The 55,651-nt window shown below is 60.8% G+C and carries 57 protein-coding genes and 1 pseudogene (1 of these 58 cut by a window edge); 28 read left to right on the top strand and 30 right to left on the bottom strand.

Annotation, left to right across the window (positions count from 1 at the left end):
* Window positions 1–565, bottom strand: partial view of a ferredoxin--NADP reductase gene (locus tag BUE38_RS21240; protein WP_073437247.1) — the 5' portion only. The gene continues 212 nt to the left of window position 1, outside the view; only the first 565 of its 777 coding nucleotides appear in the window; it begins with the start codon at window positions 563–565; its stop codon lies off the left edge, out of view.
* 171 nt (window positions 566–736) lie between these two features.
* Here BUE38_RS21240 and BUE38_RS21235 point away from each other — a divergent pair, with 171 nt between their 5' ends.
* Complete coding sequence (locus tag BUE38_RS21235; RefSeq protein WP_073437246.1) at window positions 737–1,663, top strand: LysR family transcriptional regulator; 927 nt, start codon at window positions 737–739, stop codon at window positions 1,661–1,663.
* 144 nt (window positions 1,664–1,807) lie between these two features.
* Here BUE38_RS21235 and BUE38_RS21230 read toward each other — a convergent pair whose 3' ends face one another.
* Window positions 1,808–2,233, bottom strand: a complete 426-nt coding sequence (locus BUE38_RS21230; protein WP_073437245.1) for a host attachment protein — start codon at window positions 2,231–2,233, stop codon at window positions 1,808–1,810.
* Window positions 2,234–2,492: 259 nt separating this feature from the next.
* On the opposite strand from BUE38_RS21230, the gene BUE38_RS21225 reads away from it, so the two are divergent.
* On the top strand, window positions 2,493–3,041 hold the full coding sequence (locus tag BUE38_RS21225) for a hypothetical protein (RefSeq protein ID WP_073437244.1): 549 nt from the start codon (window positions 2,493–2,495) through the stop codon (window positions 3,039–3,041).
* 94 nt (window positions 3,042–3,135) lie between these two features.
* On the opposite strand, the gene BUE38_RS21220 is transcribed toward BUE38_RS21225, so the two are convergent.
* The 3 genes from BUE38_RS21220 to hemE all read right to left on the bottom strand — a co-directional run bounded on the left by BUE38_RS21220 (window position 3,136) and on the right by hemE (window position 5,024).
* The gene (locus BUE38_RS21220) at window positions 3,136–3,429 is read right to left on the bottom strand and encodes a TM2 domain-containing protein (protein ID WP_073437243.1); all 294 of its coding nucleotides are present in this window, start codon (window positions 3,427–3,429) and stop codon (window positions 3,136–3,138) included.
* A 148-nt stretch (window positions 3,430–3,577) separates the two neighbouring features.
* Window positions 3,578–3,943, bottom strand: coding sequence for a VanZ family protein (locus tag BUE38_RS21215; protein ID WP_073437242.1), 366 nt, complete (start codon window positions 3,941–3,943; stop codon window positions 3,578–3,580).
* Window positions 3,944–3,947: 4 nt separating this feature from the next.
* Complete coding sequence (gene hemE / locus BUE38_RS21210) at window positions 3,948–5,024, bottom strand: uroporphyrinogen decarboxylase (RefSeq protein WP_073437241.1); 1,077 nt, start codon at window positions 5,022–5,024, stop codon at window positions 3,948–3,950.
* Between the two features lie 213 nt (window positions 5,025–5,237).
* Between hemE and ribA the strand changes: the two genes are divergently transcribed.
* Window positions 5,238–5,873, top strand: coding sequence for a GTP cyclohydrolase II (ribA, locus tag BUE38_RS21205; protein ID WP_021817005.1), 636 nt, complete (start codon window positions 5,238–5,240; stop codon window positions 5,871–5,873).
* A 99-nt stretch (window positions 5,874–5,972) separates the two neighbouring features.
* Here ribA and BUE38_RS21200 read toward each other — a convergent pair whose 3' ends face one another.
* On the bottom strand, window positions 5,973–7,514 hold the full coding sequence (locus BUE38_RS21200; protein ID WP_073437240.1) for a Na+/H+ antiporter NhaC family protein: 1,542 nt from the start codon (window positions 7,512–7,514) through the stop codon (window positions 5,973–5,975).
* Between the two features lie 358 nt (window positions 7,515–7,872).
* The gene (locus tag BUE38_RS21195) at window positions 7,873–8,910 is read right to left on the bottom strand and encodes an aldo/keto reductase (RefSeq protein ID WP_073437257.1); all 1,038 of its coding nucleotides are present in this window, start codon (window positions 8,908–8,910) and stop codon (window positions 7,873–7,875) included.
* Between the two features lie 267 nt (window positions 8,911–9,177).
* Here BUE38_RS21195 and BUE38_RS21190 point away from each other — a divergent pair, with 267 nt between their 5' ends.
* Entirely contained in the window at window positions 9,178–10,095 is a 918-nt protein-coding gene (locus BUE38_RS21190) for a LysR family transcriptional regulator (protein WP_073437239.1), read from the top strand.
* Here BUE38_RS21190 and djlA read toward each other — a convergent pair.
* Window positions 10,086–10,862, bottom strand: a complete 777-nt coding sequence (gene djlA / locus BUE38_RS21185; RefSeq protein ID WP_073437238.1) for a co-chaperone DjlA — start codon at window positions 10,860–10,862, stop codon at window positions 10,086–10,088. The two genes, BUE38_RS21190 and djlA, sit on opposite strands and share 10 nt — an antisense overlap.
* A 253-nt stretch (window positions 10,863–11,115) precedes the next feature.
* On the opposite strand from djlA, the gene BUE38_RS21180 reads away from it, so the two are divergent.
* Window positions 11,116–13,350, top strand: a complete 2,235-nt coding sequence (locus tag BUE38_RS21180; protein WP_073437237.1) for an esterase-like activity of phytase family protein — start codon at window positions 11,116–11,118, stop codon at window positions 13,348–13,350.
* A 124-nt stretch (window positions 13,351–13,474) separates the two neighbouring features.
* On the opposite strand, the gene dxs is transcribed toward BUE38_RS21180, so the two are convergent.
* From dxs to BUE38_RS21165, 3 genes are read right to left on the bottom strand one after another with little or no spacing between them, the layout of a single operon-like run.
* Window positions 13,475–15,394, bottom strand: a complete 1,920-nt coding sequence (gene dxs / locus BUE38_RS21175; protein ID WP_073437236.1) for a 1-deoxy-D-xylulose-5-phosphate synthase — start codon at window positions 15,392–15,394, stop codon at window positions 13,475–13,477.
* 43 nt (window positions 15,395–15,437) lie between these two features.
* The gene (gene ispA / locus BUE38_RS21170) at window positions 15,438–16,325 is read right to left on the bottom strand and encodes a (2E,6E)-farnesyl diphosphate synthase (protein WP_073437235.1); all 888 of its coding nucleotides are present in this window, start codon (window positions 16,323–16,325) and stop codon (window positions 15,438–15,440) included.
* Entirely contained in the window at window positions 16,312–16,590 is a 279-nt protein-coding gene (locus BUE38_RS21165) for an exodeoxyribonuclease VII small subunit (RefSeq protein WP_073437234.1), read from the bottom strand. Before BUE38_RS21165 ends, ispA begins: the two co-directional genes overlap by 14 nt.
* Window positions 16,591–16,869: 279 nt before the next feature.
* Here BUE38_RS21165 and serA point away from each other — a divergent pair, with 279 nt between their 5' ends.
* From serA to BUE38_RS21130, 7 genes are all read left to right on the top strand, one after another.
* Window positions 16,870–18,120 carry a phosphoglycerate dehydrogenase gene (serA, locus tag BUE38_RS21160; RefSeq protein ID WP_073437233.1) on the top strand — a complete coding sequence of 417 codons (1,251 nt, stop codon included), beginning with the start codon at window positions 16,870–16,872 and terminating at the stop codon, window positions 18,118–18,120.
* 277 nt (window positions 18,121–18,397) lie between these two features.
* On the top strand, window positions 18,398–19,321 hold the full coding sequence (locus BUE38_RS21155; RefSeq protein ID WP_073437256.1) for a DMT family transporter: 924 nt from the start codon (window positions 18,398–18,400) through the stop codon (window positions 19,319–19,321).
* Window positions 19,322–19,768: 447 nt separating this feature from the next.
* Complete coding sequence (locus BUE38_RS21150) at window positions 19,769–21,142, top strand: 8-oxoguanine deaminase (RefSeq protein ID WP_073437232.1); 1,374 nt, start codon at window positions 19,769–19,771, stop codon at window positions 21,140–21,142.
* A 181-nt stretch (window positions 21,143–21,323) separates the two neighbouring features.
* Window positions 21,324–22,673, top strand: coding sequence for a uracil-xanthine permease family protein (locus tag BUE38_RS21145; protein WP_073437231.1), 1,350 nt, complete (start codon window positions 21,324–21,326; stop codon window positions 22,671–22,673).
* Between the two features lie 206 nt (window positions 22,674–22,879).
* Window positions 22,880–23,695 carry an enoyl-CoA hydratase gene (locus BUE38_RS21140; RefSeq protein ID WP_073437230.1) on the top strand — a complete coding sequence of 272 codons (816 nt, stop codon included), beginning with the start codon at window positions 22,880–22,882 and terminating at the stop codon, window positions 23,693–23,695.
* A gap of 238 nt (window positions 23,696–23,933) precedes the next feature.
* Window positions 23,934–24,770, top strand: a complete 837-nt coding sequence (locus BUE38_RS21135) for an IclR family transcriptional regulator (RefSeq protein ID WP_073437255.1) — start codon at window positions 23,934–23,936, stop codon at window positions 24,768–24,770.
* Between the two features lie 15 nt (window positions 24,771–24,785).
* Window positions 24,786–25,163, top strand: a complete 378-nt coding sequence (locus tag BUE38_RS21130; protein WP_073437229.1) for a Rieske (2Fe-2S) protein — start codon at window positions 24,786–24,788, stop codon at window positions 25,161–25,163.
* A gap of 19 nt (window positions 25,164–25,182) precedes the next feature.
* Here the strand turns inward: BUE38_RS21130 and BUE38_RS21125 are convergent, their stop codons facing one another.
* Window positions 25,183–25,728 carry a MarR family winged helix-turn-helix transcriptional regulator gene (locus BUE38_RS21125; RefSeq protein ID WP_084542084.1) on the bottom strand — a complete coding sequence of 182 codons (546 nt, stop codon included), beginning with the start codon at window positions 25,726–25,728 and terminating at the stop codon, window positions 25,183–25,185.
* Between the two features lie 109 nt (window positions 25,729–25,837).
* Window positions 25,838–26,575 (bottom strand): carboxylesterase family protein, encoded by a 738-nt coding sequence (locus BUE38_RS21120; protein WP_073437228.1) that lies wholly within the window; start codon window positions 26,573–26,575, stop codon window positions 25,838–25,840.
* Between the two features lie 369 nt (window positions 26,576–26,944).
* Here BUE38_RS21120 and hmgA point away from each other — a divergent pair, with 369 nt between their 5' ends.
* From hmgA to BUE38_RS21095, 4 genes are all read left to right on the top strand, one after another.
* The gene (hmgA, locus tag BUE38_RS21110) at window positions 26,945–28,252 is read left to right on the top strand and encodes a homogentisate 1,2-dioxygenase (protein WP_073437226.1); all 1,308 of its coding nucleotides are present in this window, start codon (window positions 26,945–26,947) and stop codon (window positions 28,250–28,252) included.
* Between the two features lie 100 nt (window positions 28,253–28,352).
* Entirely contained in the window at window positions 28,353–29,384 is a 1,032-nt protein-coding gene (locus BUE38_RS21105; protein ID WP_073437225.1) for a fumarylacetoacetate hydrolase family protein, read from the top strand.
* Window positions 29,385–29,444: 60 nt separating this feature from the next.
* Entirely contained in the window at window positions 29,445–30,077 is a 633-nt protein-coding gene (gene maiA / locus BUE38_RS21100) for a maleylacetoacetate isomerase (RefSeq protein WP_073437224.1), read from the top strand.
* 91 nt (window positions 30,078–30,168) lie between these two features.
* Window positions 30,169–31,380 carry a multidrug effflux MFS transporter gene (locus BUE38_RS21095; protein WP_073437223.1) on the top strand — a complete coding sequence of 404 codons (1,212 nt, stop codon included), beginning with the start codon at window positions 30,169–30,171 and terminating at the stop codon, window positions 31,378–31,380.
* Window positions 31,381–31,395: 15 nt separating this feature from the next.
* Here the strand turns inward: BUE38_RS21095 and BUE38_RS21090 are convergent, their stop codons facing one another.
* The 3 genes from BUE38_RS21090 to BUE38_RS23035 form a co-directional block, all read right to left on the bottom strand.
* Window positions 31,396–31,983 carry a DUF6151 family protein gene (locus BUE38_RS21090; RefSeq protein ID WP_073437222.1) on the bottom strand — a complete coding sequence of 196 codons (588 nt, stop codon included), beginning with the start codon at window positions 31,981–31,983 and terminating at the stop codon, window positions 31,396–31,398.
* A 117-nt stretch (window positions 31,984–32,100) separates the two neighbouring features.
* On the bottom strand, window positions 32,101–32,520 hold the full coding sequence (locus tag BUE38_RS21085) for a hypothetical protein (RefSeq protein ID WP_073437221.1): 420 nt from the start codon (window positions 32,518–32,520) through the stop codon (window positions 32,101–32,103).
* 59 nt (window positions 32,521–32,579) lie between these two features.
* Window positions 32,580–32,729: a hypothetical protein gene (locus BUE38_RS23035; RefSeq protein WP_159438916.1), complete on the bottom strand. Its 150-nt coding sequence runs from the start codon at window positions 32,727–32,729 to the stop codon at window positions 32,580–32,582.
* 295 nt (window positions 32,730–33,024) lie between these two features.
* On the opposite strand from BUE38_RS23035, the gene BUE38_RS21080 reads away from it, so the two are divergent.
* On the top strand, window positions 33,025–34,074 hold the full coding sequence (locus tag BUE38_RS21080; RefSeq protein WP_084542083.1) for an asparaginase: 1,050 nt from the start codon (window positions 33,025–33,027) through the stop codon (window positions 34,072–34,074).
* 40 nt (window positions 34,075–34,114) lie between these two features.
* On the opposite strand, the gene BUE38_RS21075 is transcribed toward BUE38_RS21080, so the two are convergent.
* Window positions 34,115–34,891 (bottom strand): IclR family transcriptional regulator, encoded by a 777-nt coding sequence (locus tag BUE38_RS21075; protein ID WP_073437220.1) that lies wholly within the window; start codon window positions 34,889–34,891, stop codon window positions 34,115–34,117.
* A 148-nt stretch (window positions 34,892–35,039) separates the two neighbouring features.
* Between BUE38_RS21075 and BUE38_RS21070 the strand changes: the two genes are divergently transcribed.
* From BUE38_RS21070 to BUE38_RS21045, 6 genes are all read left to right on the top strand, one after another.
* Window positions 35,040–35,564, top strand: a complete 525-nt coding sequence (locus tag BUE38_RS21070) for a 2,4'-dihydroxyacetophenone dioxygenase family protein (protein ID WP_073437219.1) — start codon at window positions 35,040–35,042, stop codon at window positions 35,562–35,564.
* A gap of 113 nt (window positions 35,565–35,677) precedes the next feature.
* Entirely contained in the window at window positions 35,678–36,652 is a 975-nt protein-coding gene (locus tag BUE38_RS21065) for a tripartite tricarboxylate transporter substrate binding protein (RefSeq protein WP_073437218.1), read from the top strand.
* 12 nt (window positions 36,653–36,664) lie between these two features.
* Window positions 36,665–37,135 carry a tripartite tricarboxylate transporter TctB family protein gene (locus BUE38_RS21060; protein WP_073437217.1) on the top strand — a complete coding sequence of 157 codons (471 nt, stop codon included), beginning with the start codon at window positions 36,665–36,667 and terminating at the stop codon, window positions 37,133–37,135.
* Window positions 37,135–38,652 carry a tripartite tricarboxylate transporter permease gene (locus BUE38_RS21055; protein WP_073437216.1) on the top strand — a complete coding sequence of 506 codons (1,518 nt, stop codon included), beginning with the start codon at window positions 37,135–37,137 and terminating at the stop codon, window positions 38,650–38,652. The genes BUE38_RS21060 and BUE38_RS21055 overlap by 1 nt, the downstream gene beginning before the upstream one ends.
* 12 nt (window positions 38,653–38,664) lie before the next feature.
* The gene (locus BUE38_RS21050; RefSeq protein WP_073437215.1) at window positions 38,665–39,363 is read left to right on the top strand and encodes an SDR family NAD(P)-dependent oxidoreductase; all 699 of its coding nucleotides are present in this window, start codon (window positions 38,665–38,667) and stop codon (window positions 39,361–39,363) included.
* Window positions 39,364–39,441: 78 nt separating this feature from the next.
* Window positions 39,442–40,230: an SDR family oxidoreductase gene (locus BUE38_RS21045; RefSeq protein WP_073437214.1), complete on the top strand. Its 789-nt coding sequence runs from the start codon at window positions 39,442–39,444 to the stop codon at window positions 40,228–40,230.
* A 1-nt stretch (window position 40,231) separates the two neighbouring features.
* Here BUE38_RS21045 and BUE38_RS23030 read toward each other — a convergent pair whose 3' ends face one another.
* From BUE38_RS23030 to BUE38_RS21025, 5 genes are all read right to left on the bottom strand, one after another.
* Window positions 40,232–40,387: a hypothetical protein gene (locus BUE38_RS23030; RefSeq protein WP_159438915.1), complete on the bottom strand. Its 156-nt coding sequence runs from the start codon at window positions 40,385–40,387 to the stop codon at window positions 40,232–40,234.
* Between the two features lie 82 nt (window positions 40,388–40,469).
* Window positions 40,470–41,357 (bottom strand): PhzF family phenazine biosynthesis protein, encoded by an 888-nt coding sequence (locus BUE38_RS21040; RefSeq protein ID WP_073437213.1) that lies wholly within the window; start codon window positions 41,355–41,357, stop codon window positions 40,470–40,472.
* 91 nt (window positions 41,358–41,448) lie between these two features.
* Window positions 41,449–41,736 (bottom strand): YjiS-like domain-containing protein, encoded by a 288-nt coding sequence (locus BUE38_RS23550; protein ID WP_073437212.1) that lies wholly within the window; start codon window positions 41,734–41,736, stop codon window positions 41,449–41,451.
* A 321-nt stretch (window positions 41,737–42,057) separates the two neighbouring features.
* Window positions 42,058–42,336 carry a helix-turn-helix domain-containing protein gene (locus BUE38_RS21030; RefSeq protein ID WP_073437211.1) on the bottom strand — a complete coding sequence of 93 codons (279 nt, stop codon included), beginning with the start codon at window positions 42,334–42,336 and terminating at the stop codon, window positions 42,058–42,060.
* Window positions 42,337–42,385: 49 nt separating this feature from the next.
* Window positions 42,386–42,703: a type II toxin-antitoxin system RelE/ParE family toxin gene (locus BUE38_RS21025; RefSeq protein ID WP_073437210.1), complete on the bottom strand. Its 318-nt coding sequence runs from the start codon at window positions 42,701–42,703 to the stop codon at window positions 42,386–42,388.
* Between the two features lie 410 nt (window positions 42,704–43,113).
* Between BUE38_RS21025 and BUE38_RS21020 the strand changes: the two genes are divergently transcribed.
* Entirely contained in the window at window positions 43,114–44,610 is a 1,497-nt protein-coding gene (locus BUE38_RS21020; RefSeq protein WP_073437209.1) for an aminotransferase-like domain-containing protein, read from the top strand.
* Window positions 44,611–44,661: 51 nt separating this feature from the next.
* Window positions 44,662–45,687 carry an aspartate carbamoyltransferase gene (gene pyrB, locus BUE38_RS21015; RefSeq protein WP_073437208.1) on the top strand — a complete coding sequence of 342 codons (1,026 nt, stop codon included), beginning with the start codon at window positions 44,662–44,664 and terminating at the stop codon, window positions 45,685–45,687.
* Window positions 45,688–45,748: 61 nt separating this feature from the next.
* On the opposite strand, the gene BUE38_RS21010 is transcribed toward pyrB, so the two are convergent.
* Complete coding sequence (locus BUE38_RS21010) at window positions 45,749–46,561, bottom strand: helix-turn-helix transcriptional regulator (protein WP_073437207.1); 813 nt, start codon at window positions 46,559–46,561, stop codon at window positions 45,749–45,751.
* 108 nt (window positions 46,562–46,669) lie between these two features.
* On the opposite strand from BUE38_RS21010, the gene BUE38_RS21005 reads away from it, so the two are divergent.
* Entirely contained in the window at window positions 46,670–47,494 is an 825-nt protein-coding gene (locus BUE38_RS21005) for a carbon-nitrogen hydrolase family protein (RefSeq protein WP_073437206.1), read from the top strand.
* Between the two features lie 70 nt (window positions 47,495–47,564).
* Window positions 47,565–48,887 (top strand): APC family permease, encoded by a 1,323-nt coding sequence (locus tag BUE38_RS21000; RefSeq protein ID WP_073437205.1) that lies wholly within the window; start codon window positions 47,565–47,567, stop codon window positions 48,885–48,887.
* 80 nt (window positions 48,888–48,967) lie between these two features.
* Here BUE38_RS21000 and ruvX read toward each other — a convergent pair whose 3' ends face one another.
* The 5 genes from ruvX to BUE38_RS20975 form a co-directional block, all read right to left on the bottom strand.
* Window positions 48,968–49,408 (bottom strand): Holliday junction resolvase RuvX, encoded by a 441-nt coding sequence (ruvX, locus tag BUE38_RS20995; protein WP_073437204.1) that lies wholly within the window; start codon window positions 49,406–49,408, stop codon window positions 48,968–48,970.
* The gene (locus tag BUE38_RS20990; RefSeq protein WP_073437203.1) at window positions 49,408–49,965 is read right to left on the bottom strand and encodes a YqgE/AlgH family protein; all 558 of its coding nucleotides are present in this window, start codon (window positions 49,963–49,965) and stop codon (window positions 49,408–49,410) included. The genes ruvX and BUE38_RS20990 overlap by 1 nt, the downstream gene beginning before the upstream one ends.
* 102 nt (window positions 49,966–50,067) lie before the next feature.
* Window positions 50,068–51,030, bottom strand: a complete 963-nt coding sequence (gene gshB / locus BUE38_RS20985; protein WP_073437202.1) for a glutathione synthase — start codon at window positions 51,028–51,030, stop codon at window positions 50,068–50,070.
* A 124-nt stretch (window positions 51,031–51,154) separates the two neighbouring features.
* Window positions 51,155–52,147, bottom strand: coding sequence for a CDF family Co(II)/Ni(II) efflux transporter DmeF (gene dmeF / locus BUE38_RS20980; RefSeq protein WP_073437201.1), 993 nt, complete (start codon window positions 52,145–52,147; stop codon window positions 51,155–51,157).
* 40 nt (window positions 52,148–52,187) lie between these two features.
* A complete protein-coding gene (locus BUE38_RS20975) occupies window positions 52,188–52,961 on the bottom strand; it encodes a CvfB family protein (protein ID WP_084542081.1) in 774 nt (257 codons plus the stop codon).
* Between the two features lie 476 nt (window positions 52,962–53,437).
* On the opposite strand from BUE38_RS20975, the gene BUE38_RS20965 reads away from it, so the two are divergent.
* On the top strand, window positions 53,438–54,367 hold the full coding sequence (locus BUE38_RS20965) for a tetratricopeptide repeat protein (protein ID WP_073437199.1): 930 nt from the start codon (window positions 53,438–53,440) through the stop codon (window positions 54,365–54,367).
* Here the strand turns inward: BUE38_RS20965 and BUE38_RS20960 are convergent.
* Both BUE38_RS20960 and BUE38_RS20955 read right to left on the bottom strand, forming a co-directional pair.
* Window positions 54,364–54,654, bottom strand: coding sequence for a hypothetical protein (locus BUE38_RS20960; protein ID WP_073437198.1), 291 nt, complete (start codon window positions 54,652–54,654; stop codon window positions 54,364–54,366). The two genes, BUE38_RS20965 and BUE38_RS20960, sit on opposite strands and share 4 nt — an antisense overlap.
* Before the next feature lie 164 nt (window positions 54,655–54,818).
* Window positions 54,819–55,651 (bottom strand): annotated as a pseudogene (locus BUE38_RS20955) (aldehyde dehydrogenase (NADP(+))); the annotation flags it as partial.

Raw genomic sequence — 55,651 nt, 5'->3', positions numbered from 1 at the left:
CCATGGTGTGGAATTCCTCACGGGTCACCGTGGGGTAATAGACCAGCTTCGCAGCGATCTCTTCACCGAGATACTCGTGGGCAGGAAGGTCCCTGGTGATGAAGTCGGCATAGGCCAGCTCATTGACGTTACGCACGCCGTGCACCAGCACTACCTTCTCATAGCGCTCGTAGACTTCCGGATCCTGGATCAGGCTCATGAAAGGCGCGAGACCGGTGCCGGTGGACAGCAGATACAGGTTGCGCCCCGGCAGCAGGTCGTCACACACCAGAGTGCCGGTCGGCTTGCGGCTGACCATGATCTGGTCACCCACCTTGAGGTGCTGCAGACGCGAGGTCAGCGGACCATCCGGCACCTTGATCGAGAAGAACTCGAGGTGATCCTCATAGTTGGGGCTGGCAACGGAGTAGGCACGCATCAGCGGCTTGCCTGCCACTTCCAGACCGATCATGACGAACTGGCCGTTCTTGAACCGCAGACTACGCTCACGGGTAGTACGGAAGCTGAACAGGGTATCGTTCCAGTGATGAACGCTGAGAACTTCTTCCAGGGCAAACTTGCTCATGCCGACTCCTCGAAAAGGTGCGCTACATATTCCTGTATCGAATAAACAGGACAATGATGACTTGCAGAGGATTCTAAGCCTTGTCCCGTTATCTGTTAAATGGATTGTATGGATATGACTTATCAATAAGATAGATATAGACTGAAATCCCTCGTTCATGCGGAGCTCGCCATGCGCTATACCCTGCGCCAACTCGAGGTCTTCGTTGCCGTCGCGCAGCACGAAAGCGTCTCCCGTGCAGCCCGCGCGCTTTCCCTGTCCCAGTCCGCTGCCAGCACGGCCCTGGCCGAGCTGGAGCGCCAGTTCGACTGTCAACTGCTCGACCGCATCGGCAAACGCCTCAAACTCAATGCTCTGGGCTTCCAGCTGTTGCCCAAGGCAGTGGCACTACTCGATCGCGCTGAGGAAGTCGAGGAGCTATTGCGCGGTCAGCAGGGCATCGGTCACCTGGATGTGGGCGCCACTCTGACCATCGGCAACTATCTTGCCACCCTGTTGATCAGTGACTTCATGCAGCGGCACCCCGGCAGCCGCGTACGCCTGCAGGTACGCAACACGCGCACGATCATCGACAGCGTTCGCCACCACCAGCTCGATCTCGGATTGATCGAGGGGCAATGCGAGGAAGAGGAAGTAATTACCCAACCCTGGGTCGAGGATGATCTGGTGGTGTTCTGCTCGCCGCGCCACCCACTGGCCAACCAGGGCCCAGTGGAACTGGATCGCCTGCTGCGCGAAGCCTGGATCATGCGTGAAGAGGGGTCAGGCACCCGCCTGACTCTGGAACAGGCCGCCCGCCACCGGCGTGGTCGCTTCAATATCCTGCTGGAACTGGAACACACCGAAGGTATCAAGCGAGCGGTGGAGTCGGGCCTCGGCATCGGCTGTGTGTCGCGACTGGCATTACGCGATGCCTTCCGGCGCGGCAGCCTGACACCGATTCCCACGCCTGAGCTGGACCTCAGCCGCCAGTTCACCTTCATCTGGCATCGCCACAAGTATCTGGCCGCGGGCATGCGAGAGTTCCTGCGTCAGTGCCGTCAGATGACAGAAGGCATCAAGCGCAGCGACGAGATCGATCTACCGCATATTCCCTGAGGCCCTGCATGACATGAGCGAGCCAGCACCTTTGTGTCTACTGGCTCGCATCACACCTATCTCGAACCACACATGGCTCGAACCACACATGGCTCGGATAACCATGCTAGTGAGATTGACTGGTGAGATGGAATCAGGAGGCAGTCAGCGCAGATCCTCGATCGCGTTGGCGATCTCCTCGGTGCTGGCCTTGGTCAGGTCCTTGGACAGGGAGTGAATGACCAGTTTGCTGGTCGGAGCATCCAGCTTGTCACGCAACTGTCCAAGAAAGCGCGGTGGCGCGACCAGAATCAGCTTCTCCATCTGATTGCCGTTGCGTACCTGATACAGCCGTTCGGTAATCTCGCGAGCGAATATCTCCTCATGGTGAACCGTGGCCACTTTCTCGCCACCCGATGAACGAGTAGCGGAGAAATGAGCGCTCGAGTCCGTCCCATTGTCGGTAACCAGATCGCCTTCGTGCAGACGCCCTTCGGCATGCACCAGGCCTTCCTGTTCCGTCAGTTTAGGTCCCAGTCTCGTGAAGATACGAGCGCGGGCCGCGTCGGCCACCACGATATAAGTCGTCATGGGCAATCCTCGCAGCAGATGAAATGGCGGGAAGCACTACCCCCTCACCATGGCAACGGCCCGACCAGGCGTCAACTGATCATTGTCGGCGACAACGGCGTCGCCCATCGCGGACAGTGACGCCAACTACCTCCTTTGCGGTAGCATGCGCCCCTGACTCAGACACGGTTGTCTCCGGCCAGACCGATGACAACCGTGTTGCAAGGAAGGTCGCAATTGGTTGGCGCACGCACTGCCAACACCCAGAGGAATCATACTCATGCGCCAGTTTTTCTACCCCCGCGCCCCTCTACGCCGTGGCACCCTGCTGCTCTGCCACCTCGCCCTGCAGTTGGGCACCGTGGTCGCGGGATTGGGGTGGCTGATCCCACGTACTCCCTGGATAACCGCCGCGAGCTGGGCCGATGCCTGGCCCTCGCTGGCCGCCGGCCTGGCCATCACGCTGCTGGTCATGATCGTCGTCCGTCTGATCGCCGAGCTATGGCTGCTGCCTCATCACCTGGCCGGCATGCGTCCAAGCTTCGATGCCTCAGCCGTGGTCACGCGTTCCTTCGAACGCCGCCCCGCCGTACACGACAAGGAACAGGCCTGGACGTCACAGGGCCAGATCCTGACCGATGATGACTCCGCGGTGGGCACGGCCCGGGTCAAGCGTCGTGCTGCGACTCTGGCCGAACGTCGTCAGCAGGAGCCCGGATTGAACATCGATGCATCGACCGACAGCAACAACGATGCCGACAGCGGTCCCGATGACAACGACAAGACCGACGACAGCAGCGGTCCCGGCCGTCGCGAACCCAGCCTGTAGCCCGCCTCAACAGCAACCCAATGCAAACGGGGGTGCCAGAGCGCCCCCGTGAGTGTCGGTATTCTGACCGACTTCCGTATCGTTTCCTGTCAATTCAATGACTCGTCAACGGCTGACCTGGGTGGGCAACAATCCTGCCCAGGCCATCCCTGTATGCTCCGACAAGGAGCATGATCATTACGATAAGGGTATGGATGCCATCCACCGCCAGGACACCCCAGCCCAGCAATTCCTGGCCGGTCACCAACAGGTAGGTCGCGGTGGCTGTCATCGCCAGGTCAGCAAGGCCGTGTAACCAGCGCCCCAGATAGAAATGGTGAATTCCGAGCAGTCCGAAAAGCCCGATGAGACACACCGCCACTCCATAGCGCTTCTGCGACTTTTCCATCCTGAAAGTCTACTCGCTGAAAACGTCAAATCCGCACTTCAATGTGCTCGAGATCTGCTGCTCAGCAAGTCTATAACCAGCGCTGTGGCTTTGACATCCGGTTCATCGGTTCAGCATAACCGGGCTCAGGTCACCCGTTACTCCGACTTCAGGCAGCCCGGATAAGCCAGGCCATCATTCCTGCACCGATCAGGGCCCCCATGGCGTTGGCGGCGATATCGAGCATGTCACCACCACTGCGCCCCGGCACGTATAGCTGCACCCACTCGATCACCAGCCCGAAACCCACCGCCAGGATAACCGACCACCAGAAACGCCGGCTGGACAGTGCGATCAGTGCCGCCAGCCCCATGTAACCCACCAGATGGTTGAGCTTGTCGGACGGCAGGTTGGCAGGTAACTCATCACCCGGCAGCAGGCTGCCCAGGGCGATGACCAGCGCGACCAACACTGCCAGCCACGCCCACATCCGCCGTCGGTCGAGGAGACCGAGCCACCGAGATGTCATGGCCATGACGTCACCCCATGGCGATCTGATTGTGATACCTGGGGCTCAACTCATGCAGCGCATCAATGAACGCATCGACATGACCGGGATCGGTGAACTGGCTGATGCCATGGCCAAGGTTGAAGACATGCCCGGGGCCTTCACCGTAGCTATCGAGAATACGGCCAACCTCGGCGCGAATCGCCGCAGGATTGGCGAACAGCACATTGGGATCGAGATTGCCCTGCAGGGCCACCTTGTGACCAACACGAGCGCGAGCATCGGACAGCTCGGTGGTCCAGTCCAGGCCCACCGCATCCGGGCCACTGCCGGCGATATCCTCCAGCCATTGTCCACCATTCTTGGTGAACAGGATCACTGGAACACGACGTCCTTCATGTTCCCGAATCAACCCGGCGACGATCTGCTCCATGTAACTCAGCGAGAACTCGCGATATGCCGGGGTAGAGAGCGTGCCCCCCCAGGTGTCGAAGATCTGTACCGCCTGAGCCCCGGCACGGATCTGCGCATTGAGGTAGTCGGTGACAGAGTGCGCCAGGATATCGAGCAACTGGTGCATGGTATCCGGCGAGCCGTACAGCATTGACTTCACATGCCGGAAGTCCTTACTCGAGCCGCCCTCGACCATGTAGGTTGCCAGCGTCCAGGGGCTGCCGGAGAAACCGATCAACGGCACTCGGCCATTGAGTTCACGACGGATGGTCGATACCGCACGCATTACATAGTCGAGATCACGCTCGGCCACCGGCTGATGCAGGGCGGCAACATCAGCCTCACTGCGTACCGTCTTGCGAAACTTCGGCCCTTCGCCGGTCTCGAAATACAGCCCCAGCCCCATGGCGTCAGGGATGGTGAGGATGTCCGAGAACAGAATGGCCGCATCCAACGCATAGCGCTCCAGCGGCTGAAGCGTGACCTCGCAGGCACGATCCGCATCCCGACACAGGCTCATGAAGTCACCAGCCTGGCCACGAACCTCACGATATTCAGGCAGATAGCGGCCAGCCTGGCGCATCATCCATACCGGAGTACGGTCGACATGCTGACGCGCCAGAGCACGTAGAAAACGATCATTCTTCAATTCCATGCTGTCATCATCCCCTCGATTTTCTCAGCGCATTGTACCTCACCTCAGACGGTCGTGAGGCTAGCGTGGTGCCCCACCAGTTCATCGTGTTTCAGAACCGCCGGGGGCTCGCTGAAATCATGCAAGCTTGAGGGACACCACACCAGCGCCGGATGCTGGTAGAATAAGCGCCCTCCCATCGGCTTTGCCGTGGTCCTGACACTGAGGTACCCCGTGACGATTCGTTTCATCGCCGCCTCCCGCCTGCCCACACCCTGGGCCACCTTCACCATGCACGGCTTCGAGGATGAAGCTACCGGCAAGGATCATATTGCGCTGACACTCGGCGATATCGCCGATGGCCAGCCGGTACTGGGCCGAGTGCATTCCGAGTGTCTCACCGGAGATGCGCTGTTTTCCATGCGCTGTGACTGCGGCTATCAGCTGCAGGAAGCCATGAAGCGTGTCGCCGAGGAAGGCCGCGGGGTCATTCTGTATCTGCGCCAGGAAGGGCGTGGCATCGGCCTGCTCAACAAGATCCGCGCCTATCATCTCCAGGATCAAGGGGCGGATACCGTCGAGGCCAACGAGCGTCTCGGTTTTGCCGCCGACCTGCGTCGCTATGACCTGTGCATTCCGATGCTCGATCACCTCGGCGTCAAGGGGCTGCGACTGATGACCAACAACCCACGCAAGGTCGATGCCTTGAGTGAGGCTGGTGTGGATATCGTCGAGCGGGTATCCCTGACCACCGGGCTCAACCCGCACAACGAACACTATCTGGCCACCAAGGCCGGTAAACTCGGCCATATGATCGCGCTGGCCGACTTCGTGCCCGCGGACGATATCGATATCGAACGCAAGCCCTGAGAACTGGCCGGGTATCCCGGTAATGGACAAGGGCCCACTCAGTCAATGAGCGGGCCCTTGTCGTCAGTATAGCTGTTCGAGGAACAGGTCTTTCAGGACCTACGCCTGGCCACTCGCCAGTGTCGGCCGCCAGACGCTGCGCAGTATCAGCGCAATGATGAGCATGGTGGCCACACCCGCCAGGGCACCCATCCAGATGGTCGCCGTCACGCCCGCGATGAAGAAGGCAACAATGCCTGCCACACCCGCAGTGATGGCGTAGGGCAACTGAGTCCGCACATGGTCGATATGGTCACAGCTGGAGCCGGCCGAGGACAGAATGGTCGTATCCGAGATCGGTGAACAGTGATCGCCGAAGATGCCACCACTGAGTACCGAGGCAATGGCCAGCGCCATCGGCAGGTCCATGGCCGCCGCAACCGGCATGGCAATCGGAATCATGATCGCGAAGGTGCCGTAGGAAGTACCGGTGGTGAAGGCCACCACGGCGGCGATCAGGAACAGCAGCACCGGTACCAGACTGACAGGAATATTGGCCTGGGTGAGCGTCACCAGATAGTCCGCCGTGCCCAGCTCGGAGGTCACGCTGCCGATCGACCAGGCCAATGCCAGGATGATGTAGACCAGGGTCATGCTCTTGATGCCCTCGACCACGATGTCCATGGCCTCGCGGAAGTCGAACAGACGCTGTGCCATCCCCATGCTCAGCCCCACGATCACGGCCACCATGGTGGCGATCAGGATCGACTTGCCGCCATCGGCATTACCTACTGCCGTCACCAGGTCATTGTTGGGGTAATCCCCGGTCCACAGGAACAACGGCGGAATCATCACCAGCAGCACCGCAATGGGCACCAGCATGTTGCGCTTCTTCGCCGTGTCGGTCGGTGCGTGCAGCGACATGGCTTCGGTATCCGACGGCGGCTTGGCCCCATCTTCCATCAGCTTGCCGGTATCGCGAGCACGACGCTCGGCATGTGCCATGGGGCCGAAATCCCATTGGGTGATGACGATGAAGAAGATCATGCCCAATGCCAGCCAGGCATAGAAGTTCAACGGGATGGTCGACAGGTACAGCAGGTATTCGGACCCACTGACGCCCATGCTGCTCATCTGGGTGCCAATCAACCCCATGACAAAGACCACCCAGGTCGACACCGGGCCCAACAGGCACATCGGCGCCGAGGTGGAGTCGACGATATAGGCGAGCTTTTCTCGCGAGACCTTCATGCGGTCGGTGATCGGCCGCATCACACTGCCCACCGTCAGGGCGTTGAAGTAATCCTCGAAGAAGATCAGCATGCCCAGTCCCAGGGTCGCACCCTGAGCACCACGCGCCGAAGCTACCTTCCGCGAGATCGCCCGTGCAATGGCATGGGCACCACCGGTGCGCTGCAGAATGCTGATCAATACCCCGAACAGACCACAATAGATCAGTACCGTGGCATTCCACTCATCGCCGATGCTGGGCACGATGAACTCGGAAAAACTGTTGTAGAAGCCTGTCGCCGGATTATAACCGGCCAACATGGTGGCACCGAGCCAGACACCGCAGAACAGTGCCGGAATGACGTTACGCGTTGCCAGGGCCAGCAGAATCGCCAGCAACGGTGGCAACAGGGAAAGGGCTCCGAATGACATCGGGTTACTCCTGAGTTCTTGTCGGTATTCATGCAGCAGGCCGATATCCAGGGTCGGCGGACTTCACCTCTCGATTACCGCCGATGTTGCGAGATATCCGCGATTACCGCATGGAAGCCGAGCATCCTAGGGATTGGTAACGCAATCGGCAACTGCAATGTCTCAATCGCGAAACTTGCTCCGCCACGACGTATCAACCCGAGGCTCGCTCACCTGAGGTGGCCAGCCTGAGCAACCACCCGGCAGCCCCGCTTCTATGCCAGTGTGGCACAGACAACAACCTTCAAGCTGGATGCTTGCACTGATTGTCATTGGAACCCAGTCGTCGTACATCTTCTGCAAGGGTACTGCCGGGCATTCAGTCCGGCAGTCGTGTATCGACCTCCACCCCTTTCATGCCCTCTTCGGTATAGCGCTCTCCGCTTGCCACTCCTGCCGGGAACCAGGTCGACAGCTGGGCAATGTCCGCATCGCTCAACGCCAGCGAGATAGATGCCAGATTCTCGTTGAGGCGCACCAGGCGTCGAGTGCCGGGAATCGGCACAATGTCGTCACCCTGAGCCAGCAGCCAGGCCAGTGCCAGTTGCGCGGGTGTGGCCTCGCGTTGCTGCGCCAACGCCTCCAGTCGCTCGATCAGTTCGCGGTTGGCTGCCAGGTTCTGCTCGCTGAAACGGGGCGCCTGGCGGCGAAAATCACTGTCAGCGAGACTGTCCCGGGTCTGCAGTGCACCACTGAGAAAGCCACGCCCCAGCGGAGAATAAGGCACCAGCCCCACACCCAGACGACGGCAGGTCGGCAGGATCTCGTCTTCGATGCCGCGGGTCCACAGTGAGTACTCACTCTGCAGGGCGGCAATGGGATGCTCACGACAGGCACGCTCGAGAGTGGCCGCAGACACTTCGCACAAGCCCAGTGCCCGTACCTTGCCGGCGTCCACAAGGTCGGCCATGGCTCCCACCGTATCCTCCACCGGGATATCCGGATTCAGGCGGTGTGCGTAGTAGAGATCAATACAGTCAACGCCCAGGCGCTTGAGCGAGGCCTCACAGGCACGACGTACGTACTCGGGTCGCGTATCGAGAGATCGTGCGTAGGCGCCCGGCTCGCGCACGATGCCAAACTTGGAGGCAATCACTATCTGGTCTCGACACCCCGCCAGAGCACGGCCCAACAGGCTCTCGTTATGGCCCTGGCCGTAGGTGTCGGCGGTGTCGAACAGGGTCACTCCAGCGTCGACGGCTTGCTGAATCAGGCTGATGGACTCAGCATCATCACTGGGTCCATAGAATTCGGACATGCCCATGCAGCCGAGACCGAGTGCCGAGGTATGCAACTCCGAGCCAAGGCGGCGCTGTGTCGGAACAGAGGGATGAGTCGAGGGGGATAGGGAAGTCATGGCAACAAGCTCCAGCAGGGTCTGGTCAATGAGTGGGGCAGGACGCATCAATATGGCGAGATGCCACACCGCTCATGCTGCAGGCTGTCGACTCGACAGAGAATTGCCGATAGTTTGATACTCTGACGGTATCAATGACCGGTTGGACAACTTGATCACACGGGCCCGGTCACCAATCACAAGGGCCCAGTCACAAGGGCCCAGTCACAAGGGCCCAGTCACAAGGGCCCAGTCACAAGGGCCAGGGAAAGGATTCGGGACAACGCCATGAGCCAGCGACTGCGCATCGACCGCCTGGAGAGTTTTCTCGCCGTTGCCGATACCGGCAACTTTCGCCAGGCCGCGGCACGCCTCAATATCTCCCAACCGCCGCTGACCCGCCGCATTCAGGCGCTGGAAGCCGAACTGGGTGTAGCGCTGTTCGAGCGCACCACCAGGCGCGTCACCCTGACCGAGGCCGGGGAGCGCCTGGCGCATCGGCTGCGCCCCTGCTTCACCGAGATCGAGGCCGCCTGCAACGAAGCACGCCAGGCTGACTCGGGAAACTCCAGCCGCTGGTTGCTGGGCATGACCGCAGCACTCGACCCCAGTGCCTTCCCGACACGCCAGCAACTCGAACAGTACCTCGAGGCAAGAGTGCAGGTGATACGCGCATCGTCACGCGAGCTGATGAACCGGATGCTGGAGCGCCAGACAAGCTCCTGCCCACAATTGGCCTTCATCGGCATGCCCAGCGAGATACCGGAGGGCATCGACACTCGACAGGTCGGCCATGAGCCGCTCTGGGTCATGCTGCCGACGGAGCACAACCAGGCCACAGCGGATGCCATTGACCTCCAGCAGCTCAACGACATGCCGTTGATGTGGTTTGCACGACGCGCCAACCCGGCCTACTTCGACCATTGCGAACGCGTCTTCCGTCGCGGCGGTTATCACCCATCGCGTCTTGAGGAGCCAGAGGATCACCATCAACTACTGGCGGCGATTGCCGCCGGTGAAGGCATCGCGTTGGTGCCGGCCAGCTATCTCGGCACCTGGCGGGATGGTGTCAGTGTGCGTCCACTGACCCATCACTGGTCGGAACTGGGCACTGATATCGCCCTGGCATGGAACCGCACAGACAGTGAGGCTGCAGAGTTGGCCAAGCGCTTGACGGCGCGCCTCGAGACGACGGTTCAGGCCTGACCACGAGCCTCACGGATACGCTGATAAGCGTTACCGATCTCTACCGTGCGTTGCTCGGCGACCTCACGCATGCTGTCCGGCAAGCCCCGGCTGGCCAGCTTGTCCGGGTGGTTCTCGCTCATCAGCTTGCGGTAGGCACGCTTGATCTCGGCATCCGTGGCCTCGGAGGAGACCCCCAGCACCTTGTAGGCTTCTTCCACCGAACTGCGACTCTCCTGGGTCCCCTGCCCACCACCATGCTGCGCGGCACGCAGCATGGCTTCGATCTGCTCGACTTCGGCAGCCGAGCAGCCCAGACCACGCGCAATACGCAGGATCATCTCGTGTTCGGCAGGATGCAGGACACCATCGGCGGCAATGGCCGACAACTGCACCTGCAGGAAGACCTGACGTACCGCCGTCTGACCACGTGTCAGGCGGGAGAGTCGTGCCAACTCGCCATCGAGATCGAAGTCACTGGCACGGCCACGCTCGAAGGACTCGCGGGCGCTGGCCCTGGCACTTTCCGACAGGCGCAGGCGAACCATCAGTTGCTCCAGCACCTGACGCTCGTTGCCACTCACATGGCCATCGGCCTGGCAGAGCGCACCCATGACCGCAAAGGTGGAATCCAGAAACTGGCGCTGCATTTCGGCAATGCCACGGCCGACCAGCAGGCCGCCGCGCAGCCGCTTGCCCAACCACCAGCCCAGCCCTCCACCAATCAGCATTCCCAGCGGGCCACCGGCCAGAAATCCGAGTAGCGCTCCAATCAAGATGATGACCATGCAAACCTCTTTCTCTTCGTTCCTCAGGCGCCGGAGCGCCGCTGCGAAACGGCAGGATAGCACTTATGTGGGCTTATTGACCGGCAAGCTCTCTTGTTGGGTCAATCACGGCACATAAGGGGCCAATAGCTCAGAGACAAGGTCCGGTTGAGCCGGGTTCCCCAGTCACGCAATGGTCATCAAGGCCTTCCAGAATGGGGCGAAAAAAAGTGCGTCTCCCATTCCTCCAGGCCACAACAAGGACTCCTGATCCATGCGTCGACTCCCGCGTCCGCTGATCTCCATGACCATTGCCACGCTCGCCCTGCCCCTTGGCGCCGCCGCTCAAGCGCAGGGCCTGACTCCCCTGGCTACCTTCGAAGTGCATCACAACCTCCCGCAAGAGCTGGCCCCTGACGAGACCGTGACCGCAGCGGAGATCATCACCGCCAGTGCCGACGGCAACCTGCTGATCTATACCGACAGCCCCGCGCAACGCCTCGGCTTCATTGATATTACCGATCCCTCAAACCCCGGCGCGGCCGGTTCGCTGGCGCTGGATGGCGAACCGACATCCGTCAGTGTCGCCGCCGGGATCGCCCTGGTCGGCGTCAACACCAGCAACAGCTATACCGACCCTTCCGGTTTCCTGGGTGTGGTTGATCTGGAGTCTCGGAAGCTGATCGCCCAGTGCGAACTGGGTGGGCAGCCGGACTCAGTGGCCGCCAGCCCGGACGGGACCCTGCTGGCCGTCGCCATCGAGAACGAACGCAACGAAGACCACAATGACGGCAAACTCCCTCAACTGCCTGCCGGCGACCTGGTGCTGTTTGATCTCGCGGCGGATGGCTCACCGAGCAACTGTGATGCGGCCCGTCATGTAGACCTGACTGGACTGGCCAGCGTTGCCGCCGACGACCCGGAGCCGGAATTCGTCGATATCAACAGCGCCGGTCAGGTGGCCGTCACCCTGCAGGAAAACAACCATATCGTCATCGTCGATGGCACCAGTGGCAGCATCGTCAATGACTTCTCCGCCGGGAGTGTCGATCTCGAGCAGATCCCTACCGAGCAGGGCAGCCTCACGGCCAATGGCCAACTGAGCGATCTGGCGCGTGAGCCGGATGCTGTGGGTTGGCTGGACGAACAGCGTCTGGTCACTGCCAATGAGGGCGACTATCTGGGTGGGTCTCGCGGCTTCACCATCTTCACCGCCGACGGACAGGTGGCCTGGGACAGTGGCAATGCTCTGGAGCAGTTGGCTCTCGAGCATGGTGCCTATCCCGCCGGTCGTGCCGGCAAGAAGGGCGCCGAGCCTGAGGGGATCGAGATCTGGAAGGAACGTGGGTTGATTCTGGTCGGCCTCGAACGCGCCGCCTCTGTGGCGGTATATCGTGACGGGGGGGCCAACCAGGCGCCGGAATTCCTGCAATGGCTGTTTACCGGTGTCGGCCCGGAAGGCCTGTTGGCCATCCCGCAACGGGACCTGTTCGTGGTCGCCGCGGAAGAGGACGATCCTGAAGGCGGCCTGCGCTCCACTGTCAGCCTCTATCAGTGGCAGGATCAGACAGCCTCTGTCGATATTACCGGTACTGACGACAGCGGAGAGGCCATTGGCTTCGGTGCTATCTCCGGCCTCACCATCGCCACCGATGGCACTGCCTATGCGGTAAGTGACAGTGCCTACCCCGAGGCACGCCTGTATCAACTCGACCCGAGCACGACCCCGGCGCGCATTACCAGCGTCACCGTGATCCATGAAGACGGCGCTGCTGCCGAGGGGCTGGATCTGGAGGGAGTGGCACCTCGTGCCGAAGGTGGCGTCTGGTTGGTCAGCGAAGGCAATCCCGAGCAGGGTCGCGCCAACGAGGTCATTGGTGTCGACAGCGACGGCAATATCGTCGAGCGCTTCACGCTCCCCGTCTCCATCGCCGAGCGCATGACCCGCTTCGGCTTTGAAGGCATTGCCGCCCTATCAAGCAATACATCAAAGGCGAGCAATACATCACAGGAGGGCAGCACGCCACAGACTGGACGTCTGGCGGTCATCTTCCAGCGTCCGCTGACTGATGAAGCAGGCAGCGCACGCCTGGGTCTACTGGACCCGAACAGCGGTGAGTGGCAGTTCGTTGCCGTCGCCCTGAGCGAACCACGCTCCGACGCCGGCGGTTGGGTGGGCTTCTCCGAAATCACAGCACTGGAGGATGGCCGCCTGGCCTTGCTGGAACGGGACAACCAGGTGGGGGAGCGCGCCACGCTCAAGCGAGTGGTCAGTATTTCCCTCGACGACGCCACCCCGGTCAGTGCCGAACAGGCGCCGCCGGTGCTGAGCACCTCGGAGGTCATCGACCTGCTCCCGGTACTGGCCGCCGATCATGGCGTTATCGTCGACAAGCCGGAAGCCATGGCCATCACTGGCAACCAACTGCTGGTGATCACCGACAATGATGGCGTCGACGACAGCATCTCCAGAACCCAATTGCTGTCGCTGACACTGCCGGACGCCTGAGCCGTTCAACAATGACGAGGCCGCCTCAGAGGGGCGGCCTCGTCCTTCACAATCTCATCTTTCACAACCTCGTCCTTCACAACCCTACTGCTCACAACCCAGCCGCTCGCAGCGGACAGCGAGATCAGCTTTCCAGACGTCGGCGGATCGATGCTTCGATACCGTCGGCATCCAGGCCACAGTCGCGCAGTAGTTCCGCGGGCTTGCCATGCTCGGCAAACGTATCCGGCAGGCCCAGATTGAGTACCGCAACCTGCATCCCATGCGCAGCCAGCAGCTCATTGATACCGCTACCCGCGCCACCGGCGATGACGTTCTCTTCCAGGGTAACCAACACTTGGTGGTCTCGGGCTGCAGCCAGCACTGCCTCGGCATCCAGCGGCTTGACGCTGCGCATGTTGACGTGAGTCGCGTCGAGGCGCTCGGCCACTTCACCCGCGGGGCCGTTGAGGCTGCCGAAGGCCAGCAGAGCGATATCGTTGCCACGTCGACGCTGTTCCGCCTTGCCGATCGCCAGGGGTTCGAGATGCTCGGGGATGACCGTTCCCGGCCCGGTGCCCCGCGGGTAACGCACCGCCGCCGGGCCCGGATGATGATAGGCAGCACTGAGCATGGCTCGGCATTCGGCCTCATCCGCCGGCGCCAGCACCACCATGCCTGGTACGCAACGCAGGTAACTGAGGTCCATGGCCCCATGGTGGGTCGGGCCATCCTCGCCCACCAGGCCGGCACGGTCGATGGCAAAGGTCACATCGAGATCCTGCACGGCGACATCGTGGATAAGCTGGTCATAGCCACGTTGCAGAAAGGTCGAATAGATCGCCACTACCGGTTTCATGTTCTCGCAGGCCATGCCCGCCGCCAGCGTCACCGAGTGCTGCTCGGCGATCGCCACGTCGTAATAGCGCTCGGCATACTCTCGGGAGAAGCGGACCAGATCCGAGCCTTCGCGCATGGCCGGCGTGATACCGATCAGGCGCTCATCCGCCGCCGCCATGTCGCAGATCCAGTCGCCAAACACACTGCAGTACTTTCTTGGTCTGGCGGCAGAGAGCGCTTGAGGCGCCTTGGGGGCGGCCGGAGCGGGAGCAGGCTCACCTTCACTGGGGCGCTCCAACTTGGTGATCGCGTGATAGCCGATGGGGTCTGATTCCGCCGGCAGGAAGCCACGGCCTTTGCAGGTCTTGATGTGCAGGAACTGCGGTCCCTCGAGGTCGCGCATCCCCAGCAGCGCCTGATTCAGTGCCTCGAGATCATGACCATCGATGGGGCCGACATAGTTGAAGCCCATCTCCTCGAACAGTGTCGCAGGACTGACCATGCCCTTGACGTGTTCCTCGGTGCGCCGCGCCAGCTCGAGAGCGCCCGGCAGATGCGAGAGCACCTTCTTGCTGTTCTCGCGCATGCTCTGGTAGGGCTTGCTGACCAGGATACGCGCCAGATAACTGGCCATGCCACCAACATTCTCCGAGATCGACATCTCGTTGTCGTTGAGCACCACCAACAGGTTGGCATTGACGTGCCCGGCATGGGCCAGGGCCTCGAACGCCATGCCTGCGGTCAGGGCACCATCACCGATCACCGCGCAGACGCGACGCTTTTCCCCCTGGCTACGTGCTGCCAGCGCCATGCCCAGTGCCGCCGAGATCGAGGTGCTGGAATGGCCCACACCAAAGGTGTCGTATTCGGATTCAGCGCGGCGCGGAAAGGCCGCCAGACCGCCATAACGGCGGATACTGGTCATCTGCTCGCGGCGCCCGGTGAGAATCTTGTGCGGATAGGCCTGATGGCCCACGTCCCACACCAGGCGGTCATGGGGGGTATTGAAGGCGTGATGCAGCGCCACCGTCAGCTCGACCACGCCCAGCCCTGCACCGAAGTGGCCTCCGGACACTCCCACGCTGTACAGCAGGTACGCGCGCAATTCATCGGCAACACGCTTGAGCTGCGCGGTTGTCATGGCGTGCAGGGCTGCTGGAGAGTCCAGAGTATCAAGCAGAGGCGTGGATGGACGCTCGGTGGGAATAGTATCGAACAGCTTCATGATGGCCCTGTGAGAATTGCCCTGTGAGTATAGCCCTGTGGTGTCAGTGATCGCGCTCGATCATGTAGCGGGCGAGCTCGGCCAGCGGTGCGGCGGCTTCACCAATGGGTGCAAGGGCATCCAGTGCCTCATCAATCAGCGCACTGGCCCGCTCACGCGCCGCTTCCAGCCCGAGCAGTGCCGGGTAGGTTGGCTTGTCGCGGGCAGCATCGGCCCCCGAGGCCTTGCCCAGGGTCGCGGTATCGCCGGTCACATCCAGTACATCGTCATGCACCTGGAAGGCCAACCCCATGGCAGCGGCATAGTGATCCAGCGCCGCCAGGCGAGAATCATCCTCGGCCACAGCCATCAGACCACCAAGACGCACCGCGCCGCGAATCAGTGCACCGGTCTTGTGACGGTGCATGGTTTCAAGTGCCTCCAGCGTGGATCCGCGGCCCACCGCGGCAAGATCCAGCGCCTGACCAGCCGCCATGCCGTCGCGTCCCGAGGCCGATGCAAGACAACGCAACAGCGCCGCCAGGCGTGGTGAGCGCGTTTCTGCCAGCACCTCGAAGGCCAGCGTCTGCAGAGCATCTCCAGCGAGAATCGCCGTGGCTTCATCGAAGGCCTTGTGCACTGTTGGCTGGCCACGACGCAGATCGTCATCGTCCATGGCCGGCAGATCGTCATGCACCAGCGAATAGGCATGAATCAGCTCGATAGCCGCCGCCGGAATATCCAGGTCGTCATCGTCGGCCCCCAGGGCTCGCCCCGCCGCATAGACCAGCACCGGACGCAGCCGCTTGCCACCGACCAACAGGCCATGGCGCATGGCCTGTTCCAGGCGCGGCTCCACTACCTGGCGCCGCTCGAAAAGCTCGCCAAGGTAGCGGTCGACCCGTGCTTGATCAGCAGCCAACCGGGCTGCCAACACATCAGCGTTCACCATGATTCTCCGCCGCGGCACCGAAGGGTGTCAGTTCCATTCCGCCTTCCTCGCTCTCGGTGAGTTGGCGAACCTTGAGCTCTGCTTCATCGAGACGTCGCTGAGCATCGCGGGCCAGAGCAACGCCCTGTTCAAAGGCCTTGAGGGAATCCTCCAGCGATAGTTCGCCAGCCTCCAGTTGCTCGACGAGGCTCTCGAGGCGTTGCATGGTCGAGCCAAAGTCCTGAGGCTCGCCAGTGCTCTTCTGCTGACGGTCTTGAGTTGCCATGCTTCCCCCTCCCAGTGTTGCCCTGAGATGGCTGCGATAGTCACGAAAAAGCGAGTGCGATTGCAAGGGGCGATAGTATACACGCACCGTGTGCCTATTTCGTCAGTTGAGCAACCTGTCCAGCCTACATGCATGCGGCTCATGTCCAGCATCAGGTATTTTCAACGCCGATTTAGCCACATGTGGTAGTCTATGTGCCCTGATTTCGCGCCTTTTCGCTAGCGGGCTATTGCCACAATCTGGTGCCATAGCCAAAAACCTGAGGGGGTTGACTCAACCATGGCCAAAACGTCCCTGGACAAGAGCAAGATCAAGATCCTGCTGCTCGAGGGCGTCCACCAGAGTGCGGTGGATAACTTTCTCAATGCCGGTTACACCAACATCGAACATGTGTCGACGTCGCTGGACGAGGAGTCACTGCTCGAGAAGATACGTGATGTCCACTTCGTCGGCATTCGCTCGCGCACTCAGCTCACCGAGCGTGTGTTCGCGGCGGCCGAGAAGCTGGTTGCCGTAGGCTGTTTCTGCATCGGTACCAATCAGGTCGACCTCACCGCCGCCCTGATACGCGGTATCCCGGTCTTCAATGCCCCCTACTCCAATACCCGCTCGGTCGCCGAACTGGTGCTGGCGGAAGCCATCATGCTGCTGCGTGGCATTCCCGAGAAGAACGCCAGGGCCCATCAGGGTGGCTGGCTGAAGAATGCGAAGAACAGCCATGAGGCCCGAGGCAAGACACTGGGCATTGTCGGCTATGGCAGCATCGGCTCTCAGCTGTCAGTACTGGCCGAGGCATTGGGCTTCGACGTCATCTACTACGACGCCATCACCAAGCTCGGCATGGGTAATGCCCGCCAGGTGGCCAGCCTCGAGGAACTGCTCGCCCGCTCCGACGTGGTCACCCTGCATGTTCCGGATCTGCCTTCCACCCGCTGGATGATCGACGAAGAGAAGATCGCGCTGATGAAGCCCGGTTCGATTCTGATCAATGCCGCACGTGGCAGCGTGGTGGTCATCGAAGCGCTGGCCGAAGCCATCAAGGAAGGCCGCCTGAATGGTGCCGCCATCGATGTCTTCCCGGTCGAGCCCAAGGGCAATGATGAAGAGTTCGTCAGCCCGCTGCGTGGCCTGGAGAACGTAATCCTGACCCCGCACATCGGCGGCTCGACGCTGGAAGCTCAGGAGAACATCGGCGTCGAGGTGTCCGAGAAACTGGTCACCTTCTCCGACAACGGCTCCACCGTCACTTCGGTCAACTTCCCGGAAGTGGCCCTGCCGGCACACCCGGACAAGCATCGCCTGCTGCACATCCACGAGAACGTGCCTGGCGTGCTTTCCGAGATCAACCGCGTGCTGTCGGAAAACGATATCAACATCTCCGGCCAGTACCTGCAGACCAACAACAAGGTCGGCTATGTGGTGATCGATGTCGACAAGGCCTACGGCGAACAGGCTCTGGAAGCGCTGCGTGAGGTCAATCACACCCTGCGCACTCGAGTGCTGTACTCGGAAACCAACTATGTCGAGTAACACCAATTGGGTCGAGTGACACCGAGTAACAACGACGCCAGTCTGTTCTGGTGATTCCATCGCCGCCTTCCTTCCGAAGGCGGCGATGTCGTTTCAGGAGCAGCGCAGAGGGGGTACCGCAAGCCCGTCGACGGGACTATGCTCAAACGTCGGCGTCGTTCCAGAAGACGCACCCCCCACTTCCATGTGGGTCGGCTATATCCGTTCCAGACGGATAAATGCACTTCCCACGTCCATGTGGGTCGCCTATCACATTTACGATGAAAAGGAATTCGGTATGCCAACCGGGCTGGCCTATCTGATTGTTGTTCTGGTCTGGGCCTCGACGCCTCTCGCCATCAAGTGGAGTGCCGAAGGCGGCGCGCCGGTCGGCAGTGTCATGCTACGCATGGCGACCGCGCTGGTTGTCGGTGGATTCCTGTTGCTGTTGTTGCGCCGCAGGCCGCGCTTCGACCGTCGTGCGCTGCTGAGCTATGCCGCTGCCGTTCCCGGTGTCTTCGGTGCCATGGCTCTCAGCTACCAGGCCTCCCAATACCTGCCATCCGGCATGCTTTCGGTCATGTTCGGCATGGCTCCACTGATCTCCGGCCTGATCCTGCAGGCGCTACCCGGTGCGACACGTCTACGCCGCTGGCACTGGCTAGGCTGTGCGTTAGGGGTCGCGGGCCTCGGCGTGGTCTTCCTCGACAGCCTCGGCGTTCAGGGCAGCGCCCAGCAGTTGGCTCTGGTCATGATGCTGCTGGCAGTCACCCTGTTCAGCGGCAGTGGCATTGCCGTACAACGAGTCGCCGCCGGTCTCGACCCGCTGACTCAGACCGTAGGTGCTCTCGCCCTGTCGATGCCCTGCTTCCTGGTTCTGTGGTTGAGCAGCGGTGAATCCCTGTCGATTCCGCTGACCCATCGCGGCCTGTGGTCGGTCATCTACCTGGCACTGTTCGGCTCGGTGGTCGGTTTCCTCTGCTACTACCTGATCCTGTCACGCCTGCATGCCGCCACCGTGGCACTGGTTACCCTGATCACTCCTGTGCTGGCGATGACCCTGGGCATGCTGCTCAACCAGGAGGCTCCCTCGCCCTCGATGCTGGTGGGCGCGGTACTGATCCTCATCGCCCTCGGGTGCTACCTGTTCGGTGACCGCCTGACAAGACGCAAGGCACGTCAGGCGGCGCTGGCCGAGGACAGCACCGAAGTCTCGAGCTGACCAGCCACCCTGCTGCAGGCAGGCTCCAGCCACACTACTCCTTTACTTCTTTCGCCAGCAGCACGCTCCGGGGCCAGCGCGCCCCGGAAAGCCTGTGCTCGTGCGCTCTTCGACTAACGACTGATGATGACTTTCGCCTCTGTTCCTGGGTGGAAGTGGCTGGTATAGCGCATGATTTTCCAAAGGCGCCGTAACAGGCCCGACAACGCCGGGTAGAAACGCTTGACATTCCCCCCCGGACAATCTCATTTTGTACACAATAACTACCAATAACTGTGCATCAATTTGAAGCATTGATGCATGCAATGCACCAGATTGACGCATTTTGCGTCTGGTGCAGCCATGATTGAAGGCACCTGAACCAGGTATCCCATCGAGGCCCGGACCTCATGGCACTTGCGATGCTTGGGTAACCCTTCGCCTTGCGAAGCCACCCAGGAGGACAGCATGACTCAACCCGATACAGCAGCGGACAAGCAGCAGAACCTGTGGATCCGCCACCCTCTAGCGGTCAGCGATGAAGCCGCAGCCGGCGGCATCGTCATCCGCAATGGTCGTATTGTCGAGGTCGTGGCCCGTGGCGCCACCCCGACCACTGTCATCGATCAGACCTTCGATGCCTCACAGCACGTCCTGTTGCCGGGCCTGGTCAACACCCACCACCATTTCTATCAGACCCTGACTCGGGCCTATTCCCCAGCGCTCAACAAGGAATTGTTTCCCTGGCTGACCACGCTCTATGACGTCTGGGCCAACCTGACCGAGGATCAGTTGGCACTGGCCAGTGAGCTGGCCATGGTCGAACTGCTGATGAGTGGCTGCACCACCGTCGCGGATCACCATTACGTTTTCTCCGGGGCACTGCAGCATGCCATCGACATTCAGGTCGAGACCGCCCGTCGCCTCAAGGTACGTGCCGCACTGACACGAGGCTCGATGAGTGTCGGCCGCGACGATGGCGGCCTACCACCACAGTCCGTGGTCCAGGACGAGGCGACCATTCTCGACGAGAGTGCACGCCTGATCGACGCCTATCACGAGCGTGGCGAGGGCGCCATGATCACTCTGGCGCTGGCGCCCTGTTCTCCCTTCTCGGTCAGCCGCGAGCTGATGCAGGACAGTGCCCGCCTGGCGGAAGAGCGCGACGTTCGCCTGCACACCCACCTCGCCGAGACCGAGGACGAAACCAACTACTGTCAGAAGCTGTTCGGCATGCGCCCGCTGGATTACCTCGAGGCCACCGGCTGGCTGTCCAACCGTACCTGGCTGGCCCACGGTATTCATTTCAATGATGACGAGGTCCAGCGCCTCGGTGCCGCCGGTACCGGCATCGCCCATTGCCCTTCATCCAACATGGTGCTGGGCTCCGGCATGTGCCGCACCCTGGAACTCGAGGCCGCTGGCTGCCCGGTCGGGCTGGCCGTGGATGGTTCCGCATCCGCCGATCACTCGAATCTCGCCGAGGAAATGCGCCAGGCCATGCTGATCGGCCGCCTGCGTTACTCACCCAGCCAGGTACGCCATCAGGACGTGATTCGCTGGGCTACCCAGGGCTCGGCCGGTTGCCTGGGGCGCAGTGACATCGGCGGCCTCAAGGTCGGCCAACAGGCAGATCTGGCGATGTTCCGGCTGGACGAGGCACGCTTCTCCGGGGCCGAGAACCCGCTGGCCGCGCTACTGCTGTGCGGTGCCCATCGGGCCGACCGTGTGATGGTCGCCGGGCAATGGCGAGTGGCCGATGGTCAGCCACTGGATGTCGACCTTGAAGCACTACTGGCCCGCCATGATGCGGCTGCGCGTCAGCTGCGCCAGGCTGTCTAGGCTTTTCGTACAAGTCCCGGGGTTCGGCAGCGATCACGGGAAGAAGGGAGCAGTACTCAACACATTCACATAATCGGTCATCGTGTCCGCGGCAGTCGCCTCCGGAATGCCCGAGGTGACACTCGACACGATCTCCGGGTTTCAACAGGTTCAACGACAATGACAACAGGAGAACCCGACCATGGCGACCAATGAATCGATTGCCGAAGAGAACGACAAGCGGCAGATACGCAGTACCCATGACGTCAATGCCATGCCGCCACTCAGCCGGGCGATTCCGCTCGGCCTGCAACATGTGCTGGCGATGTTCGTGGGTAACGTGACAGTCCCCATCATCATTGCCGGGGCCGCCGACCTTCCCGCCGATCAGACCGCCTTCATGATTCAGGCAGCGATGTTCGTGGCCGGTATCGCGACCCTGGTGCAATCCCTGGGGCTGGGTCCCATCGGGGCACGTCTGCCGATTGTCATGGGCACCAGCTTCGGCTTCGTCCCGGTGCTGATCCCGATCGCCGTCGGCATGGGGCTACCCGCTGCCCTGGGCGCAGCGCTCTGCGGCGGTATCGCCATGGCCATTGTCGGGCTGTTCCTGCCGATCTTCCGCTTCCTGTTCCCGCCAGTGGTGACCGGCACCTTTGTGGTGATGCTCGGAACCCTGTTGATGCCCGTTGGTTTCCTCTACCTGGGCGGCGGCGGCGGTGCCTCGGACTTCGGTGCGCCCCACCATATCGCGTTGGGTGCGCTGGTTTTCGTGGCCACTCTGGCACTGCACCAGTACGGCCGTGGCATCTGGTCAGAAATGGCCCCTCTGCTGGGCCTGGTGATCGGTTACTTCACAGCGCTGGGGTTCGGCTATATCGACCTCGGCAACATCGCCAACGCTGGCTGGGTCTCACTGCCGGTACCACTGCACATCGGTCTGGAATTCCATGCCGCAGCCATCGTGCCGGTGGTGCTGCTCGCTGTCGTCACCTGCGCGGAGTCAATCGGTGACATCGTTGGCACCACGGCAGGCGGTCTCAACCGTGAGCCGACGGCGAAGGAACTGTCGGGCGGAGTCATGGCCGACGGCCTGGCCAGCGTCTTCGCCGCCATCTTCAACGCCTTTCCCCAGATCAGCTTCAGCCAGAACGTCGGCATGGTCGCATTGACTGGCGTGGTCAGCCGTTACGTGGTGGCCATCGGTGGTGCCTTCCTGCTATTCGCTGGTCTGGTGCCCAAGCTCGGTGCCCTGATCAACAGCATTCCCAACTCGGTCCTCGGTGGTGCAGTACTGATCATGTTCGGCATGATTGCCAGTGCCGGCATCAAGATGCTGGCCAGTATCGACTTCAACAAGCGCAATATGGTGATCATCGGCGTGTCGCTGTCCGCCGCCATCGGCCTGCCGGCCCAGGAAGGTCTGTACGCCAACCTCAATGAAAACATCCAAGCGATCATTCACTCCGGCCTGATTCCAGGCGCACTGTTCGCCATCGTCCTCAACCTGGTACTGCCGCGCAAGGAGCGTACCTTCCGCGACAGCGTCTAGTGTGGCATCCCCCCCATTTGTACCGGGACTGCAGCTCGCCTCGGCGGGCTGTTCTCCTTGTGCACCGGGACAGGAACATCCGGAAGGAGCGGCACAGAAGAGCTGCCGCGGATTCGACCCGCTCATTGTCCTTTGGTCGCACAGTTCCCCCGCAAGCGGCCGGAGCAAGCTAGTCTGGCGACGACGGAAAAGCCGGAGACCCACCAATGAGCCAACATCAGCTGGCGACCAGCCATGCCACCAGTCCGGGTGCCCCGGTACTGTGTCACCACGACCGCGGGGTCGCCACTCTGACCCTCAGCCGGCCCGACAGCTACAACGCGCTGTCGATCGAGATGCTCACTGCACTCGAGGAGGCTCTGACGGAGCTCAATGATGATCACGCGCTGTGCGCACTGGTGATTGCCGCTGAAGGTAGAGCCTTCTGTGCCGGACACGATCTTCACGAGATGCAGGAAATGGGCAACGAGGATGACTATCGCCAGTTGTTTGCCCACTGCAGTCGAGTCATGCAGCGCCTTCAGGAGTTCCCGGTGCCGGTCATTGCTCGGGTCCAGGGGGTGGCGACGGCAGCCGGCTGCCAACTGGTAGCCAGCTGCGACATGGCAGTTGCGGCTCAGTCGGCGCGCTTCGCCGTTTCCGGCATCAACGTCGGCCTGTTCTGCTCGACCCCCGCAGTAGCGTTGACGCGCAGCATCTCACCCAAGCGCGCGGCGGAGATGCTGTTCACCGGTGATTTCATCGACGCCGACACGGCGCTCGACTGGGGGCTGGTCAACCGCATTGCCGAGGATGCCGAGCTCGACAATGAGCTTGCCCGGCTGCTGGACAGTCTGCGCAGCAAAAGCCGCATTGCGCTGACCACCGGCAAGGCACTGCTGAGCCGCCAGCGCACACTGCCGCTGGGGCAGGCCTATGCCTTTGCCGGCGAGGTGATGGCCAGCAACATGATGGCCGAGGATGTCAGCGAAGGCATCGACGCCTTCATCAACAAGCGGCCTCCGGACTGGCAGCACCGCTGAGCCACCATCAGCCTCCCCTATTACACGGAGGAAGCGTGGATTCCGGCTGTTTCAGCAGGATCATGGAATTGTTTTCCGCAAACGAGACAGCCCCTCGCTCAGACGGTATGCTATTGAAATTGAAATGCGAATACCTGCCGACGGCCACAAGCTGGCGGCGACGGGTTCACGGCAATTCGAGCACGCGCCGGTTCACAGCGAACGCAAATACCTGGCGCACGCAAGGGAGAAGATAACGGTGACCGAAGGCAAACGCAGGACGGCGGGGCGCCCCGCTTCAGGCAAGGTCAGTGGCGGGCACAGCCAGTCATTGGTGCGCGGACTCAATCTGCTGGAGCGCCTCGCGGCTCACCCCGGCGGTCTGGCACTCTCCGATATTGCCGAGCAGTCCGACCTTGCTCCCTCGACCACCCATCGCCTGCTGCAGGCCCTGCAGAGTCAGGGCTTCATCACTCAGGATGAGAGCCTCGGTGTGTGGCGCATTGACGTCAAGACCTTCCGCATCGGCAACAGCTTCCTCGAGGCGCGAGACTTTGTCGGCACCAGCCGCCCGTATCTGCGCCGCCTGACCCGGGAAACCGGTGAAACCGCCAACCTGGGTGTCCGTGACGGTGCCACGGCAGTCTTCCTGGCCCAGAGTGAGTCCGCTCAGATGATGCGCATGATCACTCGTCTCGGCTCGCGCGCACCACTGCACGCTTCCGGCGTCGGCAAGGCTCTGCTGGCCTGGCTACCCGAGGACGAGCTGGACTGGGTACTTGCCGAACGCGGCCTGGAAGGGGTCACCGTCAATACCATGACCAACCCCACCGAAGTGCGCCGAGCCATGGCCGAGATTCGCCAGAGCGGCTATGCCTGTGATCGCGAAGAACACGCCATTGGCCTGCACTGCGTCGCCGCCTGCATCCACAATGAGTTGGGAACACCACTGGCGGCCATCTCAGTGTCCGGCCCGTTGGCGCGCATCCCCGACAGCCGCCTCGCCGCACTGGGCGAGCTGGTACGCGATACCGCTCACGAGATCACCGCTCAGTTGGGTGGACGGGTGCCGTCCCCCGATGATGTCCGTTCCTGACGCGGGGCCATCAGCATGAACGATGCCTGGCGCAACTATCGCTCGGCTCCTCCGATCGGTACTCAAGTCCTCAGGGCCAGCGAGATCGGGCGCAACCAAAGCCGTTGCGTCAGTGTCGAGAGTGACAACGGGCGCTTCCCACTGGTCATGGTGCGGGATGCTGAAGGCCAGCTACACGCCTGGGTCAACGCCTGCCCCCACCAGTACCTGCCACTGGATGGCCGCGGCGACAATATCCTCAGCCGTGATGGCGACCTACTGATATGCACCAGTCATCAGGCCACCTTTCGTGTGGACACTGGCGAAGGGATCTCCGGCCCGGCTCAGGGCGAAGCCCTTGAGCCGGTACCGGTGATGGAGGATGCCGATGGTTGGCTGGTGATTGGCGCCTGAGACGCCAATGACCGAATACTCAATCCGTCGGCGAACCCGGCATTTCCATGGGATCTCCGGAGCGATCCTGTACCCTGTTGCCGTTCGCCTCGATACGGCCGAGCTGACGCTCCAGCTTACCCATGATGTTCATCAGGTCACGGTATTCATGGACGCCAAGCGTCGCCAACAGCTCTGACTCCCATTGCCGGGCTTCCGGTATCAATGACTCCAGCAGCACCTGTCCATCGGGCGTCAGACATAGCTCGTGCACCCGCTGATCCCGGGAAGATGGTGTGCGTTGGATCAAACCACGTTCTTCCAGTGCCTGTACCGCCCGCGAGACTCTAGCCTTGTCCATACGTGTCGCCTGGCAGATCTGCCGCGCCGATAACTGATCAAGGTGAGACAACCAGGCCAGCACCCGCCACTCGGCAATATTGAGTTGATAACGCTCGGCATAGAGCTGGGCCAACGCCTGACTGATGCGATCAGCCAGACAGTTGAGCCGATAGGGCAGAAACTGCTGAAGATCCAGCTCTGGTTTGGCAGAGGAAGGCGATGCATCACGCTCGGTCAGGGACATCTCACCAGGGCTCCTTGAGTGGCGGTGGTGAAGGCGAAGGAGGCAACACGATACCGAGGCCCGGTGGTGGCAGCAACGCAGCCAGGCGTGCCTGCAGGCCTCGGCACCATCACTGGGTCTGCGCCTCAGTGGCTTCTGCAGTCGAGCGCTGCATCAGCCAATCGGTCAGCTCAGGCTCGGCCAGAGCACGCTGCCAGACATCGGAGTGATCGGCATCGGAATAGACGGTCAGCGTGACATCACGCCCCAGCGCCTTCAGGCCTTCCACCATATCCACCGACTCCGATAGCGAAATGACGTCATCACGGGCGCCGTGGAAGACCCAGAAGGCAACGTCTTCCCCTGTGCGTCCCAGGTAACGGGCAATACCACCTCCCGCAATCGGCACCACGCCAGCAAAGGTCTCGGGATATTGCTCCGACATCATCCAGGCACCATAGGCGCCGCGACTGTAACCGACCACGGAAATCCGACTTTCGTCCACGCGATAACGCTCAACCACATCGTCCAGCAACGTCTTGACCCGCTCGATGGGGAAGAACAGCTCGGTATAGGGGTTCTGTGGCGAAAGGATGATGAAGGGAAACTCCTGCCCCTGCTCGACCAACAGCGGCAAGCCTCCGGTCCTGAGCTTGTCGATATCATCACCGCTTTCGTCGCCACCATGCAGATACAGCACCAACGGATAGTCCCCTTCGGTGCTGGCGTAATCATCCGGTAGGTACACCAGGTACTGCATCCGGGTCTCGACGTCCTTCTCCATCACTTCCGCTGTCTGCTCTGCGTGCACACTCGCAGTCACCAGCAGCAATGCACAAAGCCCCCAGCGCTTGACCATGTTGAGCATTCGAACCCTCCTGTCCCGGGGAATATGAATGACTCAGCATAGCCCAGACGCCATGCAGCCCCTCAGAGAGAAGAGGTATTCGTCTTGTGACATGGGGTATGTCATCAATCGGCTACATACCGATCAGATGAAACCAAATTATAGAATACTTCCTCACTCCAAAGTCTACATCATGGCCAACATACTGATGAAGATCGATAAATTATGGCTCAATGGCTGAATCCATCCAAGGCAAGCGAGACATCTCTGGACAATTAGTTTCATTTGAAACTAAAATTCCATCATATCCTCAGCCATGGAAGCGAGTGATCGGCGAAGCCGTAGCCTGCCGGCGCTCTACCGTCAGCCACTCGACTCTGGAGATTCGCCATGACGCTATCGCTTGAATACCAATCCGGCTTTCGCAACCACTTCGCTACCGAAGCTCTGCCCGGAGCTTTGCCTCAAGGGCAGAACTCCCCACAGAAGGTGGCGTATGGCCTGTATGCCGAGCAACTGACCGGCTCGGCCTTCACCGCGCCACGCAGCCACAACCTGCGCAGCTGGCTGTATCGCATTCGCCCCTCGGTGGCACAGAGCGCCTACCTTCCGCTGGGTGAGGGCGCCATGGTCACAGCACCGCTGAGCCAACCGGCTGCAGACCCCAACCAGATGCGCTGGGATCCCTGCTCGCTGCCGGATGCCCCGACTGATTTCGTCGATGGGTTGCTGACCATTGCCGTCAATGGCGACGCCGGCACCCAGACCGGCTGCGGTATCCATGTCTATGCCTTCAACCAGGACATGACCCAGCGCTTCTTCTACAACGCCGATGGTGAGATGCTGATCGTGCCTCAACTCGGCACACTGCAGCTGCGTACCGAGTTCGGCGAGATCACGGCCGGAAACGGCGAGATCGCAGTCATTCCCCGCGGGGTGAAATTCCAGGTACGCCTGACCGAGGGACATGACGCAGCACGCGGCTATATCTGCGAGAACTACGGCAGCCCCTTCGAACTACCCGGTCTGGGACCGATCGGTGCCAATGGCCTGGCCAACCCACGTGATTTCCAGACCCCTGTAGCCGCCTACGAAGATGTCTCCGGCGACTTTGAGCTGGTGGCGAGATTCTCCGGTCGCCTGTGGGTCACCAGGCTCGACCACTCACCACTGGATGTGGTGGCCTGGCATGGCAACTATGCTCCCTGGAAGTACGACCTGGCCCACTTCAATACCATCAACACCGTGAGCTTCGATCACCCGGACCCATCGATCTTTACCGTGCTGACGTCATGCTCCGACACCGAGGGCATGGCCAATATCGACTTCGTGATCTTCCCTCCGCGCTGGATGGTGGCCGAGCAGACCTTCCGCCCACCCTATTTCCATCGCAACCTGATGAGTGAATTCATGGGGCTGATCCATGGGGAATACGATGCCAAGGCCGAGGGCTTCCTGCCCGGCGGTGCCAGCCTGCATAACTGCATGTCACCCCACGGTCCGGATGCCAGCACTTTCGAGAAGGCCAGCGAGGCAGAGTTGGCACCTCAGTACCAGGCAGCCACCCTCGCCTTCATGTTCGAGAGCCGCTACGTATTCCAGCCCACGGAGAAGGCCCTGTCTGCCGACTTCCGACAACGCGACTATGTCGATGTCTGGCAGGGGCTCAAATCCCACTTCACTCCCGAACAGCCGTGAAGTGCACCAAACACCAATAAACGCTGGCACCAATAGACGCTGGTCATCGAATACCACAGCGAACCCACACAGCGAAGAATTCACCTGACAAGGATCTCTCATGAAGCTTGCCACTTTGAAAAGCACCACATCGAAAAGCGCTCGTGACGGAGAATTGATTGTCGTCTCTCGCGACCTCCGCCGTGCGCTCCGCGTGCCGCATATCGCCGCCACCCTGCAACAGGCCGTGGAAGCCTGGGATGAACTGTCTCCTCGCCTGAATGACGTCTATCAAGCGCTCAATGAGGGCAAGGCAGACGAGGCCTTCGACCTCGATATGCAAACCCTGCATTCCCCTCTGCCGCGAACCTATCACTGGGCTGATGGTTCGGCCTATCTCAACCACGTGCAACTGGTCCGCCAGGCGCGCAATGCCGAGATGCCGGAAACCTTCTGGAGAGACCCGCTGATGTACCAGGGCGGTGGTGACAGCTTCCTTGGCCCCTATGACGATATCGAGGCGATCAGCGAAGACCACGGTATCGACTTCGAGGGCGAGATCGCAGTGATCACCGACGACGTGCCGATGGCCGTCACCCCGGAGCAGGCCGCAGATCACATCAAGCTGATCATGCTGGTCAACGATGTCAGTCTACGCGGCCTGATTCCCGGCGAACTGGCCAAGGGTTTCGGCTTCTTCCAGGCCAAGCCGGCTTCCAGCTTCTCACCGATCTGTGTCACCCCGGATGAGCTGGGTGATGCCTGGCAGGACGGTCGCGTGCACCTGCCGCTGACCGTGCATCTCAATGGCGAGAAGTTCGGCGAGCCCGAGGCTGGCCCCGACATGATCTTCAACTTCCCGCAACTGGTGGCTCACGCGGCGCGCACCCGCCATCTCGGCGCAGGTGCGGTGGTCGGCTCCGGTACGGTCTCCAACCCCGATGCCAATGGAGGTCCTGGCAAGCCGATTACTGACGGCGGCGTCGGCTATAGCTGCCTGGCGGAGGTCCGCATGGTCGAGAAGATCCTGCATGGCGACAGCAGGACGCCGTTCATGCGCTTCGGTGACCGGGTGCGTATCGAGATGTTCGACCGTGATGGCACCAGTATCTTCGGCGCGATCGACCAGCAGGTGGTCAAGTACAACTCCTGAGACGGGACCTGCCCCGGCCAACCACCGCCTCTCTGCCCCGCAACCTCCGGGAGCTTGCCCATGCAGCTATACGACTACTTCCGCTCGTCAGCGGCCTATCGTGTGCGTATCGTCGCCAATCTCAAGGGTATCGAGCTGGAACAGGTTCCAGTCAACCTGGTCAAGGGTGAACAACGCAGCGACACCCACCTGAGCCGTAATGCCCAGGGGCTGGTACCCACCCTGGTGACCAACGATGGTGAGTGCCTGACCCAGTCACTGGCCATCTGTGAGTATCTGGAGGAATGCTTCCCTGAACCTGCTCTGCTCCCCTCAGACCCGATCGCCCGAGCCAGAGTGCGCGCGTTGTGCCAGGTCATCGCCTGCGAGATTCACCCGCTCAATAACCTGCGCGTACTCAAGCACCTTACCGGAGAGTTGGGACTCTCTGACGATAACAAACTGGCCTGGTACCGCCACTGGGTCCGCCTGGGGTTCGACGCCGTCGAAGCAATGCTCGATGCCAGCAGTGACTTCTGTCATGGCGACAATCCAACGCTGGCCGATGTCTGCCTGGTTCCCCAGGTGTTCAATGCCGAACGCTTCGAGTGTGACCTGGGCCCCTACCCCCGCATTCGTACCGTCACCGAACGTGCACGTGCGCTGGATGCCTTTGCCGGGGCTGCGCCCGGTAAACAGGCAGATGCTATCTGAGTTACCATAAGCGGGCTAAACAAAAGCTTCCCTGATCATGGCGCAATGCCCTCGGGGAAGTCTCGCCCCTTGCCCCAATTCAGGACAGCAGATGCTCAACCCCACCTCCCGCGCTACCGTGGCACTATTGGCTGCGCTGACAGCGCTCGGCCCGTTGGCTACCGACATGTATCTGCCGGCGATGCCGGCCATGCGCGAATCGCTGGCGACAGGTGCCGATGAGATCCAGTTGACACTATCGCTGTACCTGATCGGTTTCGCAGTGGCTCAACTGCTGTGCGGGCCCTTGTCCGACCGCTATGGCCGCAAGCCGGTGCTGCTCGGCGGTATGTTGCTGTTTCTGGTCGCCAGTCTGGTCTGCGCCTTCGCTCCAGACGTCGAGGTACTGTTGGCCGGGCGTTTTCTGCAGGCGTTGGGGGGTGCTGCCGGACCGGTTCTCGGGCGTGCCGCGGTACGCGATATCCACGGCCCCTTCGAGGCCAGTCGCATTCTGTCGTACATGGCCAGTGTCATGGCCCTCGCTCCTGCCCTGGCACCATTGTTCGGCGCGGCTCTGCTGTTGTGGTTCGGCTGGTATTCCATCTTCGTCAGCCTGGCGATCTACGCTGCTGCCATGCTGGTCCTGATCAGCATCCTGCCCGAGCCACTGGCCAGCGATCAACGTCAGTCGATTCACCCCTCGGCACTGCTTGCTACCTTCCGCATGCTGATCGGGCAGCGCGATTTCGTCGGCTATACCCTGACCAACTCTTTCGCCTTCTGTGGCCTGTTCGCCTTCCTGTCCGGCTCGTCCTTCGTACTGATCGGCTTTCTCGGTGTCACCCCCAACCAATACGGCGCTCTGTTCGCGATGATCGTGGCCGGTTTCTTCATCGGCTCCATGACCAGCGCCAAGCTCAGCCGTCGCCTGTCTCGACACAACCTGTTGGTCATCGCCACCATGCTTTCCGCCGTGGGTGGCGGCGTAATGGCAATACTGTCGCTCACCGAGCTCCATAGCGTATGGGCCGTCATCGCTCCGCATATGCTGTTCATGGTCGGCTTCGGCATCATCATGCCCCAGACCATGGGTGGCGCCCTGGCACCCAACCCGCAGTGCGCAGGCTCAGCCTCGGCATTGTTCGGCTTCGTACAGATGAGCATCGCCGCCATCGCTGGCGGCCTGGTCGGAGTCTTCCACGATGGGACGTCGCAGAGCATGGCGATCGCCATTGGCCTGGCAGGACTGGGGTCCCTGGCCAGTTATCACCTGATCGTCAGACAGCCATCATCGTCCAGCGCGTGTCCGGCAGGTACGGCCTGAAAAGGAAAGGGGGGACTATGGGTTGCGCCTGGCGTTTGCCAATTCCTCTGCGGTCAGGGTCCGCGGTATTGCCCGTGGACTGCCTGATTCATCGAACAATGGTGATCCGCGCCAGCTTCCTCTGATGTAGCCACTGGCCATGATCCACACCAGCCTGACCAACACCCCGAGAAATCCTCGCGTCTGAGGCTTCGGCTCGCCCAACGCCGACTTCACATTTGCTACCGCCACTCCGGGGCCGAAATCCGTGTCCATGCGTGCCGGATCAAGGCAGGTATGAACCAGGCCGATGAATGACATTCTGGGGTTGAACATGGTGTTGCCGATGGGAGTAGCACAACATGCTGCATACCAGCGCAACATGCCGCTTTCACTGAGCCTGAGCACCGCCAGGTGCTCCTCACCCTGCTCAAGGCGCAGACGCGACTGCATCACCTGAACAACCTCGGTGCCGCCCTGACTGTCCAGGGTCTCGGACGCCTTGTCGAGAGCGCGCGCAAAAGCCTGGCAGTCGGCACAGTAACAGATCACTCGGTTGTGTGGACCACGGCCTTCGAGTCGCGCTCGAAAGGCACCACAGCGGCACTGAACGGGATGTATCACGACGCTCGCTCCATGGTAAGCGAAGACTCACTACCGAGCCCTGCCCAGCAGTATAGAACAGCCCCCAGGACTCATGACTCCGCTGCCCAGTTCAATACAGCAACTCGATCCAATAGCTCAACTCAGGTGATCATCGGCTGGCCGCCAGGCGCGCAACAACAGCCACATCCCCAAACCCCAGGCGCCATTAACCAGAAACCCGATGGGAAAGATGGTCAGATTGATCCCGCGCCCCTTGAGTGGAAACACCACCAGCATGGCAACCAGCGTCAGGGCAATGCCACCGAACAGCCCGGACTGCCACCAACTGAGCACATCCACCTTCCGTACAGAACAGATGGCGATCATGACCAGTCCCCAGATGCCTCCCCAGAAGCTGGCCGAGAACCAGGCCGGCACTCCCAGCGGCGCCACGGCCTGCGTCGAGTAGGGAGCGAAGGGGATCACCCCATAGGCATGCAATAACCCCACTACCGGCTGATGGAAACAGAGCACGGCAAGAAAGCCCGCAATAAACCCCAACAGATATCGATTCATGCTCCCTGCGCTCCTGACGTTGACCATACTGTCCGTGGAAGGCTGTCAAACCTCTCGGCTCAACGACTATTAACATGGCAATCAAATAGCTCATCCTGATCGATTTGATTTTCGTCCGCACCACACAGGCGCAGATGCGTGGATCTGCTGGTGTGGTGCGGTCTCGCGTCGGCCTGGTGACCGACGGCGGTACGTCCCTGTGCCGCCATTAACCCAACATAAAAGCATGCCGGGTTAATAGCGTAGGCCAGGCAGCTACCCAGAGCACCACCGCATTCAGCATGCGTTTTGCTTGCGTGGCGGTTGAGGCTCACAGTTTCTCGGCAGCTTCGCCCGTGCCGAGGGTGGCGGTGTCCTTGTATGATCGAGGCTTACGTTGATGCACGCGTCGATGCACATCTCGACATCATCCCCGTATCTGTAGAGATCGTGCCGTTACCGGAACCCTGTATGTAGCCTGCAGGTTCCAACATCAATATTGACCGCCTGGGGGATCAACTGACCATGCTCAAGGACAGGGAACAACCGATATCGCTTCCAGCCGTGGAAGTCTTCCGTGGCGAGATTCTGGAAAGTCTCCACCGCGCTACGGCAGTGGCCTGCCGTGCGGATGGGCGAGTGGTATTCACGCTTGGCGATCCATATCGTGAAGTGTTCCCGCGCTCGGGTCTGAAACCGTTTCAGGCACTGGCCCAAGTGGAAACCGGTGCCGTCGACACACTGGGCATCAGTAATGAGGAGCTGGCCTTGAGCTGTGCCTCTCACTCCGCAGAACCCGGACATATCAACACGGTGAGACGTTGGCTGAAACGGCTCGGGATGGATGCTGGACACCTGGCCTGTGGTGCCCGGCCGCCCCACGATGCATCGGTTGCCAGGGCACTTTTCCTCGCTGGCGAACAGGAGACACCGCTACACAACAATTGCTCCGGCAAGCATACCGGCATGCTATCAGCCTGCCGGCAGATGGGCTGGTCAATCGAAGGCTATCAGGAGCTCGATCATCCTCTACAACAGCATATTGCTCGCGCACTCGGCGAGCTGTCCGGGGAAAGCAGCCTGCCGCGTACGGCCATCGACGGCTGCTCTGCACCGACCTTCGCCATGCCTCTCGCCTCGGCCGCCCGTGCCTTTGCCCAGTTGGCTGACCCCTCTCGTCTTTCTGCCACTCGTCAGCAGGCAGTGGAGCGAATCTTCTCTGCCATGCGTGCTCACCCCTGGCATGTCGCGGGGTCTCATCGTTCGTGTACTGACTTCATCACGGCCTGCCCGGATACCGTCGTCAAGATGGGAGCCGAAGGTTTCTACGGCATCTCACTGCGTCGTCTGGGGTTGGGAGTCGCCATCAAGGTGGACGATGGTGCCGAACGAGCCGGTCAGGTTGCCGCCGGCGCCGTACTCGAAGCCCTCAAGGCCGTCGCGCCGGAACACACCGACATGGTCGCTGCCTGGACGCGCAAGCCTCTGATCAATGCGGTTGGCCTGCGCGTAGGAAGTGTGTGCCCCAGCCAACTCTGGGTGGATAGGCTCCACCCAGGCCTTCACCTGCAGTGACTGGCGGAAGCAGAGTCATGCCGGGCCCCGCGGGCCCGGCTCAGTCAAGCCGCTCAAGGTGGCGACGAATGGTCCGAACAATATGCTCGGCCAGTTCATCGCTCAGCCGATAGCGCGGCACGCTGACACTGATGGCGCCGGCGGCTCGACCGTCGACACCAAGGACCGCATGCCCGAAGCAGATGATGCCCAGCTCATTTTCTTCATCATCCAGTGAATATCCGCGCTGGCGAGTGAGCGCCAGCTCCTGGCGCAGGGCATCGAGATCAGTAATCGTCTTCGCCGTGACCGACTCCAGTTTCAGCTGCTGCAGGTACTGCTCGCACGCCTCATCGTCCAGAGCCGCGAGCCAGGCCTTGCCCACCGAAGTGGAGTGCATCGGCACCGGCATACCGATGTAGGAGGCCATACGCACAGCCTCCACCGACTCCACCTTGTCGATGAAGGTCATGTGGCAGCCGTAGGGCACTCCCAGATGCACAGTCTCGCCAGTCTCGCTGCTCACCCGCTGCATGACGCCCCGCACTCGCTCACGCAGACTGCTGCGTGACAACGACTGTTGCGCCAGATGGATCAACTGGCGACCCAGCACATACTCGCCGCCGAGCGGATTACGTTCGATGAAGCCTTCCTGCTCGAGCGTATTGAGCAGGCGGTAAACCGTCGGCCTCGGCAATCCAAGGCGATGCTGAATGTTCTTCGGGGACGCCTCCGCCCCGAGCTCGGGAATGACCTGCAGCAGGCGGAGCCCCTTGATCACGGCGGCCGCTCCCTGCACGCCAGAAGCTCTGAAGGTGGAATCGGTATCTTCGCTCATGGCCACTCCCGACGAATGTCTAATACAGCAATCCACTCCCCTGGTTTGACGCCCTTGCGGGAGTAGCATAGCTTTTCATTGTCCATATTATGAATTCAATGTCCATATTATGGACATTATTCCTGTGCCAATAGCATACGAGGACAACATGGCTGACTCCCAGCAAGAGCATCAACGCATGCCCTACCAGTATGCGCAGCCACCCGAGGCCGCCGCGGAAATCGTGGTTGCGAACGCCATCCCGGAGGACGAGCGCATCTGGGTGCCACAAGCCACCAACGTCGACTTTCGCCCACTGTGCCTCAACGTCTCCCAGGGTTACTGGGTCAATCTGCTGCGGGTCCGCAAATCAGGAGTACTCAGTCGCCATCGCCACCCCAACCCCGTGCACGGCGTCGTTCTCAAGGGACGCTGGCGTTATCTCGAGCATGATTGGGTTGCCACCGAGGGCAGCTATGTCTACGAGCCCCCGGGAGAAACCCATACTCTGGTTGTGGATGAAGATGTCGATGAAATGATCACCCTGTTTCAGGTCAACGGCGTGATGTACTACGTCGACCCATGGGGCAAGCATCTCGGCTACGAGGATGTTTTCACCAAGGTCGACATGTGCCGCCGCCATTACGAAGCCTGTGGCCTGGGACGCGACTACGTCGATCAATTCATTCGCTGATCCTGTCCTCCCCTGATGCCTGGCCGTCCATGACAAGTCCCGAGTCATGCCCAGCCCAGTTCACCACGAACCCAGTCCCGGATCACAACAACAAGACGCGAGGAGCCCATGCCATGCGCACCAGACAGATCGCCTTCACCCTGAGCACCAGCCTGCTTGCCCTGGCAGTTTCCGCTGGCGCTGCCCAGGCCGCCTACCCGGAGAAACCCATCCAGTTGATCGTGCCCTGGTCGGCCGGTGGTGGCACGGATGCCGTCGCTCGTCAGCTCGCCAACGGACTGCAGGAAGAGCTGGGCCAGCAGGTCAACGTGGTCAATCGTACCGGGGGAGCCGGCGTGGTTGGCCACACGGCCATGACACTGGCCGAGCCGGATGGCTATACGCTTGGCCTGCCGACCGCCGAGATCACCACCTACCGCCACATTGGAACGGCGCCGATCTCCTATGAGGACCTGACGCCTATCGCGCTGGTCAACTTCGACTCGGCAGCGTTCAACATCGGTGCGGACTCCGGTTGGGATTCCCTCGAGGCCGCGCTGGACGACATCAAGGCCAACCCCGACCAGTACACCGTTTCCGGTTCGGCGCCCGGTGCCGCCTATCACCTGGCCTTCGCCGGCTTTCTCAACCAGCAGGGTATCGACCCCAATAGCGTCGCGCTGGTCCCCAGTGAAGGAGCCGCGCCGGGCCTTCAGGAACTGGCCGCGGGGGGCGTTGACTTCGTGTTCTCATCGCTTCCCGAGTCGGAGTCCATGCGCCAGGCCGGTCGCGTGAACACCCTGGCGGTATTCGCCGACGATCGTCTGGAAGCCTTCCCGGATATTCCCACTTCAGGCGAGATCACCGGACAACCCTGGTCGGCAGGGACCTGGCGTGGACTGGCGGGTCCCAAGGGGCTGCCCGAGGATGTGGTCAGCACCCTCGCCGAGGCCGCGCAGAAGGTCTATGAGTCGGAGGAATTCCAGTCCTTCATGCAGCAACGTGGGTTCGGTACGCAATGGGAAGGCCCCGAAGGCTTCGCCGCCTTCATGGCGGAAGCCGATGCCAACAATGCCGAGATCATCGACAAGCTGGGCCTTGCGCAATAGAGAGGAAATGCCATGCGCATCAATGATCTATTGCTCGGGGCCCTGATGGCGCTACTCGGCGCCATCACCGTCTGGGCCTCTCGAGACTTCCCCTCCATGCCCCGCCAGGAATATGGCGCGGGCACCTTTCCCACCATAGTGGGAGTCATGCTGGTGATACTTGGTGGTGTGTTGGCACTGCGTGGCTGGCGGCAGCAAGGCGCACTCTTCGCCTGGCAGTCGCCAGTGGCGATCAAACACGTGTTGCTGTGTGTCTGCGCAGTGGTCATGGCCATTGTCGGCTATGTGCAACTGGTCCCCATCCTCGGCTTCCCGATTGTGTCGCTGGTGATGCTGACCGCCTTGATCGGCTGGCTCTCCGCAGGTCGCTGGCTACTGGCGGTGAGTACCGCCCTGATTGCTACCCTGCTGATCTGGCTGACCTTCGCAGAATTACTGCTGGTGCCGCTGTCACTGGGCATCCTCGAAGAGGTGGTCTACTGATGATGGATCTACAGGCGGCACTGGGGATGGTGTTCGATTGGCAGGTGCTGCTGACCATCGTCGCCGCATCGATGTTCGGCCTTTTCATCGGTGCCATCCCCGGCCTGACAGCGACCATGGCCACGGCTCTGCTGGTGCCACTGACCTTCTTCATGGACCCTCTGCCCGCCATCGCCGCCATTGTATCGGCCACTGCCATGGCCATCGTCGCGGGCGATATCCCGGGTGCCCTGCTGCGTATTCCCGGTACTCCCGCCTCCGCAGCCTACACCGATGAAGCCTGGCGGATGGGGCGCGAGGGACGTATCGGCCAGGCACTGGGAGTGAACCTGGTATGCTCGGTGATCGGTGGCGTCATCGGTGTCGCCATCCTGGCCTTCTTCGCCCCCTTGGTGGCTGACTTCGCTATCCAGTTCACCAGTGATGAGTACTTCTGGCTGGCCTTGCTGGGACTCTCCTGCGCCGTGCTGGTATCGGGTTCGGACCCGCTCAAGGGCGCCATTTCCATGCTGCTGGGGTTGCTCATCTCCATGGTCGGCATGAGCTCGGTATCCGGACAGATGCGCTTCATCTTCGGCATCCCGGAGCTGCTGAGCGGTATCTCCATCCTGCCGGTATTGATTGGTCTGTTCGCCATCGCCGAATTACTGCGCCGCCTGCCGGAGGTCGGCAAGCTCAACCTGCCGGCGGCGCCAACCGTGCGCCGACCCTTCGAAGGCGTAGGTCGCATCACCTGGCGGTACAAGGGTGGCGTGGCACGCAGTGGAGTGCTGGGCACCCTGATCGGCGCCCTGCCCGGTGCGGGTGCCGATATTGCGTCCTGGATCTGCTACGCATTGGCGCGCAAGTTGTCCCGGACACCAGAAAAGTTCGGCACCGGTCATCCTGAGGGTCTGGTATCGGCCAGCTCGGCAAACAATGCCGCATTGTCCGGCGCCTATATTCCGGCTCTGGTATTCGGCATCCCTGGTGACACCATTACCGCGATCATCATTGGTGTACTGATGATGAAGGGCATTACTCCCGGCCCGGATGTCTTCACCACTGACACCGTGCTGGTCTACGCCATCTTCATCGTCTTCCTGCTTGCCAACCTACTGCTGTTGCCGCTGGGCCTGCTGGCCATCCGCGGTGCGCGTCACATCCTCGCGGTGCCGGCGGCGATGCTGTACCCACTGATCCTGCTGTTCTGCATCGTCGGCGCCTATGCCACCAACAACAGCATGCTGGATGTGGTGATCATGCTCATTCTGGGCCTGCTGGCCTGGCTGCTGGCCGAGAACGAGTTCCCCATCGGCCCGATGATTCTTGCCGTGATCCTCGGCCCCATTCTCGAAGGCAACTTCCTGCGTTCGATGATCAAGGCCAATGGTGATGTGTTGATGCTGGTGGATCGCCCTATTGCAGCGACTCTCGGCACTCTCGCCATTCTGGTATGGGTGGCGATCATCGTCTCCACCCTGTGGTCGATGCGTCGTACATCGCAGGCAACTGCCCCTCAACACAACAACAACTGACAGGGAGTCTTGATGAACACAATCATCGTGATCGGCGGCAGCACCGGGATCGGTCGGGCCATCGCCAGCGCCTTTGCCGATCAGGGCAACATCGTCAACGTCACCGGCATCGAACCCGTCGACGACATGCGCCTGGGCTTCCCGGCGAGCGGCCATCAACTGGATGTGCGTGATGAGCAGGCTGTCAGTGCCTTCTTTACCAACTTCGCAAGGATCGATGTGCTGGTCAATTGCGCCGGCGTCATCCGTCGGGGAGGCGCCGAGTTCTCCCCCCAGGGGTTCGCCGAGGTCATCGACATCAATCTCAACGGTACACAGCGCTGCTGCCAGGCCGCCTATCCGGCATTGAAGGAGGCCCGGGGCTGCATCATCAATACCGCGTCGATGCTGTCATTCTTCGGCAGTGGCTTTGTGCCCGCCTATTCCGCCTCCAAGGGCGGCGTCGCCCAGTTGACCCGTTCACTGGCGATCGCCTGGGCGGCGGATGATATCCGCGTCAATGCGCTGGCCCCGGGCTGGATCGCTACCGATTTGACCGCGGCGTTGAACCAGGACCCCGAGCGTTCTGCCGAGCTGGTGGAGCGTACACCGATGGGACGCTGGGGAACACCAGAGGACCTGGCCGGTCCGGCCCTGTTTCTCGCCTCTCCAGGCGCCCGGTTTGTGACGGGGACGATCCTACCGGTGGACGGCGGCTATGCCGCACGCTGACGCCCCGGCCTCTCTTCCGAAGGATTATCCCCGGCAACAGTCGGCTGTGCTCACCATCAATCAACAGGAGTCACGACCATGGATCTACAGATAGCCGGACGCTGGGCCATTGTCTGCGCTGCCAGCAAGGGGCTGGGAAAGGGCTGTGCCACCGCCCTGGCACGGGAAGGTGTCAACCTGGTCATCAACGCGCGTAACGCTGAATCGCTGGAGACCACGGCTGAAGAGCTGCGTGGTCTGGACAAGCGGATCAAGGTCATCGCTGTCGCCGGGGACATCGGTGACCCGCAGGTCCGCTCGGCCCTGCTGGCAGCCTGTCCTCAGGTCGACATTCTGGTCAACAACAATGGAGGCCCGCCACCGGGAGATTTCCGTGACTGGTCACGGGATGACTGGATCAAGGCGCTGGATGCCAACATGCTCACCCCGATCGAGCTGATCAAGACCTGCGTGGACCGCATGGCAGAGCGTGGCTTCGGGCGTGTGGTCAACATCACTTCCGGAGCCGTCAAGGCACCCATCGAAGTGCTGGGGTTGTCCAATGGTGCCCGCAGTGGCCTGACCGGCTTTGTTGCTGGCCTGGCCCGCCAACCACGATTGGTCAGTCGCAATGTCACCATCAACAATCTACTGCCCGGACCATTCGACACCGACCGCTTGAACCAGGCCCTGAATGCCGAAGCCCGGGCGTCTGGCGAAGACCTTGCCCAGGTCACCGAGCAGCGCCTGGCGGGAGTACCTGCACGACGCTTCGGCAACGCCGACGAATTCGGTGCCTTCTGCGCCTTTCTGTGCAGCCAGCACGCCGGATTCGTCACCGGACAGAACCTGCTCATGGACGGGGGCAGCTACCCCGGCACCTATTGATTCAACCAACCACTCTGACCCAACCAGCCACCGGCCTGTTATTAACATGGCAATCAAATAGCTCATCCTGATCGATTTGATTGTCGTCCGCACCACACTGGCGCAGATCGGCTGGTGTGGTGCGGTCTCGCGTCGGCCTGATGGCCGACGGCGGCACGTCCCTGTGCCGCCATTAACCCAACATGAAAGCATGCCGGGTTAATAGCATCACCCAGGACTGACTCAGCCCCATGGTTGAGTCAGTCCTGTGGATAGAACAGGCCTTCGCCGACCAGCACCGCCTGGCCGGCAATCTCCACCGTAACCTGCTGCTGCTCGTCGCGGGTGGCACGGGCATAGATCTCACTGGGCCGATCCATGTGGTAGCCCTGATGGATACGCCACTCATTGCGGCTAGCCTCGCTCTGGCTACCGAGGAAGCCCGCCAGGGCAGCAGCGGCACTGCCGGTGGCGGAGTCCTCCAGAAAGCTGCCGTTCTGCCGCGAGAACATGCGCGCATGTATCGCTTCATTGCGCATCACATAGAAGTAGGCCTGCTCCACGCCACTCGGGGACAGGTGCTCCTTCCACACCGCCAGGTCGAGCTGCATCCTCGACAGCGCCTGTGGCGTCGCCAGCGGAATCAGGTGAAACGGTAGACCGCAGGAAGCCTGTACCGGATCTCCGGCAATGTCGTCCGGCGCCAGTCCGGTCAGCTCGAGGGTGGCAGCTCTGCCCAACGGACTGGTGCCGACTTCCACCGGGCGCTTGATGCGGAACCTTGCCAGGTCCTGCTCGAAGGTAATCGCCAACGGCCCTGCAGGGACTTCCAGCACCAGTGGCGAATCTGCCGTAATGGCCTTGCGATCCACCAGTCCCTGCGCTGCCAGCAAGTGTGCGGCCCCCACGGTAGGGTGGCCCGCAAAGGGCAGCTCACGATGAGCCGTGAAGATGCGCATGGGGAAGCGGTTCTCACCCTTGCTGCGGCCGACGAACACGGTCTCGGCCAGGCCCAGTTCCGTGGCCATCGCCTGCATTCGCTCGGCCTCGATACCGTCGGCGTCGAGAAACACCGCCAACTGGTTCCCGGCAAAGGGGCTGGCAGTGAACACATCGAGCAGATAGTAACGAGACTGGGAAAGAGGCATGGTTGGCTCCGACAGTGGATCAAGGTCGTTGGTGGGTGTGTGACACGGGTAGAGCGGGCTTAATGCTTTTCAGCATAGAGGTACAGCAACTTTATGCCATATCGCGAAGACAAGGCCTTTCTTTCGGCATAGTTTTGGTCGAATGAGTTTTGATCGAAACAGCTTTGGTCGGAACAGGTTCGCTCGGCATGGTTCCGTGGCTGTGACAGGGGCGCTGGAGAGACTTCCAGTCTCGCCGTACCTGATCAGGGTCAAACCCTATATCGCGCAGCAGATAGTCATCCAGTTGACGCACATGGTCCCATTGCCGCCGATAGTATGCACGGCGACGCCAGGCTCGCCACGACAGAAGTTCCCAGCAACGTTGCAGAACGCGCATGACAGACCTCCTTTATCGGCATGTCAGTCTCGGCAATTCAGTGGCTTGTGTTGCCACCAGGCTCTTGCTACCGAGCCTCTGCATAGCATCAGGTCTGCACGCCTTGCGGTACAGATTCACCATATGAATGAATATGCGGTACAGTAAGACGAAGTAGCGTCTCTGTACCGCCTGCCGAGTGTCAGCTGTTCCACTTGCCATCAGGAGTTGCCGCCGTGTCCAGGCAGCATTCGATGCGGGGTAAGCCGGGCGAGAAGTGGATGCCCGTGCGGAGCCACCCTTCAAGGGTATGGCGTAGCCCCACCGGGTGGTGGGGCCTGGTCAGGCGACTTCGGTCGCAAAAGACAGCGTGACGGGGATATGCGCCGCCGCGCTCATGTTGAGCAGAGTGTCAACGGAAAAGCGGTCGATCCGTCCTTTCAGGAGGTCGTTTACACGCGGCTGGGTAACGCCCAATCGCTCGGCAGCTTCGCGCTGGGTGATATCCCACGCCTCGATAGTGTCGGTCAGTTTGCTCATGAGCTCCGCACGGACCTTCATATTCAGGGCTTCCTGCGGTGTATCGCTGATGGCATCCCATACACTTTCGAATCTTGCCATGATGGTGCTTCCTTCGTTTACTCCGCCTATTTCTTGATCGGAGCGTATTTCAAGTAATGTCCTTGTAGCGTTGTCTTGCCAGATCGATGTCCGTTTTCGCTGTCTTCTGTGCCTTCTTCTGGAAGCAGTGAAGCACATAGACAATATCTTCCCGTTTCGCTACGTAGAGGACTCTGAACTCTCCATTGTCCGCTTTGATCTTGATCTCGACGACCCCGAGGCCAACGCTTGGCATCGGTCGGTAGTTGCGTGGCTCCTTGCCTTCCTGGACCCTACTCAGCTCGTATCCCGCGGTCTGCTTCACCTTGTCGGGGAAGTCCCGAAGCCGGTCGAGAGAGTCACCCAGGAAATCTAACCCCTTGGACATTGTGTTCTCCTTGGCCGCAATGCCACTTTATATAAAATTCTATATAAAAACAAACCAGAGATGCTTCACTGCCCGGCAAGTCCCGGTGGGCCGAGTTCGATTCCCGGCCTTCACCCAGATTCATCCCACTATTAACATGGCAATCAAATAGCTCATCCTGATCGATTTGATTGTCGTCCGCACCACACTGGCGCAGATGCGCGGATCTGCTGGTGTGGTGCGGCCTCGCGTCGGCCTGATGGCCGACGGCGTCAACGTGCAACTCTGGCCGCACCCCGAAAATCCAGTCCACGGGCGGTGAGGACCACTCTTCAGTACAGATTCACAAAATGAAATAACATGCAGTACAGTAAGGCGAAGTACTGCCTGCCGAGTGTCAGCTGTTCCACTTGCCACCAGGAGTTGCCGCCGTGTCACGCACCAAACGCTATGAGCAGTTACGCGATCTGCTGGCCGAGCGTATCCACCAGGGTGTCTACCGCTGCGGTGACCGACTTCCTTCAGTGCGCCAGTGGTGCCAGCAACAGGGCGTCAGCATGACCACCGCTCAGGCCAGCTTCGCCGCACTTGAAGCGGAAGGGCTGATCGAGGCACGGCCCCGCTCGGGCTACTTCGTCACCGCGCCGGTCAACAACACGCCCCTGCCGCAACGCTCGCAACCAGAACAGAGGCCGGTCCACGTTTCACGCTGGGCCCAGGTCAAGGCGCTGGTGGTAGGTTCCTCTCCACAGCAGATCCGCCATGCGCTGGCCAATGGTCTACCGGACCTGCGGGCCAGGACTCTACTGCCGCTGCAGCGCCTGCTCACTCAGTCCCAGCGCCAGGCCTCCCTGACCCACTTCGCCTATGACAGCCTGGCCGGAGACGCGGAACTCAGGCACCAGATCACCCACTTGATGAGCCACTCCGGCTGTATGCGCCACCAGGATGATGTCGTCGTCACTACCGGCTGCCAGGAAGCACTGGCCATTGCCTTGCGCCTGTTGACCCAGCCCGGTGATGTGGTGGCGGTCGACTCGCCCGCCTTCTACGGTGCCATGCAGATGCTCGAGGCGCGTGGTCTCAAGGCACTGGAAATCCCCACTGACGCCGAACACGGCATCAGCCTTGGCGCCCTGGAGCTGGCGCTGGAACAATGGCCAGTGAAAGCGATCATGGTCACGCCGACCTGCAACAACCCGCTCGGCTATTCGATGGATGACCAGCGCAAAAAGGCCCTCGTCGAGCTGGCTCGCCGTCATGATGTGGCGATCATCGAGGACGATGTATACGGCGACCTCGCCTACGCTGCGCCGCGACCACGCAGCCTGGCGGCCTTCGATGAGGATGGGCGTGTGCTGCTGTGCAGTAGCGTCTCCAAGACACTGTTGCCGGGACTGCGCCTGGGCTGGCTGGCCCCCGGACGCTATCGCGACAGGGCGCTGCATGAGAAGTATGTCTCCACCGGCTCCAGCGCCACCCTGGCCCAGAGTGCGGTGGCCGAATTCATGGCCAGAGGGCATTACGCTCGCCACCTCACCGCCATGCGTCGCCAATACCGTCTACACCGTGACCAGATGCGAGCCTGGGTTCACCAGTACTTCCCGGAAGGCACTCGGGTCAGTGTGCCATCCGGCGGCTTCATGCTCTGGCTGGAGCTGCCCGAGAGATTCGACAGCATCGCGCTCAACCAGTGCCTCGTCGAGCACCAACTGGGCGTTGCCCCTGGCCCTCTGTTCTCCGCCAGCGGCAAGTACCAGCACTGCCTGCGGTTGAATTTCGCCAGCACTCTGGATGACATCACCCACGCCGCTGTCCGTACCATCGGGGACTGTGCTCGTGAGCAACTGGCAAGGCGACCGGAATCAAAGGCGATCCGAATTCGGCATGACGGAGACAAGAGTTCGAGCACATCAGGGCTGATCTAAGCCAGCCACAGCGTTACACTAGCGCCCGTTCCCACTGCCGAGGCCGCTGCGATGACCCATCTGCTTTCCATCGACTCCCTGTCCCGCGATGACATCGACCACCTGATGCGTGTTGCGGCCAGAATGGAGCCCATCGCCCAGCGGCGCAAGATCACCCGGGTGCTGGAAGGCGCAGTGCTCGGCAACCTGTTCTTCGAAGCCAGTACCCGAACGCGTGTCAGCTTCCACACCGCCTTCTCACGGCTTGGCGGTAGCGTCTGCGACACCACCGGCTTCACCTTCTCGTCGATGGCCAAGGGCGAATCGCTGTATGACACCAGTCGAGTGATGGCCGGTTACTGCGATGCCATCGTCATGCGTCATCCCGACAAAGGCTCGGTGGCCGAATTCGCGCAGGCCACCCATGTGCCGGTGATCAATGCCGGTGACGGCCCCGGCGAGCACCCCAGCCAGGCGCTGCTCGACTTCTATACCATCGACAAGGAATTCACCCGCCAGGGCAAGCAGCTCAAGGGCGCTCATGTCCTGATGACTGGCGATCTCAAGTTCGGTCGCACCGTGCACTCGCTGATCAAGCTGTTGGCACTATATGCGCCGATGCGCGTTACCCTGGTGGCGCCGCCAGGACTGGAAATGCCCAGCGAGCTGATCGAGCGCGTCAGTCAGCAGGGGCTGGCGGTGGAAGTGCGTGAGAACCTCAGCAGCGACTTCAGCGATGTCGACGTGGTCTACACCACTCGCATCCAGAAGGAGCGTTTCACCGCCGAGATGGAAGAAGGCTTCAACCTGTCACGGGACTTCACCGTGCATCGCGCCTTCCTCAACGACCACTGCAGCGACTCGACCATCGTCATGCACCCGCTGCCCCGCGATAGCCGCCCGGATGCCAACGACCTTGATGTCGATCTCAATGGCGACCCGCGCCTTGCGATCTTCCGCCAGACCGACAACGGCATCCCGGTGCGCATGGCGATCTTCGCCACCCTGCTCAAGGTCGAGGATCAGATCGAAAAGAGCCTGCGCGACGTGAAGTGGTTTGTCCCCGAGACCGTTGGCGTCGACGACGCCAGGTTCTGAAAACCGTTCCGCGGACTGCCCCGTCGCTGCGGCCCTGCTGCCACTGACCTACCGTCAGGGCTCAAGGCCGCTCCTGCCAGAAGCGCGCAAACAGCTCGGCCTGGGTATTGATGCCCAGCTTGGCGTACAGATGTTTCTTGTGCGCGCGGACGGTTTCTACCGAAATCGACAGCCGACGGGCAATTTCCTTGGTTGAGCTGCCCCCCAGCATCAGCTGGCTGACCTCGCGTTCTCGATCGGTCAGGCCAAACTGCGACGCCGTATCCTGCATCTCACCACTACGTGGGTGCCAGGGGTGAGCACCGGGTGCGGCTTCCGGTTGCTCGAAATGCATGCGCACCCGCATCAGTTCGCACATCCACGGCTGAATCAGATGCAGCACTCCCAGTGGGGTCTGGTCAAAGGGTGTGACCGCCCCCAGCGATAGGCATAACGTTCGCCCACCATCGAGCGGCTGGTTGAGCTGAATCTCGTCGGCCACAATATTGCGCTTGAAGTAGCGCAGGTAGTACTCGGTGTGGGTGAACCGCTGTGGTGCCACATCATCCAGTGTCACCAACCCGGCATGGGCATTGTCGCGGGCCGCCACATAGAACGGATCGAGAAGATAGAGTCCCTTCTGGTAATCCTGGAACAGCGCTTCGTCGGCGCCATCGTCCTCGTCACTCTCGGCAAGAATGGTCGGCGGCTGATCATGGTGAAAGACCAGCGCTACCCAGGTATTGAAGGCCACATGACGGGCCAGCAGACGCGTCACACCAAGCCAGAAATCATCGTTCTCCAGTTGCCGCAACAGGTTGGCCATGTCGCGATGCCAGGCCGCCGCTTCCAGCCATCCATGTCCGGCCTGGTGCCGATGCCCCTCAGCGCTCATCAACATCCTCCCCCCATCAGGGTAACCCTGCCATGGAATTGGCAAGGCGCGTGAATAACGGATACTGGATAGCAACTTCCCATCAATATCGATAATACGGAAGATCCCATGCATATCGCACTTGCCCAGCTACCCGGCATCGAAGGCAACATCAAGGCCAATCTTGATGGCACTCTGGATGTCATCGCCCATCATGGCGATGAGGTGGCAATGATTATCTTCCCCGAGACCCACCTCACTGGATTTGCCGAACCTCGGCATGTCGAGGACCGCGCCATCTACAGCGATGGTGAGGAAATCGCTCAACTGATCGCTGCCAGCCGCCGCCACGACTGTGCCATTGCCATTGGCTTTCTCGAGCAGGCCGAGAGAGGCGTCTACAACACCACCGTGTTGATCACCCCGGAGAGCGGTATCGCTCTACGCTACAGCAAGACCCACCTGTGGCCGGACGAACGTGACCTGGTATTACCCGGCAATACGCTGGGCACTACCCAGTGGCGCGGCATCACCATCGGTCTGATGATCTGTTATGACATTGAATTCCCCGAGACAGCACGTGCGCTGGGCGCCCTCGACGCCGACCTGATGGTTGTCACCAACGGCAACATGGATCCCTATGGTCCGGTGCATACCCGCGCCGCTCAGGCACGGGCCCAGGACAACCAGTGTTTTATCGCCATGACCAACCGTTGTGGTACAGGTGCCGGCTTCGAGTTTGCCGGGGAAAGCGCCCTGTTCTCACCGCTGGGCGAGACACTCTTCCAGGCCCAACGCTCCCCCGGCGTACATCACGTAGCGCTGGATCCCGAACTGTTGCTCAGCGCACGGCGCCACTATGACTACCTGGCCGACCGCCGTCTGGGCCTTACCGGCGAGCCCATCTCGACCACCGAGGGCAAGGCCTGGCAACTGCCCGACCACAATAACTGACGACTCTTCCGCAATTCGCTAGACACAACCCCAGTGCTCAGGACACAACCACAATAAAGAGGCTAGTCCCATGCCCCATCGCAAACCCATGCTGTCGCTGGGCCAGGTCGTGCTGTTCGGCCTGGCCTACATGACCCCCATCATTGTTCTCGGCACCTTCGGCGTGCTCGCCGTGGTCACCAAAGGCGGTGTCTCCGGCGCCTATATTGCCGCACTTATCGCCATGCTGTTCACTGCCCACAGCTACGGCCGCATGGCCAGTGCCTATCCCGTTGCCGGCTCGGCCTACGCCTATGTACGCCACGCCATTGATGATCGTCTCGGTTTCATTGCCGGCTGGGCGATTCTGCTCGACTATCTGTTCCTGCCCATGGTGATCTGGCTGATCGGTGCAGCCTATCTCAACTCCGCCTTCCCCGAGATCCCGGTATGGAGCTGGCTGCTGGCATTCATCGCAGTCACCACGGTCATCAATCTCATCGGGCTCAGGCTGGCCAGTGTGATCAACAGCGTGATGATGCTGATCCAGGTGTTGGTGATCGCCGCCTTCGTCGCCCTCGCCATCCACTACGTGCTTGGTGATCCGACCCAGCCGTTGTGGAGCCTGACCCCATTCATCGGTAGCGAACAGGACCAGGCCCTGCCCCTGCTGATGGCCGGAGCGGCAGTGGCCTGTTATTCCTTCCTCGGCTTCGATGCCGTTACCACGCTTACGGAGGAAACCCGTGATCCCGAACGCACTCTGCCACGCGCTATCCTGTTGATTACCCTGCTCGGCGGCCTGATATTCGTTGTGGTGTCGTACTTCGTGCAGCTGGCCTCCCCGGGGCATGACTTCAGCAACCCGGACGCCGCCGCCTACGAGATCGCCCGCAATATCGGTGGTGACCTGTTTGTCTCGGTATTCCTGATCGGCCTGGTCGTCGGTCAGTTCGCCTCGGGTATAGCCGCTCAGGCAAGTGGTGCACGCCTACTCTACGCGATGGGGCGGGATGGAGTGTTGTCCACGACCCTGCTGGGCCGCCTGGGACGCTTCGGCACACCGGTTGGCGGACTGCTGTTGAGTGCCACCGTCGCCCTGTTGGCCCTCTATCTGGATGTGCTCTCCGCCGCGTCCTTCATCAACTTCGGCGCCTTTATCGCCTTCGCCATGGTCAATATCGCCGTTGTCGCTCACTACTATGTGCGTGGTAGCCGTCGCGGCCCCGGCGATACACTGCGCTTCCTGGTTCTCCCGACGATCGGTCTGCTGGCCATCCTGTGGCTGATCGCCAGCCTGGATGCCCGGGCCATTACCCTGGGTGGCATCTGGTTGCTGTGTGGTATCGCCTGGTTGGCATGGTTGACGCGAGGTTTCCAGCGCCCGACACCGGAGCTGAAACTGGAGGGATAGCAAAGGATTCATCACGGAAGTCATGAATTACTGCCCGCTGCCTCCCGAAGGCAGAGGGCAGTCCAGCACCGGGTATCAACTCAGCTCGGCAGCCCTTCCTGCTGCGCAAACCAACCTTCGAGGATCAGTACCGCGGCGATGCCATCGACACTTTCCTTGCGGTAGTTGCCGCCATGCCCCTGCTCCCGGGCGATGGCCTTGGCCTCACGGGTGGTGCCGCGTTCGTCGAACATCTCGCAGGGTTTTCCGTAGCGGCCATACAGACGCTTGCCGAACTTGCGGGCCCGTGTGCTCATCTCGCTTTCACTGCCATCCATATTGAGGGGCAGCCCGACCACGAACAGATCCGGCTGCCATTCCTTGACCAAGGCAGAGATGGCATCCCAATCGGGAACCCCATCCCGGGCAGCAAAGGGCTCCAGCTCACGCGCGCTGCGCAGCAGTTCATTGCCCACCGAGACGCCGATACGTCGGGTGCCGAAGTCGAACGCCAGTACCAGGCGCGAGCCCGAAGCTGCCATCAACCGTGCCCTGCCTCACGGGTCATCAGATTCAGGTCCACGCCCAGCAGACCAGCGCTGGCAGTAAGGCGCTGCTCGGGTGGGGTTTCGAAGATGACCTCCGGGCGCCCTTCCACGGTCAACCAGGCATTGTCCATCAGCTCGTTCTCGAGCTGGCCGGACTCCCAGCCCGCACACCCCAGACAGACAATGAACTTCTCCGGGCCCTCGCCACTGGCCAGCGCCTGCATCATGTCCATTGAGGTGGTCAGCGCCAGCTCTTCCGTCACCTGGAGGCTGGAATCCCACTCTTCGGCCTGGCCATGGTGCAGGATAAAGCCGCGGTCCTTGTGCACCGGGCCGCCGAAATACACCGGCGCCTGGCGGTTGGGACCGTCCACGGCCTCGATCTCGAGCTGTTCGAACAGCGCCTCGAGGGTCAGGTCGGTGGGCTTGTTGACGATGACTCCCATGGTGCCCTTTTCATCGTGATCGCACAGATAACTCAGGGTGCCGGCGAAATTCGGGTCCTCGAGATGCGGCATCGCCATCAAGAAGTGATTTCTCAAACTTTGCATGTGACTCCCGGGCGGTGTTTGGCACGCCGTAATGGTTCACGGCAGGAGTCTCCAACGGACTCCCGCCTGTTACCACTATTGTACCATCACCAGTGGTTGGCCTCAGCGGCGGGAAAGGCGCCCTTCGATGGCATCCATCAATTGGCCGGCAATATCGGTGCCACGCTGATCGTCGATCTCGCGCACACAGGTCGGGCTGGTGACATTGATCTCGGTGATGTAGTCACCGATCACATCGAGTCCAACAAACATCAGGCCCTTGTCACGAATCATCGGCTGCACCTGTTCGACCAGCCAGTAGTCACGATCGGTCAGCTCGCGGCTGACCCCACGCCCACCGGCCGCCAGATTGCCACGCGTCTCGCCTGCCGAGGGAATCCGTGCCAGACCGAAGGGTACCGGCTCACCATCGACCAGCAGAATGCGAGTATCGCCGTCCTTGATCTCGGGCAGGTAGCGCTGAGCCATGATCTGGCGCCTGCCGCGCTCGGTCAGAGTCTCGATCACCGCGCCCAGGTTACGGCCCTCGGGACCGATATGGAAGATGCCGCTGCCGCCCATGCCATCCAGCGGCTTGAGAATGACGTCGCCATGCTCGGCCTGGAAGGCGCGAATCTCGGCATCACGGCTCGCCACCAGCGTCGGCGCGCAACACTGCGGGAACTGCTGGGCGAACAGCTTCTCGTTGCATTCGAACAGCGCCCGGGTCGGATTGACCACCAGCACGCCCTCGCGCTCGGCAAAAGCCAGCAGATGCACCGCGTTGAGGAAATGGCCATCCACCGGCGGATCCTTGCGCATCAGGATCACATCCAGCTCGGCCAGAGGACGGGCTTCCTCGTCCCCCAGATCGAACCAGTGCTCGGGATCACGATGGACCTTGAGTGGTCGCTGGCGGGCAAAGGCATGGCCATCCTTGAGGAACAGGTCTTCCTGCTCCATGTAGAACAGCTCCCAGCCACGGTCCTGGGCGGACCACAACATGGCGAGGCTGGTGTCCTTCTTGTAGGTCAGCGCGGAGATGGGGTCCATCACCACGCCTACACGCAGGGGGCGGTTGCTCATTGAAGTGTCGTCCGCAGTCATGATTGATGTGCAGCAGTATGCCCGAGGCCAGCACTCTCCACCAGGGAGGGTCAGGGGCAGGCATGGTCAGGAAATGGGGCTATCCAGGCGCTATTGCAATGCTCTAGACACCATTGCTCCAGGCACCATTGCAACGCTGAGGCTCGATGGTGATATGCGCCAGATTCGGACATTGCGCCTGAATACGCCGCCGGTAGACCTCGGGAGATTCGGGGTGGTGTGCCACCAGTGCAATGATGGCGGCATACACGTTCGGCCCGATGGCCCACAGGTGAAGGTCAGTGATCCGCGCATCCTCATCCTCGACGGCACGCCGAACCTCCTGTTCCAGCTCGCTGCACTGACGGTCCAGCAGCACCTTCGAGGTATCCTTCAGCAACTGCCAGGCCCAGCGGGTCACCAGCACCGCGCCGACGATGCCCATGATCGGGTCCAGCCACGCCCAGCCGGCATACTTGCCCGCCAGCAGTGCCACAATCGCCAGCAATGACGTGAGCGCATCGGCCAGCACATGAAAGTAGGCCGCGCGCCGATTGTGGTCGTGGTGCTGGTGATGTTCATGGCCGTGGTGGCCGAACTCATGGTTCTGGTGATTGAACTCATGGCTGTGATGATGGTGGCCATGGTCGTGATGATGATCTCCACCGCCGAGAATCCAGGCCGAAACACCATTCACCACCAGCCCGATTACCGCCACGGCAATGGCACCATTGAAGGAGATGGCCACCGGCTCGACAAAGCGCGCGACACTCTCGAATACCATGAACAGCGCAAAACCGACCAGCAGGATGGCACCGGCAAAGCCGCCGAGGGCATTGACCTTGCCGGTACCGAAGGAGAATCGCGCACTGCCGGCATTACGCCGCGCATAGCGATAGGCAAAGGCCGCAATGCCCAGCGCCACCGCATGCGACCCCATATGTAGGCCATCCGCCAGCAGCGCCATCGAGCCGTAGTGGATACCGGCGAGAATTTCCCAGACCATCATCGTCAGTGTCAGGCCAACGATGATCAGTGTGCGTGTTTCACCGGACTGCTTCTGGTCCTGGCCGAAGACATGGTCGTGCTGCCATGCCGAAAGTCTCTGCTGATGCATACCATTCCCTCCATGGCGGGATGATCGGCTGTTGTAAGGGTCAGGTTCCGTCCGCCCCCGCCTCCGTCGAGGCTTCCGTGCTCGGTGCCAGACGAATGCCGGCATCCTCGATCACGATCATGCGTCGCTTGTAGAGGCGTCCAATGGCCTGTTTGAAGGCATTCTTGCTGACCCCCAGACGCGCCTTGATCTCCGGAGCAGGACTCTTGTCGGACAACGCCAGGTAACCACCGGCTTCTCGCAGAACCTTCATCACCTGGTCGCCGACCACATCGATCTTCGCCGCGCCTGGCGGCAACAGTGACAGATCCAGGCGGCCGTCTTCGCGTACCCGCTTCACGTAACCGGTCAGACGCTGGCCGCGACGCAGCGGCCGGCTCAGATCATCGTGATACAGCAGGCCCCAGCACTGGTTATCAACCACTGCCTTGACGCCGAGATCCGTGGTTTCGCCGATCATCAGTACCACCTCGTCACCGGCACGATGGTCATCGCTGGTATCCGCCAGAAAACGCTCCAGACGCTGTGTTGCCACTGGCCGCCCTTCGCGATCAGTGGTGATCATCACCAGCACCCGCCGACCGACGGCAGGCTTGAAGCGCTGCTCATTGAGCGGCAACAGCAGATCACGTGGGTGGCCCCAGTCGAGAAAGGCACCGATCTCGGTCACCTGAACCACACTCAGGTCCGCCACATCACCGACATTGGCCTTCGGCACCGGCTGACGACGCGGGCCGGACTGACGCGAAGCAGCCGGACGAGAGGAGCGACGATCACGAGACGGCGGCGCACCGCGGCGGGAGGAATCGGACATGGGAAGCACCTGGCAGAATAGGCGCCCATTATGGACCTCAGCGTCGAATTGAGGAACCGCACAGCCAGCGATCAATCAGCCGCTTATACTAAGGAAATCGCAGACCCCTTTTTTCATGAGCACTTGTCGGCGATAGATAAATCAATCACTTGCGCACACGTCGAGAAAAAGGGGCAATACGTGCTTCTTGGGAATTACTTTCTAACAATCAATACGTTAGCGAAATCATCAAGGTCAATGCGATCCATAGCGAGCATGCTTGAGACCCATGGGGCTATGCAGCGACAGGTATTTGCATACATTGAGTTGGACTACAACCGGTAACATCGGCACAGTGAAATTGATCTGATCAGTCCCAAGATCTTCGAAGCCCTAACGATCGCCCGGATCGAAGCCCATGATTACCGGATAAGATTCAAATGGCCAAGTGTTGCGCTCAGAATTTTCGGCAAAGCGGTTATCTCAGGAGTCCAAGCATGACCATCAATTGTAGCCGCGAGGTGGTAATTCGCATGAAATATATCTTCGCTGGCTGCTTTTTTTCGCTAATTTTATTTTCTATCTCGGGATGTTCATCAACTCAGCAAGCATTTGATAAAAACCATGGAATCAGCCAAGAAAATATCGATGGTTTAAAATGCCTGCTTATACTAGGTCAGGATCTACCTGATGGCGATCAAGTCGACTACATCAGGAAAAAGGCAGATGACGGTAATCCAAGGTGCCTCGCTACTCTCGGATTCATGTATGAGAGGGGAAATGTCTTTCCCCTGGATTATGCGATGGCTCGAACAATCTATAAGCAGCTAGGCGATGCATATCCAGAATCCTACAACCTGTTGGCATCGATGTTGGAGCAAGGCAAAGGAGGCCCCATAGACTACGTGGGTGCAAGGGAGCTCTATGAGCGTGCTTATAGAGCAGGAGGAACTGATGGGGCAGTGAAGTACGCTGAATTTCTAGCTGATGGAAAAGGAGGCGATCAGGATGAAACCAGAGCAATGTCAATATTGTTCGATAGTGTAAAATGGTATGGGGATGACGCTTGGGAATTGATTGCAGTGCTTAATGGACGTGGAGTCGACATGACTACATACCAAGTAAGTCAATATAATAAAATGTGGGTTACGCGCATACAAAAATCCTTAAGATCCATTGCTCGTCGCCAGCATCGAGATAGCTTACAGACACTCTTAGAACCTACACTTCCGACGAGAATATTTCACCTTAAATTGAGATTCGAGCAGGGTATCGGAAAGCCAATTGTGACTATCCGAGAGCCATCAGGGTATCCAGAACAAGAGTCAATGATTCTAGAAGCCATCGAGAACTTGGAGATGAAAGACCCCTACATATCACCTTCGGGGCAGGCTTCCTTGGTGATTCAGGTGGACCTTGAAATCTAGTCCATGCCTGCGAAGGATACCGCCAAGTAGCCCAGAAGTTTTTGGAAAAATTGCATCCTGAGTTGGAATAAAAGATCATGCTCGAGTGCAACCAGAATAAGATATTCGCTGGGTGCATCCAGATCGATAAGGGTCATCAGAGTGGTGAGCGGTTGGGAAAGCACAGGCACTGCACGAAACACAAGTTGCTGCTCATTGACACTATGTAGACCGATGACGAGAGCCATCCACAGCGTGTTGAGCTCAGTTGTGTGAACGAACTTACCTTTATCGAAATACGTTGCCATGACTTGAAGGTCAGGTACCGCGCTCAGAACGCCGTAAATGCCATTACGATAACCACGCTTCCATAATCAACTAGTTGGAGCCATGTTACTCCAGTTCACTGCCGCATAGGCAGTTTGCCCTCAGGCCCGGTATCGAACCGGGGCTGAGGGCATCGCGATGCCTATTACGCTTTCCGCTTGCCATCCACCAGACGGCTGATTTCCAGAGGATTCCCGCGGCGCAGGGCCTCGGGCAGCAGTGCCTGAGGCAGATTCTGGTAGCACACCGGGCGCAGGAAGCGCTGGATCGCGGCCGTGCCCACCGAGGTGGTGCGGGCGTCCGAGGTCGCTGGATACGGACCGCCGTGGACCATGGCGTCGCAGACTTCCACGCCGGTGGGCCAGCCGTTGGCCATCACTCGTCCGGCACGACGCTCGAGGATCGGCAGCAGCTCACGGGCCACCTCGACATCACCGTCATCCATCTGCAGGGTCGCGGTCAGCTGACCTTCGAGGTGCTCAGCGACACCCTTGACCTCATCGAGGTCGGCACACTTCACCACCAGCGACGTCGAGCCGAAGACTTCGGCCTGCAGCGCCTCCTCGGTGAGGAAGTCTGCGGCTGTGGCGGTGAACAGGCCCGCCTGACACTGGTTGGGGCCTTCGCCACGTTGGCCACGCGCCACTTCCTGCGCCTTGTCGCTGGCCGACAGACCACCGACACCACTCTCGTAGGCCTCGAAGATGCCCGGCGTGAGCATGGTCTGGGCCGCCGCCACCTTGACCGCTTCACCGGCCGCCGCGACAAAGGCTTCCAGTTCCGGGCCGTCGATGGCGATCACCAGGCCGGGGTTGGTGCAGAACTGACCGGCTCCCATGGTCAGCGAGCCGATGAAGGCTTCACCGAGATCCGCGCCACGTGCCTTGAGCGCTTCCGGCAGCAGGAACACCGGGTTGATCGAGCTCATCTCGGCGTAGACCGGGATCGGCTCGGGACGATTCTGGGCGGTCTTCATCA

Origin of the sequence: Halomonas cupida, assembly GCF_900142755.1 — a bacterium.
Lineage (GTDB): Bacteria > Pseudomonadota > Gammaproteobacteria > Pseudomonadales > Halomonadaceae > Halomonas > Halomonas cupida.
This window is presented reverse-complemented; position numbering and strand designations above follow the sequence as displayed.

Excerpts from the sequence above, each read along its gene's own strand:
- BUE38_RS21235 (WP_073437246.1), top strand. The coding sequence starts at position 737 with ATGCGCTATACCCTGCGCCAACTCGAGGTCTTCGTTGCCGTCGCGCAG.
- BUE38_RS21230 (WP_073437245.1), bottom strand. The coding sequence starts at position 2,233 with ATGACGACTTATATCGTGGTGGCCGACGCGGCCCGCGCTCGTATCTTC.
- BUE38_RS21225 (WP_073437244.1), top strand. The coding sequence starts at position 2,493 with ATGCGCCAGTTTTTCTACCCCCGCGCCCCTCTACGCCGTGGCACCCTG.
- BUE38_RS21220 (WP_073437243.1), bottom strand. The coding sequence starts at position 3,429 with ATGGAAAAGTCGCAGAAGCGCTATGGAGTGGCGGTGTGTCTCATCGGG.
- BUE38_RS21215 (WP_073437242.1), bottom strand. The coding sequence starts at position 3,943 with ATGGCCATGACATCTCGGTGGCTCGGTCTCCTCGACCGACGGCGGATG.
- hemE (WP_073437241.1), bottom strand. The coding sequence starts at position 5,024 with ATGGAATTGAAGAATGATCGTTTTCTACGTGCTCTGGCGCGTCAGCAT.
- BUE38_RS21200 (WP_073437240.1), bottom strand. The coding sequence starts at position 7,514 with ATGTCATTCGGAGCCCTTTCCCTGTTGCCACCGTTGCTGGCGATTCTG.
- BUE38_RS21195 (WP_073437257.1), bottom strand. The coding sequence starts at position 8,910 with ATGACTTCCCTATCCCCCTCGACTCATCCCTCTGTTCCGACACAGCGC.
- BUE38_RS21190 (WP_073437239.1), top strand. The coding sequence starts at position 9,178 with ATGAGCCAGCGACTGCGCATCGACCGCCTGGAGAGTTTTCTCGCCGTT.
- djlA (WP_073437238.1), bottom strand. The coding sequence starts at position 10,862 with ATGGTCATCATCTTGATTGGAGCGCTACTCGGATTTCTGGCCGGTGGC.
- BUE38_RS21180 (WP_073437237.1), top strand. The coding sequence starts at position 11,116 with ATGCGTCGACTCCCGCGTCCGCTGATCTCCATGACCATTGCCACGCTC.
- dxs (WP_073437236.1), bottom strand. The coding sequence starts at position 15,394 with ATGAAGCTGTTCGATACTATTCCCACCGAGCGTCCATCCACGCCTCTG.
- ispA (WP_073437235.1), bottom strand. The coding sequence starts at position 16,325 with ATGGTGAACGCTGATGTGTTGGCAGCCCGGTTGGCTGCTGATCAAGCA.
- BUE38_RS21165 (WP_073437234.1), bottom strand. The coding sequence starts at position 16,590 with ATGGCAACTCAAGACCGTCAGCAGAAGAGCACTGGCGAGCCTCAGGAC.
- serA (WP_073437233.1), top strand. The coding sequence starts at position 16,870 with ATGGCCAAAACGTCCCTGGACAAGAGCAAGATCAAGATCCTGCTGCTC.
- BUE38_RS21155 (WP_073437256.1), top strand. The coding sequence starts at position 18,398 with ATGCCAACCGGGCTGGCCTATCTGATTGTTGTTCTGGTCTGGGCCTCG.
- BUE38_RS21150 (WP_073437232.1), top strand. The coding sequence starts at position 19,769 with ATGACTCAACCCGATACAGCAGCGGACAAGCAGCAGAACCTGTGGATC.
- BUE38_RS21145 (WP_073437231.1), top strand. The coding sequence starts at position 21,324 with ATGGCGACCAATGAATCGATTGCCGAAGAGAACGACAAGCGGCAGATA.
- BUE38_RS21140 (WP_073437230.1), top strand. The coding sequence starts at position 22,880 with ATGAGCCAACATCAGCTGGCGACCAGCCATGCCACCAGTCCGGGTGCC.
- BUE38_RS21130 (WP_073437229.1), top strand. The coding sequence starts at position 24,786 with ATGAACGATGCCTGGCGCAACTATCGCTCGGCTCCTCCGATCGGTACT.
- BUE38_RS21125 (WP_084542084.1), bottom strand. The coding sequence starts at position 25,728 with ATGTCCCTGACCGAGCGTGATGCATCGCCTTCCTCTGCCAAACCAGAG.
- BUE38_RS21120 (WP_073437228.1), bottom strand. The coding sequence starts at position 26,575 with ATGCTCAACATGGTCAAGCGCTGGGGGCTTTGTGCATTGCTGCTGGTG.
- hmgA (WP_073437226.1), top strand. The coding sequence starts at position 26,945 with ATGACGCTATCGCTTGAATACCAATCCGGCTTTCGCAACCACTTCGCT.
- BUE38_RS21105 (WP_073437225.1), top strand. The coding sequence starts at position 28,353 with ATGAAGCTTGCCACTTTGAAAAGCACCACATCGAAAAGCGCTCGTGAC.
- maiA (WP_073437224.1), top strand. The coding sequence starts at position 29,445 with ATGCAGCTATACGACTACTTCCGCTCGTCAGCGGCCTATCGTGTGCGT.
- BUE38_RS21095 (WP_073437223.1), top strand. The coding sequence starts at position 30,169 with ATGCTCAACCCCACCTCCCGCGCTACCGTGGCACTATTGGCTGCGCTG.
- BUE38_RS21085 (WP_073437221.1), bottom strand. The coding sequence starts at position 32,520 with ATGAATCGATATCTGTTGGGGTTTATTGCGGGCTTTCTTGCCGTGCTC.
- BUE38_RS23035 (WP_159438916.1), bottom strand. The coding sequence starts at position 32,729 with ATGGCGGCACAGGGACGTACCGCCGTCGGTCACCAGGCCGACGCGAGA.
- BUE38_RS21080 (WP_084542083.1), top strand. The coding sequence starts at position 33,025 with ATGCTCAAGGACAGGGAACAACCGATATCGCTTCCAGCCGTGGAAGTC.
- BUE38_RS21075 (WP_073437220.1), bottom strand. The coding sequence starts at position 34,891 with ATGAGCGAAGATACCGATTCCACCTTCAGAGCTTCTGGCGTGCAGGGA.
- BUE38_RS21070 (WP_073437219.1), top strand. The coding sequence starts at position 35,040 with ATGGCTGACTCCCAGCAAGAGCATCAACGCATGCCCTACCAGTATGCG.
- BUE38_RS21065 (WP_073437218.1), top strand. The coding sequence starts at position 35,678 with ATGCGCACCAGACAGATCGCCTTCACCCTGAGCACCAGCCTGCTTGCC.
- BUE38_RS21060 (WP_073437217.1), top strand. The coding sequence starts at position 36,665 with ATGCGCATCAATGATCTATTGCTCGGGGCCCTGATGGCGCTACTCGGC.
- BUE38_RS21055 (WP_073437216.1), top strand. The coding sequence starts at position 37,135 with ATGATGGATCTACAGGCGGCACTGGGGATGGTGTTCGATTGGCAGGTG.
- BUE38_RS21050 (WP_073437215.1), top strand. The coding sequence starts at position 38,665 with ATGAACACAATCATCGTGATCGGCGGCAGCACCGGGATCGGTCGGGCC.
- BUE38_RS21045 (WP_073437214.1), top strand. The coding sequence starts at position 39,442 with ATGGATCTACAGATAGCCGGACGCTGGGCCATTGTCTGCGCTGCCAGC.
- BUE38_RS21040 (WP_073437213.1), bottom strand. The coding sequence starts at position 41,357 with ATGCCTCTTTCCCAGTCTCGTTACTATCTGCTCGATGTGTTCACTGCC.
- BUE38_RS23550 (WP_073437212.1), bottom strand. The coding sequence starts at position 41,736 with ATGCGCGTTCTGCAACGTTGCTGGGAACTTCTGTCGTGGCGAGCCTGG.
- BUE38_RS21030 (WP_073437211.1), bottom strand. The coding sequence starts at position 42,336 with ATGGCAAGATTCGAAAGTGTATGGGATGCCATCAGCGATACACCGCAG.
- BUE38_RS21025 (WP_073437210.1), bottom strand. The coding sequence starts at position 42,703 with ATGTCCAAGGGGTTAGATTTCCTGGGTGACTCTCTCGACCGGCTTCGG.
- pyrB (WP_073437208.1), top strand. The coding sequence starts at position 44,662 with ATGACCCATCTGCTTTCCATCGACTCCCTGTCCCGCGATGACATCGAC.
- BUE38_RS21010 (WP_073437207.1), bottom strand. The coding sequence starts at position 46,561 with ATGAGCGCTGAGGGGCATCGGCACCAGGCCGGACATGGATGGCTGGAA.
- BUE38_RS21005 (WP_073437206.1), top strand. The coding sequence starts at position 46,670 with ATGCATATCGCACTTGCCCAGCTACCCGGCATCGAAGGCAACATCAAG.
- BUE38_RS21000 (WP_073437205.1), top strand. The coding sequence starts at position 47,565 with ATGCCCCATCGCAAACCCATGCTGTCGCTGGGCCAGGTCGTGCTGTTC.
- ruvX (WP_073437204.1), bottom strand. The coding sequence starts at position 49,408 with ATGGCAGCTTCGGGCTCGCGCCTGGTACTGGCGTTCGACTTCGGCACC.
- BUE38_RS20990 (WP_073437203.1), bottom strand. The coding sequence starts at position 49,965 with ATGCAAAGTTTGAGAAATCACTTCTTGATGGCGATGCCGCATCTCGAG.
- gshB (WP_073437202.1), bottom strand. The coding sequence starts at position 51,030 with ATGAGCAACCGCCCCCTGCGTGTAGGCGTGGTGATGGACCCCATCTCC.
- dmeF (WP_073437201.1), bottom strand. The coding sequence starts at position 52,147 with ATGCATCAGCAGAGACTTTCGGCATGGCAGCACGACCATGTCTTCGGC.
- BUE38_RS20975 (WP_084542081.1), bottom strand. The coding sequence starts at position 52,961 with ATGTCCGATTCCTCCCGCCGCGGTGCGCCGCCGTCTCGTGATCGTCGC.
- BUE38_RS20965 (WP_073437199.1), top strand. The coding sequence starts at position 53,438 with ATGACCATCAATTGTAGCCGCGAGGTGGTAATTCGCATGAAATATATC.
- BUE38_RS20960 (WP_073437198.1), bottom strand. The coding sequence starts at position 54,654 with ATGGCAACGTATTTCGATAAAGGTAAGTTCGTTCACACAACTGAGCTC.